This window comes from Catenulispora sp. GAS73 (assembly GCF_041262085.1).
Taxonomy (GTDB): domain Bacteria; phylum Actinomycetota; class Actinomycetes; order Streptomycetales; family Catenulisporaceae; genus Catenulispora.
Window position 1 is genome coordinate 115344 of the sequence record NZ_JBGCCM010000018.1, and the last position, 56935, is coordinate 172278.

Annotated in this window: 58 protein-coding genes and 1 tRNA gene (2 of these 59 only partly in view); 37 read left to right on the forward strand and 22 right to left on the reverse strand. The window is 67.9% G+C overall.

All coding sequences use genetic code 11. From position 1 onward, the window contains the following. Positions 1-720, forward strand: partial view of a glycoside hydrolase family 6 protein gene (locus ABH935_RS26405; RefSeq protein ID WP_370380620.1) — the final stretch only. The gene continues 1152 nt to the left of window position 1, outside the view; only the last 720 of its 1872 coding nucleotides appear in the window; its start codon lies beyond the left edge, outside the window; it ends in the stop codon at positions 718-720. Positions 721-827: 107 nt separating this feature from the next. Here ABH935_RS26405 and ABH935_RS26410 read toward each other — a convergent pair whose 3' ends face one another. Then, a complete protein-coding gene (locus ABH935_RS26410) occupies positions 828-1877 on the reverse strand; it encodes an aldo/keto reductase (RefSeq protein ID WP_370380621.1) in 1050 nt (349 codons plus the stop codon). Between the two features lie 112 nt (positions 1878-1989). Between ABH935_RS26410 and ABH935_RS26415 the strand changes: the two genes are divergently transcribed. Next, positions 1990-2532: a TetR/AcrR family transcriptional regulator gene (locus tag ABH935_RS26415; RefSeq protein ID WP_370380622.1), complete on the forward strand. Its 543-nt coding sequence runs from the start codon at positions 1990-1992 to the stop codon at positions 2530-2532. 28 nt (positions 2533-2560) lie between these two features. Here ABH935_RS26415 and ABH935_RS26420 read toward each other — a convergent pair whose 3' ends face one another. Further along, a complete protein-coding gene (locus tag ABH935_RS26420; protein ID WP_370380623.1) occupies positions 2561-3190 on the reverse strand; it encodes a TetR family transcriptional regulator in 630 nt (209 codons plus the stop codon). Between the two features lie 108 nt (positions 3191-3298). Between ABH935_RS26420 and ABH935_RS26425 the strand changes: the two genes are divergently transcribed. Continuing rightward, the gene (locus tag ABH935_RS26425; protein WP_370380624.1) at positions 3299-4873 is read left to right on the forward strand and encodes an MFS transporter; all 1575 of its coding nucleotides are present in this window, start codon (positions 3299-3301) and stop codon (positions 4871-4873) included. 16 nt (positions 4874-4889) lie between these two features. On the opposite strand, the gene ABH935_RS26430 is transcribed toward ABH935_RS26425, so the two are convergent. Further along, on the reverse strand, positions 4890-5801 hold the full coding sequence (locus ABH935_RS26430; protein ID WP_370380625.1) for a hypothetical protein: 912 nt from the start codon (positions 5799-5801) through the stop codon (positions 4890-4892). Next, a complete protein-coding gene (locus ABH935_RS26435; protein WP_370380626.1) occupies positions 5798-6343 on the reverse strand; it encodes a SigE family RNA polymerase sigma factor in 546 nt (181 codons plus the stop codon). The genes ABH935_RS26430 and ABH935_RS26435 overlap by 4 nt, the downstream gene beginning before the upstream one ends. 223 nt (positions 6344-6566) lie before the next feature. On the opposite strand from ABH935_RS26435, the gene ABH935_RS26440 reads away from it, so the two are divergent. From ABH935_RS26440 to ABH935_RS26450, 3 genes are read left to right on the forward strand one after another with little or no spacing between them, the layout of a single operon-like run. After that, positions 6567-7691: a DegT/DnrJ/EryC1/StrS family aminotransferase gene (locus tag ABH935_RS26440; RefSeq protein ID WP_370380627.1), complete on the forward strand. Its 1125-nt coding sequence runs from the start codon at positions 6567-6569 to the stop codon at positions 7689-7691. Between the two features lie 13 nt (positions 7692-7704). Then, positions 7705-8640: an NAD-dependent epimerase/dehydratase family protein gene (locus ABH935_RS26445; protein ID WP_370380628.1), complete on the forward strand. Its 936-nt coding sequence runs from the start codon at positions 7705-7707 to the stop codon at positions 8638-8640. A gap of 20 nt (positions 8641-8660) precedes the next feature. Then, positions 8661-9749 (forward strand): glycosyl hydrolase, encoded by a 1089-nt coding sequence (locus ABH935_RS26450; protein WP_370380629.1) that lies wholly within the window; start codon positions 8661-8663, stop codon positions 9747-9749. A gap of 179 nt (positions 9750-9928) precedes the next feature. On the opposite strand, the gene ABH935_RS26455 is transcribed toward ABH935_RS26450, so the two are convergent. Continuing rightward, complete coding sequence (locus ABH935_RS26455; protein WP_370380630.1) at positions 9929-10651, reverse strand: polysaccharide deacetylase family protein; 723 nt, start codon at positions 10649-10651, stop codon at positions 9929-9931. A 204-nt stretch (positions 10652-10855) separates the two neighbouring features. On the opposite strand from ABH935_RS26455, the gene hpnC reads away from it, so the two are divergent. Genes hpnC through hpnH form a run of 7 tightly spaced genes read left to right on the forward strand, consistent with a single transcriptional unit; the run spans position 10856 to position 18564 of the window. Continuing rightward, the gene (gene hpnC, locus ABH935_RS26460) at positions 10856-11779 is read left to right on the forward strand and encodes a squalene synthase HpnC (protein ID WP_370380631.1); all 924 of its coding nucleotides are present in this window, start codon (positions 10856-10858) and stop codon (positions 11777-11779) included. Between the two features lie 56 nt (positions 11780-11835). Continuing rightward, positions 11836-12666 (forward strand): presqualene diphosphate synthase HpnD, encoded by an 831-nt coding sequence (gene hpnD, locus ABH935_RS26465; protein ID WP_370380632.1) that lies wholly within the window; start codon positions 11836-11838, stop codon positions 12664-12666. Then, complete coding sequence (gene hpnE, locus ABH935_RS26470) at positions 12663-13997, forward strand: hydroxysqualene dehydroxylase HpnE (protein WP_370380633.1); 1335 nt, start codon at positions 12663-12665, stop codon at positions 13995-13997. The genes hpnD and hpnE overlap by 4 nt, the downstream gene beginning before the upstream one ends. Further along, positions 13994-15010 carry a polyprenyl synthetase family protein gene (locus ABH935_RS26475; RefSeq protein WP_370380634.1) on the forward strand — a complete coding sequence of 339 codons (1017 nt, stop codon included), beginning with the start codon at positions 13994-13996 and terminating at the stop codon, positions 15008-15010. Before hpnE ends, ABH935_RS26475 begins: the two co-directional genes overlap by 4 nt. A gap of 12 nt (positions 15011-15022) precedes the next feature. Next, positions 15023-16918: a squalene--hopene cyclase gene (shc, locus tag ABH935_RS26480; protein WP_370380635.1), complete on the forward strand. Its 1896-nt coding sequence runs from the start codon at positions 15023-15025 to the stop codon at positions 16916-16918. After that, entirely contained in the window at positions 16915-17520 is a 606-nt protein-coding gene (locus ABH935_RS26485) for a 1-hydroxy-2-methyl-2-butenyl 4-diphosphate reductase (RefSeq protein WP_370380636.1), read from the forward strand. Before shc ends, ABH935_RS26485 begins: the two co-directional genes overlap by 4 nt. A gap of 39 nt (positions 17521-17559) precedes the next feature. Further along, positions 17560-18564, forward strand: a complete 1005-nt coding sequence (gene hpnH, locus ABH935_RS26490; RefSeq protein WP_370380637.1) for an adenosyl-hopene transferase HpnH — start codon at positions 17560-17562, stop codon at positions 18562-18564. Positions 18565-18805: 241 nt separating this feature from the next. On the opposite strand, the gene ABH935_RS26495 is transcribed toward hpnH, so the two are convergent. The 3 genes from ABH935_RS26495 to dxs are packed head-to-tail and all read right to left on the reverse strand — an operon-like array spanning position 18806 to position 22659. Continuing rightward, positions 18806-19573 carry an SDR family NAD(P)-dependent oxidoreductase gene (locus tag ABH935_RS26495; protein ID WP_370380638.1) on the reverse strand — a complete coding sequence of 256 codons (768 nt, stop codon included), beginning with the start codon at positions 19571-19573 and terminating at the stop codon, positions 18806-18808. Continuing rightward, complete coding sequence (gene ispG, locus ABH935_RS26500) at positions 19570-20685, reverse strand: flavodoxin-dependent (E)-4-hydroxy-3-methylbut-2-enyl-diphosphate synthase (protein ID WP_194921943.1); 1116 nt, start codon at positions 20683-20685, stop codon at positions 19570-19572. The genes ABH935_RS26495 and ispG overlap by 4 nt, the downstream gene beginning before the upstream one ends. Positions 20686-20733: 48 nt before the next feature. Beyond that, the gene (dxs, locus tag ABH935_RS26505; RefSeq protein ID WP_370380741.1) at positions 20734-22659 is read right to left on the reverse strand and encodes a 1-deoxy-D-xylulose-5-phosphate synthase; all 1926 of its coding nucleotides are present in this window, start codon (positions 22657-22659) and stop codon (positions 20734-20736) included. Between the two features lie 470 nt (positions 22660-23129). Here dxs and ABH935_RS26510 point away from each other — a divergent pair, with 470 nt between their 5' ends. Together ABH935_RS26510 and ABH935_RS26515 are read left to right on the forward strand one after the other, a co-directional pair. After that, positions 23130-25238, forward strand: a complete 2109-nt coding sequence (locus tag ABH935_RS26510) for an ABC transporter ATP-binding protein/permease (protein ID WP_370380639.1) — start codon at positions 23130-23132, stop codon at positions 25236-25238. A gap of 141 nt (positions 25239-25379) precedes the next feature. Next, positions 25380-26549, forward strand: a complete 1170-nt coding sequence (locus ABH935_RS26515) for a pyridoxal-phosphate dependent enzyme (protein ID WP_370380742.1) — start codon at positions 25380-25382, stop codon at positions 26547-26549. A 30-nt stretch (positions 26550-26579) separates the two neighbouring features. On the opposite strand, the gene ABH935_RS26520 is transcribed toward ABH935_RS26515, so the two are convergent. Continuing rightward, positions 26580-27170 (reverse strand): TMEM165/GDT1 family protein, encoded by a 591-nt coding sequence (locus ABH935_RS26520; RefSeq protein WP_370380640.1) that lies wholly within the window; start codon positions 27168-27170, stop codon positions 26580-26582. A gap of 444 nt (positions 27171-27614) precedes the next feature. On the opposite strand from ABH935_RS26520, the gene ABH935_RS26525 reads away from it, so the two are divergent. From ABH935_RS26525 to ABH935_RS26565, 9 genes are all read left to right on the forward strand, one after another. Then, positions 27615-28826, forward strand: coding sequence for a hypothetical protein (locus ABH935_RS26525; RefSeq protein ID WP_370380641.1), 1212 nt, complete (start codon positions 27615-27617; stop codon positions 28824-28826). Between the two features lie 101 nt (positions 28827-28927). After that, positions 28928-29000 (forward strand) — tRNA-Arg (locus ABH935_RS26530). Positions 29001-29169: 169 nt separating this feature from the next. Continuing rightward, on the forward strand, positions 29170-30282 hold the full coding sequence (locus tag ABH935_RS26535; protein ID WP_370380642.1) for a tyrosine-type recombinase/integrase: 1113 nt from the start codon (positions 29170-29172) through the stop codon (positions 30280-30282). Positions 30283-30740: 458 nt separating this feature from the next. Continuing rightward, a complete protein-coding gene (locus ABH935_RS26540) occupies positions 30741-31013 on the forward strand; it encodes a hypothetical protein (protein ID WP_370380643.1) in 273 nt (90 codons plus the stop codon). Between the two features lie 772 nt (positions 31014-31785). Next, positions 31786-31986: a hypothetical protein gene (locus tag ABH935_RS26545; protein WP_370380644.1), complete on the forward strand. Its 201-nt coding sequence runs from the start codon at positions 31786-31788 to the stop codon at positions 31984-31986. Continuing rightward, the gene (locus tag ABH935_RS26550) at positions 31983-33380 is read left to right on the forward strand and encodes an AAA family ATPase (RefSeq protein ID WP_370380645.1); all 1398 of its coding nucleotides are present in this window, start codon (positions 31983-31985) and stop codon (positions 33378-33380) included. Before ABH935_RS26545 ends, ABH935_RS26550 begins: the two co-directional genes overlap by 4 nt. Before the next feature lie 1071 nt (positions 33381-34451). Then, entirely contained in the window at positions 34452-35354 is a 903-nt protein-coding gene (locus tag ABH935_RS26555) for a tyrosine-type recombinase/integrase (protein WP_370380646.1), read from the forward strand. A gap of 335 nt (positions 35355-35689) precedes the next feature. Further along, positions 35690-35986 carry an SHOCT domain-containing protein gene (locus tag ABH935_RS26560; RefSeq protein ID WP_370380647.1) on the forward strand — a complete coding sequence of 99 codons (297 nt, stop codon included), beginning with the start codon at positions 35690-35692 and terminating at the stop codon, positions 35984-35986. Positions 35987-35993: 7 nt separating this feature from the next. Continuing rightward, the gene (locus tag ABH935_RS26565) at positions 35994-36326 is read left to right on the forward strand and encodes a hypothetical protein (RefSeq protein WP_370380648.1); all 333 of its coding nucleotides are present in this window, start codon (positions 35994-35996) and stop codon (positions 36324-36326) included. 163 nt (positions 36327-36489) lie between these two features. On the opposite strand, the gene ABH935_RS26570 is transcribed toward ABH935_RS26565, so the two are convergent. From ABH935_RS26570 to ABH935_RS26595, 6 genes are all read right to left on the reverse strand, one after another. Further along, positions 36490-37287: a DUF2637 domain-containing protein gene (locus ABH935_RS26570; RefSeq protein ID WP_370380649.1), complete on the reverse strand. Its 798-nt coding sequence runs from the start codon at positions 37285-37287 to the stop codon at positions 36490-36492. Positions 37288-37430: 143 nt separating this feature from the next. After that, the gene (locus tag ABH935_RS26575; RefSeq protein ID WP_370380650.1) at positions 37431-37826 is read right to left on the reverse strand and encodes a hypothetical protein; all 396 of its coding nucleotides are present in this window, start codon (positions 37824-37826) and stop codon (positions 37431-37433) included. After that, a complete protein-coding gene (locus ABH935_RS26580; protein ID WP_370380651.1) occupies positions 37823-38626 on the reverse strand; it encodes a hypothetical protein in 804 nt (267 codons plus the stop codon). Before ABH935_RS26580 ends, ABH935_RS26575 begins: the two co-directional genes overlap by 4 nt. Before the next feature lie 19 nt (positions 38627-38645). Further along, positions 38646-39767, reverse strand: a complete 1122-nt coding sequence (locus tag ABH935_RS26585) for a radical SAM protein (protein WP_370380652.1) — start codon at positions 39765-39767, stop codon at positions 38646-38648. A gap of 621 nt (positions 39768-40388) precedes the next feature. Continuing rightward, a complete protein-coding gene (locus tag ABH935_RS26590; protein WP_370380653.1) occupies positions 40389-40598 on the reverse strand; it encodes a hypothetical protein in 210 nt (69 codons plus the stop codon). Then, entirely contained in the window at positions 40595-40882 is a 288-nt protein-coding gene (locus ABH935_RS26595) for a hypothetical protein (protein ID WP_370380654.1), read from the reverse strand. Before ABH935_RS26595 ends, ABH935_RS26590 begins: the two co-directional genes overlap by 4 nt. Before the next feature lie 64 nt (positions 40883-40946). Between ABH935_RS26595 and ABH935_RS26600 the strand changes: the two genes are divergently transcribed. Together ABH935_RS26600 and ABH935_RS26605 are read left to right on the forward strand one after the other, a co-directional pair. After that, positions 40947-41789, forward strand: coding sequence for a multiprotein-bridging factor 1 family protein (locus ABH935_RS26600; protein ID WP_370380655.1), 843 nt, complete (start codon positions 40947-40949; stop codon positions 41787-41789). Further along, positions 41789-42091 (forward strand): 4a-hydroxytetrahydrobiopterin dehydratase, encoded by a 303-nt coding sequence (locus ABH935_RS26605; RefSeq protein WP_370380656.1) that lies wholly within the window; start codon positions 41789-41791, stop codon positions 42089-42091. Before ABH935_RS26600 ends, ABH935_RS26605 begins: the two co-directional genes overlap by 1 nt. Before the next feature lie 434 nt (positions 42092-42525). Here ABH935_RS26605 and ABH935_RS26610 read toward each other — a convergent pair whose 3' ends face one another. Both ABH935_RS26610 and ABH935_RS26615 read right to left on the reverse strand, forming a co-directional pair. Continuing rightward, positions 42526-43431, reverse strand: coding sequence for a phosphotransferase (locus tag ABH935_RS26610; RefSeq protein ID WP_370380657.1), 906 nt, complete (start codon positions 43429-43431; stop codon positions 42526-42528). Between the two features lie 12 nt (positions 43432-43443). Beyond that, a complete protein-coding gene (locus ABH935_RS26615; protein WP_370380658.1) occupies positions 43444-44937 on the reverse strand; it encodes a helix-turn-helix domain-containing protein in 1494 nt (497 codons plus the stop codon). A 484-nt stretch (positions 44938-45421) separates the two neighbouring features. On the opposite strand from ABH935_RS26615, the gene ABH935_RS26620 reads away from it, so the two are divergent. The 3 genes from ABH935_RS26620 (at position 45422) to ABH935_RS26630 (ending at position 46680) form a co-directional block, all read left to right on the forward strand. Next, on the forward strand, positions 45422-45886 hold the full coding sequence (locus ABH935_RS26620) for an ATP-binding protein (protein ID WP_370380659.1): 465 nt from the start codon (positions 45422-45424) through the stop codon (positions 45884-45886). Positions 45887-46107: 221 nt separating this feature from the next. Beyond that, positions 46108-46416, forward strand: a complete 309-nt coding sequence (locus ABH935_RS26625) for a helix-turn-helix domain-containing protein (RefSeq protein ID WP_370380660.1) — start codon at positions 46108-46110, stop codon at positions 46414-46416. Positions 46417-46428: 12 nt separating this feature from the next. Then, positions 46429-46680, forward strand: a complete 252-nt coding sequence (locus ABH935_RS26630) for a helix-turn-helix domain-containing protein (RefSeq protein WP_370380743.1) — start codon at positions 46429-46431, stop codon at positions 46678-46680. On the opposite strand, the gene ABH935_RS26635 is transcribed toward ABH935_RS26630, so the two are convergent. Continuing rightward, on the reverse strand, positions 46645-48051 hold the full coding sequence (locus ABH935_RS26635; protein WP_370380661.1) for an NUDIX domain-containing protein: 1407 nt from the start codon (positions 48049-48051) through the stop codon (positions 46645-46647). The genes ABH935_RS26630 and ABH935_RS26635 overlap by 36 nt on opposite strands. Before the next feature lie 220 nt (positions 48052-48271). Here ABH935_RS26635 and ABH935_RS26640 point away from each other — a divergent pair, with 220 nt between their 5' ends. From ABH935_RS26640 to ABH935_RS26675, 8 genes are all read left to right on the forward strand, one after another. Continuing rightward, positions 48272-48451, forward strand: coding sequence for a hypothetical protein (locus ABH935_RS26640; RefSeq protein ID WP_370380662.1), 180 nt, complete (start codon positions 48272-48274; stop codon positions 48449-48451). Continuing rightward, the gene (locus tag ABH935_RS26645) at positions 48439-49554 is read left to right on the forward strand and encodes a radical SAM protein (protein ID WP_370380663.1); all 1116 of its coding nucleotides are present in this window, start codon (positions 48439-48441) and stop codon (positions 49552-49554) included. Before ABH935_RS26640 ends, ABH935_RS26645 begins: the two co-directional genes overlap by 13 nt. Further along, the gene (locus ABH935_RS26650; RefSeq protein ID WP_370380664.1) at positions 49551-49721 is read left to right on the forward strand and encodes a hypothetical protein; all 171 of its coding nucleotides are present in this window, start codon (positions 49551-49553) and stop codon (positions 49719-49721) included. Before ABH935_RS26645 ends, ABH935_RS26650 begins: the two co-directional genes overlap by 4 nt. 63 nt (positions 49722-49784) lie before the next feature. Further along, positions 49785-50600: an aminoglycoside phosphotransferase gene (locus tag ABH935_RS26655; RefSeq protein ID WP_370380665.1), complete on the forward strand. Its 816-nt coding sequence runs from the start codon at positions 49785-49787 to the stop codon at positions 50598-50600. Then, on the forward strand, positions 50597-51466 hold the full coding sequence (locus ABH935_RS26660; RefSeq protein WP_370380666.1) for a hypothetical protein: 870 nt from the start codon (positions 50597-50599) through the stop codon (positions 51464-51466). The genes ABH935_RS26655 and ABH935_RS26660 overlap by 4 nt, the downstream gene beginning before the upstream one ends. Before the next feature lie 256 nt (positions 51467-51722). Beyond that, a complete protein-coding gene (locus ABH935_RS26665) occupies positions 51723-51881 on the forward strand; it encodes a hypothetical protein (protein ID WP_370380667.1) in 159 nt (52 codons plus the stop codon). A gap of 3 nt (positions 51882-51884) precedes the next feature. Further along, positions 51885-52538 carry a hypothetical protein gene (locus tag ABH935_RS26670; RefSeq protein ID WP_370380668.1) on the forward strand — a complete coding sequence of 218 codons (654 nt, stop codon included), beginning with the start codon at positions 51885-51887 and terminating at the stop codon, positions 52536-52538. A 229-nt stretch (positions 52539-52767) separates the two neighbouring features. Continuing rightward, positions 52768-53508, forward strand: coding sequence for a hypothetical protein (locus ABH935_RS26675; RefSeq protein WP_370380669.1), 741 nt, complete (start codon positions 52768-52770; stop codon positions 53506-53508). A 107-nt stretch (positions 53509-53615) separates the two neighbouring features. On the opposite strand, the gene ABH935_RS26680 is transcribed toward ABH935_RS26675, so the two are convergent. The 4 genes from ABH935_RS26680 to ABH935_RS26695 all read right to left on the reverse strand — a co-directional run. After that, entirely contained in the window at positions 53616-53894 is a 279-nt protein-coding gene (locus tag ABH935_RS26680; protein ID WP_370380670.1) for an Imm53 family immunity protein, read from the reverse strand. Positions 53895-53956: 62 nt separating this feature from the next. After that, on the reverse strand, positions 53957-54151 hold the full coding sequence (locus ABH935_RS26685) for a helix-turn-helix domain-containing protein (protein ID WP_370380671.1): 195 nt from the start codon (positions 54149-54151) through the stop codon (positions 53957-53959). A gap of 232 nt (positions 54152-54383) precedes the next feature. After that, positions 54384-55616: an IS256 family transposase gene (locus ABH935_RS26690; protein WP_370380672.1), complete on the reverse strand. Its 1233-nt coding sequence runs from the start codon at positions 55614-55616 to the stop codon at positions 54384-54386. Between the two features lie 203 nt (positions 55617-55819). Further along, positions 55820-56935, reverse strand: partial view of a hypothetical protein gene (locus ABH935_RS26695; protein ID WP_370380673.1) — the 3' portion only. 1602 nt of this gene lie beyond the right edge of the window; the window shows 1116 of its 2718 coding nt (coding positions 1603-2718); its start codon lies beyond the right edge, outside the window — the gene reads right to left on this strand; the stop codon is at positions 55820-55822.

The window sequence follows — 56935 nt, forward strand, 5'->3', positions numbered from 1 at the left end:
ATCGCGCACTCGGCGTGGCTGGGCTGGTCCTCCAACATGGGCCCGGCGGCGCAGGAGTTCGCCAAGGTGGCCCGGGCCACGACCGCGGGCTTCGGCAGCATCGACGGCTTCATCTCGGACACCGCGAACTACACCCCGACCACCGAGCCGTTCCTGCCGAACTCCACGCTGCAGGTCGGCGGCAACCCGCTGGACTCGGCGAAGTTCTACCAGTACAACCCGTACTTCGACGAGTACGACTACGACCAGGCCATGTACACGCAGCTGACCGGCCAGGGCTTCTCGCCGAACATCGGGATGCTCATCGACACCTCGCGCAACGGCTGGGGCGGCCCGAACCGGCCGACCGCACTGAACTCCTCGCCGACGACCGTCGACACCTACGTCGCGGCCAACAAGGTGGACCAGCGGCCGTTCCGCGGTGACTGGTGCAACCAGGCCGGCGCGGGGATCGGGGCCCGGCCGACGGTGCTGCCGTACGGCTCGTCCAACCACATCATCGCGTTCGTGTGGATCAAGCCGCCCGGGGAGTCGGACGGCGACTACGTGACCGCCACGCACCCGCACGGCGACCCGCACTGCGACCCGAACGGGACCAACACCGACGGCAACGGCGGGACCTACTCGACCGGCTCACTGTCCACCGGCGACGTGCCGGCCGGGCAGTGGTTCGCCGCTGAATTCCAACAGGAGGTGGCAAACGCCTACCCCGCGCTGTAGGCAGTGTGAACCTGATGGTGCTGACCGAGTGTTGACAACTCACTGAGTGAGCGCGACTGATCCGGGCGGGCCCGGTGCCGGGTGGCACCGGGCCCGTTCCGGCAGCCTCACGACAGCGCCATCCCGGGAATGCGGCGGCGAATGGCTTCCATCTCGGCCTCGTCCGAGATGCCCTGCCAGTCGTACCGCGGCGTGTAGGGAGCCTGCAGGGCGCGTGCCTCCTCATCGGTGAGTTCCACGTCCAAGGAGGCCACGGCCTCGTCGATCTGTTGGACGGTGCCGGCGCCGACCAACGGGGCCGTGACGACCGGCTGGCGGCGCAGCCAGGCCAGGGCGATCTGGGCGCGGCTGACGCCGTGCGCGTCCGCGACCTGTCCGACCGCGTCGGTGATCGCGCGGTTCGATGCTTCCTGCTCGGGCGAGTAGAGCAGGTCCGCGAAGGCGCCGTCCGTCTCGGAGCGCGTGGTCGACCTGCCGTCGTCCCAGGCGCGGGCGAGGCGGCCGCGGGCCAGCGGCGACCAGACGATGGTGCCGACACCTTCGTCGAGGCACAGCGGGATCATCTCGCGTTCCTCCTCGCGGGCCAGGAGGTTGTAGTGGTCCTGCATGGACACGAAGCGCGCCCAGCCGTGCTGCTTCTGCAGGTGCAGTGCCTTCGCGAACTCCCACGCGGGCATCGACGACGCGCCGAGGTAGCGCACCTTGCCCGCCTGCACCAGGTCGCTGAGCGCTTCGAGCGTCTCCTCCAACGGGGTCGCGTGGTCGTTGCGGTGGATCTGGTACAGGTCGATGTAGTCGGTGCCGAGGCGGCGCAGCGAGTGGTCCACCTCGGTCATGACCGCCTTGCGCGACAGGCCGCGGCCGTTCGGGCCGGTCCGCATCGGGTGGCGCAGCTTCGTGGCGATCACCACCTCGTCGCGGTCGGCGAAGTCCTTGAGCGCGCGGCCGAGGATCTCCTCGCTGGAGCCGTTGGAGTACATGTTCGCGGTGTCGAAGAAGTTGATCCCCGCCGCGAGTGCGTGCTTGATGAGCGGACGCGCCTCCTGCTCGCCCTTGGACCAGACGGGGTGTCCGCGGTCGGGCTCGCCGTAGCTCATCGCGCCGATCGCGATCGGGGAGACGTCCAGGCCGGTCGTGCCGAGCTTGATGTACTGCATGATGCACCTCTAGGGTATGTGGAGAACTCTCCATTTACCGTAGTGGAGAGCTCTCCACTTAGCAACCCGAGGACTGGACGGGTCAACCCGCCGGTCCGAGAAGTGAGGTCCAGTGGTCCGTTCAGACGCTCGTGAGAACCGCGCGCGCATCCTCGCCGCCGCCCGCGAGTCCATCGCCGCGGACGGCGACACGTCGATGAACCAGATCGCCCAGCGCGCCGGCGTCGGCGCGGGCACGCTGTACCGCAACTTCCCGACCCGCGAGGCGCTGGTCCTGGCCGTCTACCAGGAAGAGGTCGACCGCATCGTCGGTACGGTCCCGACCTTGCTCGGGGGGATGCCGCCGATCGAAGCGCTCCGGCACTGGACGACGGACCTGGTGGCGGCGATGCGAAGGAAGCACGGGCTCGGCGACGCGCTCAGCGCCGCCGGGCACCAGGCGATCACCGAGCAGACCTACGGACCGGTCATCGCCGCGATCAATGAGTTCCTCGACGCGGGCAAGCGGGACGGCAGCATCCGCGAGGACGCCGACCCCGGCGACTTCCTCCAGCTCACCGGCGCGCTCTGGCGTGCCGCGTCCGGGCCCGAGGACCGGTCGCCGCGGATGCTCGCACTCATCCTTGACGGCCTCCGTACGCAGGGGCGGCCGTAGGGGGCTGAGACTCGGGCTACGACACGGGCTACGACTCACCCGCCCCCGGCCCGCTGACCGCCCCCGTCAGATACCGCTGAAACGTCTCGGCCAAATCCGCGGCCAGATCCTCCACCGACCGCGACGCCAACGGCTCGATCCGCAGGATGTACCGCCCCATCGCCAGGCCGAGCAGCTGCGTGATCACCAGCATCGCGCGGTACTCCGGGTCGTCGCCGCCGGCGGCGGTGGCCAGGGGGATCACCAGGGGTTCCGCCATGCGTTCGCGGACGACCGCGGCGACCTCCGGTTCGGCTGTCGCCGCGCGGACCATGGCCACGATCCACTTCTGGCTCTCGGGGTTCTCCAGCGTGCGCAGCACGAAGCGGGCCAGGCGTTCGCCGACGTGGTCGGGGCCCTCCGCGAGGACGAAGTCGATGGCCGCCTGCGGGTCCACCGGCGGCTGCACGACAGCGGCGAACAGGCCCGCCTTCGACTTGAAGTAGTGCGTCACCAGCATCGGGTCGACCTGCGCGGCCAGCGCCACCTGGCGGACCGAGGTGCGGTCGAAGCCGTGCTCGGCGAACAGCTGCCGGGCGGCCTGCTGGATGGCCTCCTTCGCCTGGCCGGCGTCCGTTCGGCGGCCGCGCTTGGCGCCGGTCGCACCCGTCTCCACCATGGGTTCCTCCGAAATTCTTGACGTGCAGAATTCTGTGGGTGCAGAATTCTATACGTACAGAATACCTGTCCCGCTCCGTCCGGCTCCACCCGTCTCTGTGAGGACGTCATGACCCCTGAGCTCACCAAGAGAGGCCGCACGCTGGTGCTGGCCGTCGTCGCCCTGGCGCTGATGATGGTCGTGTCCGCGGTCAGCGGCCTGAACGTCGCGCTGCCCGACCTGTCCACCGCCACCGGCGCCTCGCAGACGCAGATCATCTGGATCGTCGACGCGTACACGCTGGTCTTCGTCGGCTTCCTGCTCCCGGCCGGCGCCGTCGGCGACCGCTACGGCCGCAAGGGCACGCTGGTCGCCGGGCTCACGATCTTCGGTGCCGCGGCCGCGTGCGCGCTGTTCGTCTCCTCGCCGAGCACGCTGATCGCGCTGCGCGGGGCGATGGGCCTGGGCGCCGCCGCGGTGATGCCGACGACGCTGTCGGTCATCACCACGTCGTTCCCGCCGGCCGAGCGCGGCCGGGCGGTCGGGGTGTGGGTCGGCGTGGCCGGGGGCGGGGCCGTTCTGGGCCTGCTCGCGTCCGGCGTGCTGCTGGAGTTCTTCGCCTGGAACTCGTTCTTCGCACTCAACGTGGCGCTGGCGGTCGTGGCGCTGATCGGCACGCTGCTGTTCATCCCGAACTCACGGGACGCCGACGCGCCGCGGCTGGACCCGCTCGGCGGGCTGTTCTCGCTGCTGGCGGCCGTGGGCATCGTGTTCGGCATCGTCGAGGGCCCGGACCGGGGCTGGGGCGACGCGCTGACAGTCACCGGGTTCGCGGTCGGGGCGCTGGCGCTGGCGGCGTTCGTCGGCTGGGAACTGCGGCGGGACGAGCCGCTGCTGGACGTGCGGCTGTTCCGGCTCAAGGGCTTCGGCGCGGGATCCGGCGTGATCACGATCCAGTTCTTCGGCAGCTTCGGCCTGTTCTTCATCCTCCTGCAGTACCTGCAGTACGTCGCGGACCTGTCCCCGTTCCGCGCCGCGATCTGCCTGATCCCGCTGCCGCTGTTCGTGATGCCCACGGCCCGCAACGCGCCGAAGGTCGCGGCCCGGCTCGGGGCCAACCGCGTGCTGCCGCTGGGGCTGCTGCTGAGCGCATCAGGGCTGGCGGTCATGACAACGCTGGGCACGCACTTCGTGTACTGGCACCTGGCGGTCGGGCTGGCGCTGTTCGGCGCGGGCATGGGGCTGGCCGGGACGCCCGCGACGACCGCGATCGTCTCCTCGCTGCCGGCCGCCAAGCAGGGCGTCGGCTCGGCGATGAACGACCTGTCGCGCGAGCTCGGCAGCGCGCTGGGCATCGCGGTGCTCGGCAGCACCTTGAGCGCCACGTACCGCTCGCACGTCGCCGCCGCGACCACCGGACTGCCGCGGCCGACCGCCGACGGCGCGCAGTCGTCGATCGCCTTCGTGAAGCAGGCGTCCGGCCGCCTCGCGCAGTACGGGCCGAAGGGGCAGCACCTGCTGGACAGCGCTCAGAGCTCGTTCGTCGACGCGGCGCACGCGGCGTTCATCACGGCGATCGTGGTGCTGCTCGCCGGTGCCGTGTTCGCCGCGATCCGGGCGCCGCGCAAGGGGGAGGGTGCCGAGAACGGTGCAGAAAACCCCTCCCGGACTGCGAGCAAGCTGCCGGGAGAGGTTCGTGCCTGAGGTGCGACCTGTCGTGCTACTTGCCGCCCTCGAACGCCACCCCGGACATGGCGCCGACCCGGGAGCCCGAGGAGTCGAAGAACGACAGGGCCCCGGTCTGGCAGCCCGAGCCGTTCGGGAGCGTGAAGGCGTAGTAGGCGACGTTGTCCCCGGACGGCTGGAGCGGCTTGTCCGTGAACGACTTCGCGCCGCACTGCGCGGTGACGGAGGCCGTCAGGGGGCTGACGCTCCCGGCCACGACCGCGCCGAGCCGGACGTGGTTCGGGGTCACGATGGCGATGGAGGCGAATCCGGCGTCCGTCAACGACGGCGCCTCCTCCTGTTGCCCGAGCGGCACGCAGGATCCGCCGCCCGCGCCGGCGTCGGTCCAGACGCCGTCCACGATGACGTTCAGGCTGGTGCACCACTGCGGCTTCGGGTGCGGCGCCGGGTCGCCGGGCATGCTGGTGATGCCAGGGGGCGGGCCCGGATCGAGCTTGTACTCGCGGACGAGCTGCCAGGCGTGGCCGTCGAGGGCGCCCGAGGTGATGACCGCGTCCGGGAGGTGCGTCGGCGAGGCTGGCGAGGTCGGGGCGGTCGTGCTGGTGGCCGCCGAAGAAGTGGTGCCCGGCGCGGAACCGCTCGGGGCGGTCGTCGTCCCCGCCGCTGCCGGAGTGGTGTTCGTGGGGTTGTCGGCCGCGTTCACGTTCTGCGACGCACCGCCGCCGGTGGCGATGACCGCCGTGGCCACCGCCGTCACGCTCGCCACCGCGAACGTCGCGCCGACGGTCACCCGGCGCCGCCGCAGCCGGGCGTTGCCGCTGCGCAGCACCGCGTCGTAGGAGGGTCCGTCCAGCCCCGGCCGGTCGATCTCCTCGGCGAAGGCCTCGTGCAGCCGTTCGCCGTCCGGGAACCCGGTGTCCCCGGGGTCGTTCGTGGTCCTGGTCATCGTCCCAACCTTTCCGTCACTTCGGAGTGATCGAACAAGCGGGACAGCTCCGGAATCGCGCGCAGCTTCGCCAGGCCCCGCGAGGCCTGGCTGCGCACGGAGCCGACCGAACAGCCGAGCAGGTACGCGACGTCGTTCTCGCTGCGGTCCTCCCAGAACCGCAGGACGACGACGGCGCGCTGCCCGGGCGCCAGCGAAGCCAACGCGGCCATCAGGGCACTGCGATCGGCGACCGCCTCCGCCCGATCGGCCACCGCCGACTCCGGCACGGTCCCGGGAAACCACTCCCGGACCCGCTTGCGCCGCCGCTCGGAGGCGTGCGCGTTGATCAGGATGCGCGCCACGTAAGCCGCCGGGTCCTCGACGTCCCGCACCCGCCGCCACGCCACGTACGCCTTCGCCAGTGCGGTCTGCACCAGGTCCTCCGCCCGCCCGGTGTCCCCGGTGAGCAGGTAGGCGGTGTGCATCAGTGCTCTGCGGCGGGCCAGGACGAAGTCCTGGAACTCGCTTTCGTTTCGGTCACGCTGGTCAACGACTCCCATGCCGTCCCCCTTTCACCCTCCTAGACGCGGGGAAGGGCTTGGAACTATGACAGGTGGGTCGGATGAATGTAGCTGTGACATTCGATCAGAACTGGTGAACGAGCCCCGCCGGCGCCCCGTACCCCGCAGCCCCACTTACCCCATTTGACCGCTCGGGTCGCTGACACCACTCCCGAGAGCTTTCATGGGAAAGCGGCTTTCATCCGTACTTCGGAGGTGTGCAGTGACAGTACCCGCGGCTCGCATCGTGTTCGACGCCGACGACCGCGCCGCGGTCGCCGCGGCGGTCGCCGAGAGCCTGGCCACCGGCGCCCTGACGCTCGGCCCCCACACCGAGCGGTTCGAGACCGCCTTCGCGGCGGCGCACCGCGCGCAGCACGCGGTGGCGGTGGCGACCGGGACCGCGGCGCTGGAGATCGCGCTGAGGGTGGTCGGCGTCGCCAACCACGACGTGGTGCTGCCGTCGAACACCTTCTACGCCACGGCCGCCGCCGTCGTGCACGCGGGCGGCCGGCCGGTGTTCGCCGACGTCGAGGCCTCGACCTTCGCGCTCAACCCGGAGACCGTCGAGGCGGTGCTCACGCCCTCGACCAAGGCCGTGGTGCTGGTGCACATCGGCGGGCTGATCACGCCGGAGGTGGACGCGATCCGCGCGCTGTGCGACCGGCGCGGCGTGGCGCTCGTCGAGGACGCGGCGCACGCGCACGGCTGCAGCCTGGACGGCCGGATGGCCGGCACCTTCGGGCTGGCCGGGGCCTTCTCGTTCTACCCGACCAAGGTCACCACCAGCGCCGAGGGCGGCATGATCCTCACCGCCGACACCCAGGTGCGCGACGAGGCCCGGATCTACCGGGACCAGGGCAAGGGCGCGTTCACCGCCAACCACCACGTGCGCGACGGCGCGTCGTGGCGGCTGTCCGAGCTCAACGCGGCGGCCGGCGCGGTGCACGTCCAGCACCTGGCCGAGTTCGTGAAGCACCGCCGCACCGTCGCCGCGCGCTACACCGAGGCGCTGGCCGGCATCGACGCGCTCACGCCGCTCACCGAACCGGCCGGCTGCGTCAGCAACTTCTACAAGTACATCCTGCTGCTGCCGGCCGGCGCCGACCGCGCGCGGTTCAAGGCCGAGGTCGGCGACCGGTTCGGCGTGCGGCTCTCCGGCGAGGTCTACGACCTGCCGCTGCACAAGCAGCCGGTGCTGATGAAGTACGCCAACGGCTCGCTGCCGGTCGCCGAGGACGTCTGCGCGCGGCACGTCTGCCTGCCGGTGCACTCCGACATGCGCGACGACGAGATCGACCAGGTCCTCACCGCGGTGACCACGGTGTCCCGCGAGATGTTCGGCTGAAAGGAGCCCACTGATGCGCACGGTCGTCACCGGGGGCTGCGGTTTCATCGGCTCGCACGTCGTGGACGCGCTGGTCGAGGCCGGCCACGAGGTCGTGGTCGTGGACAACACGATCAGCAAGCTCAACCCGGCCGCCGAGTACCGCCGGGCCGACATCCTGGACCTGGCGCAGCTCACCGGCGCGCTGGACGGCGGCGAGGTGGTGTTCCACCTGGCCGCCGCCGCGGACGTCAACGAGGTCGCCGCCGATCCGGTCCGCGCGCTGCGGCTGAACGTCGAGGGCACCGGCAACGCGCTGGAGGCCGCGCGGCAGACCGGGATGAACCGGTTCGTGCTGGCCAGCACGGTGTGGGTGTACGGGGCGGCGCACGCCGACGGCGAGGGCGGCGACGCCGAGCTCACCGAGGACGTGCCGTTCGACCTGCGGCGCAGCGGGCACCTGTACGTCGCGACGAAGCTCGCCGCGGAGATGGCCGTGCAGAGCTACCGCGAGCTGTACGGACAGCACTTCACGATCCTGCGCTACGGCATCCCCTACGGCCCGCGCATGCGCGACGCCCTGGTCGTGGCCAAGTTCGTGCAGGCCGCGCTCGCCGGACAGCCGATCACCATCGCCGGCGAGGGCCGCCAGACCCGCAACTACGTCTACGTCCGGGACCTGGCCGCCGCGCACGTGCTCGCGCTGTCGCCGACCGCCGAGGACGAGACCATCGCGCTGGAGGGCACCACGCCGATCTCGGTCCGGCAGATCGCCGACACCGTGGACGGCCTGCTCGGCCCGATCACCGTGCAGCAGGTCCCGGCGCGCGCCGCGGACTACGACGGCACGCGGATCTCCAACGCCAAGGCCAAGCGGCTGCTGGGCTGGTCGCCGACGACCGGGTTCACCGAGGGCGTGCGGCGCTACGTCGAGTGGGTGCGGGCCGGTCAAGAACGTCGAGTCGGCTGAGCGCGGGAGGCCCGGCGACCATGCCGCACGCGCTGCTGCTGAGCGGGTCCCTGGGGCAGGGACACGACGTGATGGCGGCAGCCTGCGCGGATTCGCTGCACGACCGGGGCTGGACCACGGCCACCGTGGACGCGATGGCGCTGCTCGGCCGGCGCTCCGGCGCGGCGGGGGAGGCGGTGTTCCGCCGGCTGCTGGCGGTGCCCGGCGTGTACGACGCGTTCCACTTCTCGGCCCTGCGGCCGGGCAACCGCCTGGCCCGCTACACCGAGAAGGCGGCGGTGTCGCGGCTCGCGCCGCGGGTGCGGGAGCTGCTGGAGGGCGCGCCGGCGGACCTGGTGGTGTCGGTGTTCGCCACCGCGGCCGGCGCGGTGGACGCGGTGCACCGCGAGGGCGGTACGGTCCCGCCGCACATGGTGTTCTGCACGGACGTCACGCCGCACCGGTTGTGGGTCCACGACAGCACGGACCTGTTCCTGGTGACGTCGGAGGCCGCGGCGGCCGGCGTGCGGCGATACCGGCCGGACGCGGGGATCGCGGTGGTTCCGGCGCCGCTGCGACCGGCCTTCTACGCGCCGCCGACTAAGGAGGAGGCGCGCAAGGAGTTCGGAGTTCCGGCCGACGCGCGGTGCGTACTGCTGATGTCAGGGGCCTGGGGGCTGGGGCCGGTCGCCTCGGCGGCGGCTGCCTTGGGCGCGGCCGGAGTGCACGTGCTGGCGGTCGCCGGACGCAACCGGGAACTGGAGACGCGGCTGCGGGCGGTGGAGCGGCGGGAGCCTCGCGTCCACGCACTCGGCTACTCCGATCGAGTGCCCGCGCTGATGACCGCGGCCGATCTCGTCGTCACCAGTTCGGGGGATACCTGCAGCGAGGCGCGAGCCATCGGCCGGCGACTGCTGCTGCTGGACGTGGTGCCCGGCCACGGCCGCGACAACCTGCAGCACGAGCTGGAACTCGGCCACGCGGACGTCACGAGCGCGGCGCCCCGGGACGTGGTGCGCGCGGCACTGGCCGCGTTGGAAAGGCCCACGCCGCCTCCCTCGATCGGCGCGGAGCGCGGGCCGTGGGAGGCGGCTTTCGGCGCGGCGCTGAGCGGTGTGGGGCTGAGCTGATGCGCGGCGCGGCGGCTACTCCGAGAGAGTTAACGCCTCGCGATGCGCTGCTGCCGACACGCGCCGCTGCTACTCCGAAAGAGCTAGTGCTTCAAGAGTTAGTGCTTCGCGAGGCATCGGCGCTCGCTGGACCATTACTCGCAGCTGCTGGCTGTCGTGTGACCAGCTCGCCCCCACCCTCAGAAGTGCTCCGCCAAAGCCCCCACATCCCACCCGGCGCGCCGGCAGCTCTCCACGATCCCCGGCACCGCCTCCAGCGTCGTCCGCCACGCCTCGCCCCGTCCGTCCGGCGCGGTGTCGTGCAGCAGCACCGTCGTGCCCCCGCCGAGTGTGCCGAGCACCGTGCGCTGCACGTCGGCGGCGGTCCGCCGCTCCTCCCAGTCCTTCCCCCACGCGCCCCACAGCACCGGCCGCAGCTCCGCGCGCCGGGCCGCCCGCCACAATCCCGTGGTCAGCACTCCGAACGGCGGCCGGAACCACTCCGGCCGGGCCCCGCTCGCCTGCTCCACCACCTCCCTGGCCAGCCGCAGCTCGGACAAGTCCCGCTGCGGACGCGGCAGCCACTGCGGCTCGTGCGTCCATCCGTGGACCGCCACCTCGTGCCCGCGTGCCGCGGTCTCGGCGACCACCTCCGGATGTCGCGCCACCCGCGAGCCGAGCACGAAGAACGTCGCGTGCACTTCCAGCTCGTCCAGCAGGTCCAGGAACTGCGGCGTGCTGACCGGGTCGGGGCCGTCGTCGAAGGTCAGGGCCACGTGATCGGCGCGGCCCCGGGCGGCCAGGCCCGGCATCAGCCGGTCGCGGACCGGCGGCAGCCAGCTCGCGGCGGGGCCGATGTGCGCCAGGGCCAGCCCGGCCACGCCGATCGCCGCGCTCGTTGTCGCGACAGCCGCCGAACGCATGCCCGGGACTTTCCCGCGCCGGGACCGATCACACCCCGGTCGCCGACCACACCCCGGCGCGGACCCCCGAACACCCCCCGAACGACCCCCGAATCAACACCTTTCCGCCTAGCGGGCGGTTGGGGACCCTCGAATGGATCAGGAAAAGGGGACGGGAGGGCCGAGTGCTGATTGCGTTGCTGGAGAGGCGAAGGGATTCCACTGATGCTGAAGGCCAGCCGGCTCGACACCCCTAGCGGGCCCGGTCCGCGGGCGGCGGGTGCCACGCGTCCTGGTGCCACGCGTCCAGGTACCGGCGACCCGGCCATGCCGCCCGAGCGGACCATCCGGGAGAACTTCCCGGTGGCGCTGCGCATCCTCCCGGCCCGGCACCGGGCCGCGCTCGGCGCCGTCTACCGGTACGCCCGCCTGATCGACGACATCGGCGACGAGGCGCCGCCGGCCGAGCGCGGGCGGCTGTTCGACCTGGTGGACCGGGACATCGACCGGATCTTCGCCGGCACCGCCCCGGAGCTGCCCGCGCTGCGCGCCATCGGGCTGGTGGCGCGCGAGCACGGCATCCCGGAGGCGCCGCTGCGCAAGCTGGTCCAGGCCAACCGCCAGGACCAGGAGATCCACCGTTATGCCACCTGGGAACAGCTCGTGGAGTACTGCGCGCTGTCCGCCGACCCGGTCGGGCACCTGGTGCTGCACGTGTTCGACGCCGCGTCCCCCGAACGGCTCGCGCTGTCCGACCACATCTGCACCGCGCTGCAGGTCATCGAGCACTGCCAGGACGTCGCCGAGGACTTCGCCGACGGCCGGGTCTACCTGCCGGCGACCGACCTGAAGCTCTTCGGCTGCACCGATGCCGACCTGGGCGCCGCGACCACCCCGACCAGGCTGCGCGGCGTGGTGGCCCGCAACGCCGACCGCGCCGCCGAGCTGCTGGACCAGGGCGCCCCGCTGATCGGCAAGCTCGACGGCTGGGCCCGGGTCGCGGTCGCCGGCTACCTGGCCGGCGGCCGCGCCACCCTGGCGGCGCTGCGCGGCGGCGCCTACGACGTGCACGCCGCCCGCCTGCGCCCGAGCCGCGCCCGGACGCTCGGCGAAGCTCTGCTGATCCTCGGAAGGGACGTGGCCAAGTGACCCGAGTGAACCGATCGCGCACAAGCCCGCAAGAAGCGTACGACCACTGTGAACAAGTGGTCCGCGCCCGGGCCCGGAACTTCGCCTACGGGATCCGCCTGCTGCCCACCACCAAACGCCAGGCCCTGTCCGCGGTCTACGCCTTCGCGCGGCGCGTCGACGACATCGGCGACGGCTCGGAGACCCGCGGCGAGCGCCTGGCGCAGCTGGCGGTGGCCCGCGACGACCTGCACCACCTCACCGAGCGCCCCGAGGACCCGGTGCTGGTCGCGCTGGCCGACGCCGCGCGGCAGCACCCGATGATCCCGCTGGCCGCCTTCGACGAGCTCATCGACGGCTGCGAGGCCGACGTCCGCGGCACCGACTACGCCACCCCCGACGAGCTGACCTTCTACTGCCGCTGCGTCGCCGGCTCCATCGGCCGGCTCTCGCTCGGCGTCTACGGCGTCGACCCCGCGCGCCAGGAGGAGGCCTCCAGGTACGCCGACTCCCTCGGCGTCGCGCTCCAGCTCACCAACATCCTGCGGGACGTGCGCGAGGACGGCCTGATGGGCCGCGTCTACCTGCCGGCCGACGAACTGGTCCGGCACGGCTGCACGCTGAAGATCGACGAGCACGGCCGCTTCGTCGACGACGACACCGACCTCGCGGCCCTGGTCCGCGACCAGGCCGCGGCCGCCCGCGGCTGGTACGACACCGGCCTGAAGCTGCTGCCGCTGCTGGACCGCCGCAGCGCCGCCTGCACGGCCGCGATGGCCGGCATCTACCGGCGCCTGCTCATCCGCATCGCCGAGCAGCCGATCAGCGCCCTGAACTCCCGGATGTCGCTCCCGGCCTGGGAGAAGGGCGTCGTCGCGGCCCGCGCGCTGGCGGGGGTCACACCGTGAGCGTCGCGATCGTCGGCGGCGGCCTGGCCGGGATCTCGGCGGCCGTCGCGCTCCAGGAAGCCGGGATCGACGTGGAGCTGTACGAGGCGCGTCCACGCCTCGGCGGCGCCACGCACTCCTTCCAGCGGGCCGGCTCCGACGGCGGCCCGGACCTGACGGTCGACAACGGCCAGCACGTCATGCTGCGCGCCTTCACCGCCTACCGCGGCCTGCTCGAACGCCTCGGCACCGGCGACGGCATCGACATCCAGGACCGTTTCGATCTGCGGGTCCTGACCCCCGACGAGCGGCCCGCGGCCCGGCTGCGCCGCACCGGGCTGCCTGGCCCGCTGCACCTGCTCCCGGCCCTGGCCAAGTACTCCCTGCTCACCCCGGCCGAGCGGTTGCGCGCCGCCTCGGCGTCGCTGGCGATGGGCAAGCTGGACCCGGCCGACCCGGCCCTGGACGCGATCAGCCTCGGCGCCTGGCTCGACCAGCACGGCCAGGACGACCGCACCCGCCGCTACCTGTGGGAGCTGTTCGTCACCGCCGCGCTGAACTGCGGCGTGGACGAGGCCTCGCTCGGGCTGTCGGCGATGGTGATCCAGACCGCGCTGCTCGGCAGCTCGACCGCCGCCGACATCGGCGTCCCGCGCATCCCCCTGGGCGAACTGCACGGCCGCGCCGCCGAGAAGAAGCTGCGCGGCGTGCACCTGAAGACCAAGGTCGAGCAGGTCGTGTCCGGGACCCGGCTGGTCGTCGACGGCTTCCCGGTGGACGCCGAGGCGGTGATCGTCGCGGTACCGCACCCGGCCGCCGCCGCGCTGGTGCCCCAGGCCGCGTGCCCGGACCGGGAGCGCTGGGCGGGACTGGCGTCCTCGCCGATCGTCGACGTGCACGTGCTCTACGACCGGCCGGTGATGGACACCTCCTTCGCCGCGGTCGTCGACTCGCCGGTGCAGTGGGTCTTCGACCGCACCGCCGCCGCCGGCCTGGGCCAGACCCACGGCCAGTACGTCAGCAGCGTCGTCTCGGCCGCCGGGCAGTGGATCGACGCGCCGGTCGCGCAGATCCGCGAGGCGTTCCTGCCGGCGCTCGCCGAGGTGCTGCCGCGTACGCGGCGCGCGGAGGTCACCGAGTTCTTCGTCACCCGCGAACGGCACGCGACGTTCCGCCAGGCCCCGGGCTCCGCGGCCCTGCGCCCGCCGGCCGCGACCGGCGTACCAGGGCTTTTCCTCGCCGGCGCGTGGACCGCCACGGGCTGGCCCGACACCATGGAGGGCGCGGTGCGCAGCGGGCTGACGGCCGCCGCTCTGTGCCGTCGCCACTTGCAGAAAGGCACCGACCGATGACAGTCGTCCCGCACGCCGTGACCGCCGGCCGCGAACTGGTGGAGGCGGCCATGCGCGCCGCCGTCGAACGGCTGGACCCCCGGATGCGCCGGGTCGCCGCGTACCACTTCGGCTGGGTCGAGGCCGACGGCTCGCCGCCGAAGGGCCCGACCGGCGGCAAGGCCCTGCGACCGGCGATGGCGCTGCTGTCCGGCCGCGCCGCCGGCGCCGACATGGCGCGCGTGGTGCCGGCCGCCGTCGCGGTCGAGTTCGTGCACGCCTTCTCGCTGCTGCACGACGACGTCATGGACAACGACCGCATGCGCCGGCACCGCCCGGCCGCCTGGACCGTCTTCGGCGTCCCCGCCGCGATCCTGGCCGGCGACGCGCTGCTGGCGCTGGCCGAGGAGGTGCTGCTGGACCGCGGCACCGCCGGCGCGCACCGCGCGGCCCGCCACATAGCCGCCACCACCCGCAAGCTGATCGCCGGCCAGGCGCTCGACCTGGGCTTCGAGACCCGGACCGACGTCACCCTCGACGAGTGCACCGTGATGTCGATGGACAAGACCGCGGCGCTGTTCGCCTGCTCTTGCTCGATCGGCGCCGTACTGGCCGAGGCCCCGAACCGGCTGGCGCTGGCGCTGTCCGGGTTCGGCGAGGACCTGGGCCTGGCCTTCCAACTCGTCGACGACCTGCTCGGCATCTGGGGCGAGCCGGAGGTGACCGGCAAGCCGGTGCTGAACGACCTGCGCTCGCGCAAGAAGTCGTTGCCGGTGACCGCGGCTCTCGGCTCCGGCACCCCGGCCGCGGCGCGGCTGGCGCTGCTGTACACGCAGTCCGAGCCGCTCACCGAGCCGCAGCTGATCGAGGCGGCTTCCTTGATCGAGGAGGCCGGCGGCCGGGCCTGGGCCGAGAACGCGGCCGACGCCCGGATCGCCGCCGCCCAGGACCGGCTGGCCTCCGCCGACATCCCCGACGACGTGCGGGCCGAGTTCCTGGCCGTCGCGCGCTTCGTCACCCATCGGGACAACTAGGTAGGGATACCTGTGACAGACGTCATCGACCAGGCCGTCAGCGCGAGCGGGTCCTCCGACTCCTCCGGTTCCCCCGGAGCCTCCGAGGCCGCCGCGACGCTCAAGGCCGCCGCCGACCACCTGCTCGGCCTGCAGGACGCCGCCGGCTGGTGGAAGGGCGAACTGGAGACGAACGTCACGATGGACGCCGAGGACCTGCTGCTGCGCCAGTTCCTCGGGATCCGCACCGCCGAGGAGACCGCCGAGGCCGCCGCCTGGATCCGCTCCCAGCAGCGCGCCGACGGCACCTGGGCCAACTTCTTCGACGGCCCGGCCGACCTGTCGACGACCATCGAGGCCTACGCGGCGCTGCGGATGGCCGGCGACCCGCAGACGGCCGAGCACATGGCCGCCGCACGCACCTTCATCCTGGAGTCCGGCGGCATCGAGGCCAGCCGGGTCTTCACCCGGATCTGGCTGGCGCTGTTCGGCGAATGGCAGTGGTCGGACCTGCCGGTGATGCCGCCGGAGCTGATCTACCTGCCGAAGTGGTTCCCGCTCAACGTCTACGACTGGGCCTGCTGGGCCCGGCAGACCGTGGTGCCGCTGACCATCGTCAACGCCCTGCGTCCGGTGCGCGAGCTCGGCTTCGACCTCAGCGAGCTGCGGACCGGCCGCCGCACCCCGGCCAAGCGCGGCTTCTTCACGACGCTGGACCGCGCGCTGCACGTCTACGAGCGGCGCCCGCTGCGCTCCGTCCGCGACGCCGCCCTGCGCCGTTCCGCGGAGTGGATCATCGCGCGGCAGGAGGCCGACGGGTCCTGGGGCGGGATCCAGCCGCCGTGGGTGTACTCGCTGATGGCGCTGAACCTGCTCGGCTACGGTGTCGACCACCCGGTGATGCGCAAGGGCATCGAGGGCCTGAACGGATTCATCATCCGCGACGAGCGCGGACGCCGCCTGGAGGCGTGCCAGTCCCCGGTGTGGGACACCGTCCTGGCGATGACCGCGCTGCGCGACGCCGACCTGCCGGAGGACCACCCGGCCCTGGTCAAGGCCGCCGACTGGGTGCTCGGCGAGGAGATCACCAACCCCGGCGACTGGTCGGTGCGGCGCCCGGAGGTCGCCCCCGGCGGCTGGGCGTTCGAGTTCGACAACGACGGCTACCCCGACACCGACGACACCGCCGAGGTGCTGCTGGCGCTGAACCGCGTCGCGCACCCGGACGCGGCCCCCGCGATCCGCCGGGGCGTCGAGTGGCTGGAGGGCATGGCCTGCAAGGACGGCGGCTACGGTGCCTTCGACGCCGACAACACCCGCACGCTGGCGCTCAAGCTGCCGTTCTGCGACTTCGGCGCGGTCATCGACCCGCCGACCGCCGACGTCACCGCGCACACGCTGGAGGCGTACGCGGCGCTGGGGCGCGGCGGCTCGGCCGCCGCGCGGCGTGCGGTGGACTGGCTGGTCAGGGAGCAGGAGAGCGACGGGTCGTGGTTCGGGCGCTGGGGCGCCAACCACGTGTACGGCACAGGCGCCGTGGTCCCGGCCCTGGTCGCGGCCGGGGTCGATCCGGAGGACGAGCTGATCCGCCGGGCGGTTCGCTGGCTGGAGGAGCACCAGAACGACGACGGCGGCTGGGGCGACGACCTGCGCTCCTACCGCGACAAGCGGTGGGTCGGGCGCGGGGTTTCGACCGCTTCGCAGACCGCGTGGGCGCTGCTGGCGTTGCTGGCGGCGGGGGAAGCCCGCAGTTCTGCGGTCGAGGCCGGTGTCCGGTTCCTGACTCGCACGCAGCGCGCCGACGGGACCTGGGACGAGGACCACTTCACCGGCACCGGCTTCCCCGGCGACTTCTACCTGAACTACCACCTGTATCGGCTGGTGTTCCCGATCAGTGCCCTGGGCCGGTATGTGAAGGCTCTGTCATGACGGGCTCGACGGACCTCCTTGTCTGCGCCGCGCTCGGCATCGAGGCCCGGGCCCTGAAGACCGACGGCCTGCGGGTCGAGCGCGTCGGCATGGGCATCCGGCGGGCCGAGGAGTTCGCGCAACGGGACCCGGCCTTCGACGTGCTGGCCGTCGCGGGGTTCGGCGGCGCCACCGACGGCTGCCTGAAGCCGGGGGACGTGGTCGTCGCCGACGAGGTGCGGCGGGGGGAGCGGGTGATCGAGTGCCCGTGGGCGGACTCGATCGCGTTCGCGCTGGAGCAGCACCTGATATTGGAGCCCGACGCTGCCCGGCAGGTTCCGGCCGTGGTCACCGGACCGATCGCGACCGTGGATCACGTGGCGAGGTCCGAGGACCTGACCCGGCTGGCGGGACAGGGCGTGACCACGGTGGACATGGAGTCGTTCCCCCTGGTCGCGACCGCCCGAGGCCGGCCCTTCACCGTCGTCCGGGTGGTCGTCGACACTCCGGACCACCCATTGGTCCGTCCGTCGACCCTGCGCGCGGGCCTGACCGCACGCAAGAGACTCCGAGCCATCGGGGCCGTCCTACAGCACTGGGCCACAGCGCTCGAACACGTCTGAAGAACCATCGCTGGATCGATTCGTAAGGAGGCGCGGAACATGGGAATGCCGGTCCGCCAGAGCGTCCGCATCGGAAGCTACATCCTGGGCAACAAGCTGCGCCGCCGCGAGAAGTTCCCCCTCCTGGTGGAGCTGGAACCGCTGTTCGCCTGCAACCTGGCCTGCGCCGGCTGCGGCAAGATCCAGCACCCCGCGGACGTCCTGAAGAAGCGCATGCCGGTCGAGCAGGCGCTCGCCGCGATGCGCGAGTGCGGGGCGCCGATGGTCTCCATCGCCGGCGGCGAGCCGCTGATGCACCCGCAGATCGGCGAGCTGGTCGACGAGCTGGTGAAGATGAAGCGCTACGTGTTCCTGTGCACGAACGCACTCCTGATCCCCAAGAAGCTGGACCGCTTCAAGCCCTCGCGCTACTTCACGTGGGTGGTCCACCTGGACGGCCTGCGCGAACGCCACGACGAGTCGGTCTGCAAGGAAGGCGTCTTCGACGAGGCGGTAGCCGCCGTCCGCGAACTGCGCCGCCGCGGCTTCCGCGTGACGACGAACACGACGATCTTCGACACGGACTCGCCCCAGGACGTCATCGACATCCTCGACTACCTGAACGACGACCTCCGCGTCGACCAGATGATGATCAGCCCCGGCTACGCCTACGAGAAGGCCCCGGACCAGGAGCATTTCCTCCCGGTGAAGCAGACCCGCGAGCTCTTCCGCAAGGCGTTCGCGGACGGCAACCGCCAGCGCTGGCGCCTGAACCACAGCCCCCTGTTCCTGGACTTCCTGGAGGGCAAGACCGACTTCCCCTGCACGGCCTGGGCCATCCCGAGCTACTCCCTGTTCGGCTGGCAGAAGCCCTGCTACCTGATGTCGGACGGCTACGCGGCGACGTACAAGGAGCTCCTGGAAGAGACCGACTGGGACAGCTACGGCCGCGGCAACGACCCCCGCTGCGCGAACTGCATGGCCCACTGCGGCTACGAGCCGACGGCCGTGTTCGCGACGCTGGGCTCGCTGCGCGAGTCGGTGCGGGCGCTGCGGGAGGGATGAGGCGGCGAGGCGTGGCGGCGGCGGCCCGCGCGACGGTGTGGGGGATGAGGGGCGCGGCGCTGTCGGTCTGGCGGCAGCCAGCCTTCCGGCGCTCGGAGTGTGTGCCGGCGCGGCGGGGCTCGACCCTCTGGCGTGCGGACTGTGCGCGGGCGCGGCTTGTCCGGCGGGGCTCTGGTGCGAGCGTGCGTGGCCGAGCGGTGCTTGATCTGGTGTCTGCTTGTCGGCGGCCCGCGCGCGGCTCTCACTCCCCGAACCGCCCCTCCAACCACCGATAAGCCCCCGGCGCCACCCCCTGCACCGCCACCGGCACCCGCAACCACCGCGGCACATATACCTCCGCGGCCCCCCGCTCCACGCACCGCATCACCGCCTCCGCCGCCGTCTCCACCGGAATCGGCCGCGGCCACCGCCGTGCGTAAGGCGTCCCGCGCCGCTCGAAGAACGGCGTCTCGATCACCCCCGCGACCACCACCCCGACCGCGACCCGCGTGCCGCGCAACTCCCCGCGCAGGCTGTCCGCGAAGCAGTCGAGCCCCGCCTTGCTCGCCGCGTATACCGTCTCGCCTCCCACCCCGACGCGCCCCGCGATCGAGCTGACGAACACCAGCCGCCCCGCGTCCCGCTCCCGCATCCCCGGCAGCAGCGCGCGCGTCAGCGCGATCGGCGCCGCCAGGTTCACCGCCAGCAGCCGCTCCGCGGTCCCGGCCGGCATCGTGCCGAAGTCCCCCCGCCACCCGAATCCCGCGTTGTTCACCAGCACCTCGACCCGCCCCCGGCCGACCTCCAAAGCCCGCTCCGCGAGCCGTTCGGCCTCGCCGTCCCGCGCCAGGTCCGCGCACACCGGCACGCCGTCGACCGCCATCGCCACCGCCGCGGTCGCCTGTTCGTCGCGGCCGTGCACCACCACCCGGTACCCGCGCCGCGCCAGCGCCACCGCCGTCGCCGCCCCGATCCCCGACGACGAGCCGGTCACCAGCGCCACCCCCCGGTGCGCGTGCCCCTCGCTCATGACCCCTCGGACAGCGCCAGCGCCTCCTCCACCAGCGCCTCGACGATCTGCGCCTCCGGCACCGTCCGCACCACCTCGCCGCGCACGAAGATCTGCCCCTTGCCGTTCCCCGACGACACCCCGATGTCCGCCTCGCGCGCCTCCCCGGGCCCGTTCACCACGCACCCCATCACCGCGACCCGCATCGGATGCGGGAACCCCTCGAACGCCGCCTGCACCCGCTCGGCCAGCTTGTACACGTCCACCTGAGCCCGCCCGCACGACGGACACGACACGATCTCCAGATGCCGCCGCCGCAACCCCAGCGACTCCAGAATGCTGATACCGACCTTGACCTCCTCGACCGGCGGCGCGGACAACGACACCCGGATCGTGTCCCCGATCCCCTCCGACAGCAGGATCCCGAACGCCACCGCCGACTTCACCGTCCCCTGCATCAGCGGCCCGGCCTCGGTGACGCCGAGGTGCAGCGGGTAGTCGCACTGCTCCGACAGCAGCCGGTACGCGGCCACCATCACCAACGGATCGTGATGCTTCACCGAGATCTTGATGTCCCGGAACCCGTGCTCCTCGAACAGCGAGCATTCCCAGAGTGCTGATTCGACCAGCGCCTCGGGCGTCGCCTTGCCGTACTTCTCATAGAGCCGCTTGTCCAAGGAACCGGCGTTCACGCCGATCCGGATCGGGATCCCGGCATCCTCGGCGGCGCGCGCGATCTCCCCGACCTTGTCGTCGAAAGCCTTGATATTGCCCGGATTCACTCGCACCGCCGCGCAGCCGGCGTCGATCGCGGCGAACACGTACTTCGGCTGGAAGTGGATGTCGGCGATGACAGGGATCTGCGACTTCTTGGCGATCGCCGGCAGCGCGTCGGCGTCGTCCTGCGACGGCACCGCGACCCGCACGATCTGGCATCCGGCCGCCGTCAGCTGCGCGATCTGTTGCAGCGTGGCGTTCACGTCGGCGGTCAGCGTCGTCGTCATCGACTGCACGGACACCGGCGCCCCGCCGCCGACCGGCACGCCCCCGACGTCGAGCTGCCGGCTGATCCTTCGTCGCTCGCGGGTTCCCGCGCTCGGGAAGGCCGGCAGTCCGAGGTCGATGGCGTTCACAGTGTTCTCCTCGTTCTCCTCAGGAAAAAGTAGGCGGCCGAAGCGGCGCTAGCCGCGTGGAATCTGTGGAATCTGTGGGATCTCAGGGATCTCCATCAGTTCCAGGCTGTCCGGCACGCCGATCCGAGGCCCCACCCGAGGCCCGGCCCGCAACCCGTCGACAGCCGTCGCGACGATGTCCCGCACCGCCATCCCCGCGCTCTCCAGAATCTCCTCGCGTCCGCCGGCCGCCAGGAACTCCTGCGGGAGCCCCATCACCCGCACCGGCGTCGTCGACTCCGCGTCCGCGCACGCCTGCGCCAGCGCCGTCCCCATCCCGCCGCTGCGCACGCTGTCCTCGACGGTCACCACCAGCCGGTGCCGGTCGGCCAGGTGCGCCAGGTGCGGGTTGATCGGCAGGATCCACCGCGGGTCGACCACCGTCGCCCCGATCCCCAGCCGGTCCAGTTCCTCGGCGGCGGCCAGACAGGTCCGCGCGGTCACGCCGGCCGCGACGATCAGCACGTCCAGCGGCCGTCCCGCCGCGCGGTACAGGATGTCGACGCCGTTCATCCGCGCGTGCGCCTCGATGTCCGGCCCGGCCTCGGCCTTCGGGAAGCGGACCACGGTCGGCGCGTCGTCGACCGCCACCGCCTCCCGCAGCAGCTCCGCCAGCCGCGCCGGGTCGCGGGGCGCGGCCAGCCGCAGACCCGGGACGACCCCGAGGATCGCGCTGTCCCACATCCCGTGGTGCGAGGCCCCGTCCGGCCCGGTGACCCCGGCCCGGTCCAGCACGAACGTGACGCCCGCCTTGTGCAGCGCCACGTCCATGACCACCTGGTCGAAGGCCCGGTTCAGGAACGTCGAGTACACGCACACCACCGGGTGCAGCCCGCCGGCGGCCAGCCCCGCCGAGGAGCACACCGCGTGCTGTTCGGCGATGCCCACGTCGAAGATCCGCTCCGGGAACCGGCCGGCGAACTCGCCGAGCCCGACCGGCAGCACCATCGCCGCGCTGACGCACACCACGTCCGGCCGCTCGGCCCCGATCGCGCCCATCTGCTCGCCGAACACCTCGGTCCAGCTCCGCTTCGGCGCCTTGGTCGGCGTCCCGGTGTGCGGGTCCACGACGCCGACGGCGTGCATCCGGTCCGCCTCGTCGCACTCCGCGGGGGCGAAGCCGCGGCCCTTGGTCGTGATCACGTGCACCAGCGCCGGCCGGCCCAGCGCCGCCGCCTCGCGCAGCGCCTGTTCGGTGGCGGCGATGTCGTGGCCGTCGACCGGGCCGACGTAGGCCAGGCCGAGGTCGCTGAACAGTTGCTGGGCCCGGTGTTCTGCGCGCTTGTCGTGCATGTTGCGCTTATCGTGCTCGTCACGCTCTCCGTGCTCCGCGCGCAGGCCGCCCAAGTGGGTCGCGATGCCGCCGACCGTCGGCGCGTAGGCGCGGCCGTTGTCGTTCAGCACGATCACCACCGGCCGGTCACCCGCGCCGGCCAGGTTGTTCAGGCCCTCCCATGCCAACCCGCCGGTCATCGCACCGTCGCCGATCACCGGCACCACATGCCGCCGAGCCGGGTCGCCGGAGCCGTCGGCCAGCTCGCCGCGCAGCTGGAACGCCTTGGCCAGGCCGTCGGCGTAGCTCAGCGCGGTCGAGGCGTGCGAGTTCTCGATCCAGTCGTGCGCCGACTCGGTCCGCGAGGGGTAGCCGGACAGGCCGCCGCGCCGGCGCAGGGTGTCGAACCCGGGCGCGCGGCCGGTGAGGATCTTGTGGACGTAGCTCTGGTGCCCGGTGTCGAACAACAGCACGTCGTGCGGGGAGCGGAACGCCCGGTGCAGCGCGATGGTGAGCTCCACCACGCCGAGGTTCACGCCGAGGTGGCCGCCGACCGCGCACACCTTCTCGATCAAGAAGCCGCGGATCTCCTCGGCCAGCGCGGCGAGCTCGACGGAGTCCAACCCCGCCAAGTCCTCCGGACCCGATACCCGCTCCAACACCGGGCCGGCGCTCCGCCGCCGAGGTGCAGAAGACGACGACGAAGACTTGGCGGTCGTCCGCATAGGGACTCCTAACACTCGCCTACCATCGCGGCGCGGGAAGCAACTTGTGTGACTCCCACCGCACCAGGGTGGTCGCGAACGGCTCGCCGCGCGTGCCCGGCGGGGCTGGTGCGATCACCGTGATTCGGGTGTTGTGCCTGGTCAGAACACTGTGTCCGGTGCTTGCGGGTTTCTGCCGGGGTTGGCCTGTTCGGGCGATCGGCGGGTGCGTAAACCTCTTTCCACGACTGCGGAAGGTGTCGGCGTAACTACGTAGAGGCCCAGATTGCGGCCGAGGACTTGCAAAAGAGTAAGAATCACAAGATCGATGCGTGAAACGGCGTCCATGTGCTACACACTGGGAATCCACGCGCAGTCCACCTATGTCGGACAGCGAAGGCGACAGCCGATCCGGCAAGGCAGGGAAGATGCAGGTTGAGCTCGAAGACCGCCCCGAGGCGGCAAGCACCACCAGCACGGCCGTGACCCCCGTTCCGGCGCTGACCCTGACCGCTACGGAGGTAGGGGTAGAGGCCGGAACGGCGATGGCGCTGCCGGCCGGGGTGGCCTTGGCGGCGTCGATGGCCGCGGCTACGGAGACCGCCACGGCGGTTCCGGTGGCTGCGGCGCCGGCTCCCACACCCGCACCTGCACCGGTTGCGGTGCGCCCCCCGATCGCTCCTGTCGCCCCAGGCACTCCCGCCGCCCTGTCCACCCGCGGCCTGACCGTCACCGTCAAGCATCGCGGCGTGGTCAAGACCCTCCTCGACGACGTCGGCTTCGACGTCCCCGAGCAGGCGCTGGTCGCCGTCATCGGCCCCTCTGGCTCCGGCAAGTCCACCCTGCTGCGCGCGCTGACCGGCTCCCGTCCCGCCGACTCCGGCTCGGTCCGCTACGCCGGCCACGAACTGTGCGCCGAGTACTCCGTGCTCCGCCACCGAATAGGCCTGGTCCCGCAGGACGACGTCCTGCACGCCCAGCTCACGGTGAAGGCCGCGCTCCGCTACGCCGCGGCCCTGCGCTTCCCGCAGGGCACGACCGCCGAGCAGCGCGAGCGCCGCATCGACGAGGTCCTGACCGACCTGCGCCTGACCGAGTTCGAGGGCAACAAGGTCGCCACCCTGTCCGGCGGCCAGCGCAAGCGGGTGTCCGTGGCGCTGGAGCTGCTGACCAAGCCCTCGGTGCTGTTCCTCGACGAGCCGACCTCCGGCCTGGACCCGGGCATGGACCGCGACGTCATGCGCATGCTGCGCTGCCTGACCGACGAGGGCCGCACGGTGCTGGTGGTCACGCACTCGGTCGCCGAGCTCCAGGCCTGCGACCTGCTGCTGGTGATGGCACCCGGCGGGGGAGTGGCGTACTACGGGCCGCCGCAGGAGGCGCTGGCGTTCTTCGAGTGCGAGACGTGGGCGGACGTGTTCCTCGCGTTCTCGTGCCGGCGCGGGTACGACTGGGCCGGGGCGTATCGCTCGTCCGAGTACCACCTCAAATACAGCGCGGAGTCGTCTGGCGCGGAGTCGTCTGGTGCGACGACGCTTCCTTCACCGAGGTCTTCGAGCGAGGACTTTGGTCCCGGAGAGTCCCGGGACTCTGACGCTGCGTCGACGAAAGCCTCGACGGAAGCCTCGACTCCGGTGCCTTCCAAAGCAGCCGTCGCACCTTCCTCTTGCTACTCCTCGCCCCGCGCCTCCCAGAGCTGGGGCTCGCAGCTCCGCACCCTCATCCGCCGCTACCTCGCGGTGATCTCCGCCGACCGCGGCCACCTGATGCTGCTCGCCGCGCTCCCGATGATCATGGGCGTGCTGAGCCTGGCCATCCCGGCGTCCTCCGGCCTGGCCGCGGCCTCCGGCGGCGACAAGAACACCGATGCCCCGACCGTGCTCCTGGTCCTGGCCGTCGGCGCCTGCCTCACCGGCGCCGCCAACGCGGTCCGCGAGCTGATCAAGGAACGCGGCGTCTACGACCGAGAACGTGCCGCAGGACTGTCGCGCTCGGCATACGTGATGTCCAAGGCGATCGTCCTGGGCGTGATCACTGCGGCCCAAACCATCGTCCTGTCGGCGGTCTGCCTGCTGCCCCGCCGCCTGCCGGCCCACGGCCTGCTCATCTCCGGCACCGCGGTCCCCGAACTGATGCTGGCGGCCGTCCTGCTCGGCGTCACCTCGATGCTCCTCGGCCTGGTCGTCTCCGCGGTCGTCCGCACCACCGAGAAGACCATGCCGCTCCTGGTCCTGATCACGATCGTCGAGGTCGTGTTCTGCGGCTCCCTGTTCCCCCTCTTCCACAGCCCGGCGCTGGAACAACTGGCCTGGCTGTCCCCGTCGCGCTGGGCGGTCGCCGCCGAGGCCGCGACCATCAACCTGCCGAACATCATGGGGCCGCCACAGGGCCGTACCACCACCGACCCGCTCTGGCAGCACTCGGTCCTGCAGTGGAGCGCGGACATCGGGATGCTCGTCGTCCTCGGCGCGGCCTGCCTGGCCCTGGTGCTGCGGCTGCTGCGACGGCACGAGTCCTCGCTGCTGCGCGGCTGCTGACCTGCGGCTCCTGGCCCATGGCGGCGTTCGTTAGCCGATCATGGGATATTGACGGGCAGCGATCACATCCCTGACCCGGAGGCGACAGTGGCGGAACCGAGCGCACCGATTTCGGACCTCCCGCCGACTTCGGATCCAGCGCTGCGTTCGGACCCGTCGTGGAACCCGAAGCTCACCCTGCACTGCGTCGCCTGCGACACCCACCACCCCCTGCAATCCCTCGCCTGGCGCTGCGCCGATTGCCACGGCGTTCTCGACCTGGCCGGCTTCACCCCCGCGTTCCCGACCGCGGCCGACCTGGCCCGCCGCCCGGCGACTCTCTGGCGGTACGCCGAGGCCCTCCCGCTCGCCGAGCCCGCGGCCATCACCCTCGGCGAGGGCATGACCCCGCTGGTCACCGCGCCTGGCAGGCCGGACGTGCGGCTCAAGGTCGACTACTTGATGCCGACTGGCTCGTTCAAGGACCGCGGCGCCGTCTTTCTCGCCGCGCTCGCGAGCGGTTTGGGCGTCGGCCGCATGGTCGCCGACAGCAGCGGCAACGCCGGCACGGCCGTCGCCGCCTATGCTGCCCGCGCCGGCATCGCTTGCGAGGTGTATGTCCCAGCCGCCACCTCACCCGGCAAGGTCGCCCAACTTCGGGCGTACGGCGCCACCGTCCACCAGATTCCCGGCTCCCGCGAGGACACCGCCGACGCCGCGGCCGAGGCCGCCGACACGTCTGGCACCCTCTACGCCAGCCACGTCCACAACCCCTTCTTCTTTCACGGCACCAAGACCTACGTCTTCGAGCTCTGGGAACAACTCGGCGGCCGCCTCCCGCAGACCCTGGTCCTTCCGCTCGGCAACGGGACTCTCGTCCTCGGCGCCTACCTCGGCGCGCGCGAACTCCTCGCCGCCGGGCTGATCGACCGCTTGCCCCGCATCGTCGCCGTGCAAGCCGCCCCCTGCGCACCTTTGGCCGCCGCCTTCCGCAACGGCCAGAACGCGCCCGCCGAGATCACGCCCGAAGCGACTGTCGCCGAAGGCATCGCCATCGCCCGCCCGGCTCGCGGCGCGCAGATCCTCGAAGCGGTACGCAGCACCGGCGGCAGCATCACCACTGTCACCGACGACCAAGTCCGTGCAGCCCACGCGGCCCTGGCCCGCGCGGGTCTTTACGTGGAGCCGACCGGCGCCGCGTGCTGGGCCGCGATCAGCGCCGGACTCATCGGCGACGGGGACAGTGGCCGCGAGGACGACCTGCCTTCGGTGGTAGCGCCCCTGTGCGGCAGCGGCCTGAAATCCAAGCCGCCGACTGACCCAAGCACATAAGTGCTCTGATTGCCCTCGCCGCGCCTCGCCTCAGCCCCGGATCGCGTCGACCAGGCTGATGACCGCCAGCACCCCCATGATCGCCGCCGCGATGCGCGTGATGACCGTGATCGGCACCACCTTCAGCAGTCCGCGTCCGCCGACGATCGCCAGCCCGGCCACCGCCCAGAGCCCGAGCGTGGCCCCGACGCCGACCGAGATCGGGTCGTGGTACTTGGCCGCGAGGTTGGCGGTGACGATCTGCGTCAGGTCCCCGAACTCGGCGACGAGGATCACGCCGAAGCTCATTCCGGCGACCCGCCGAAACGTCGCGGGCTTGTCCCCCCGCAGCTCCAGGTGCTCTTCTTCCTCTTCCTCATGGCGTCCCCGCAACAGCAGGATCGCGCCCATCAGGAACAACGCGCCGACCACCGCGTGCAGCACCCGCCCGGGCAGCAGCGTCAGCAGACTGCCGGCGGCGATGGCGAGCACGACGTGCACCAGGAACGCAGCCGCCGTGCCGACGAACACCTGCGAGGGCCGATAACGGGTGCCGAGCACCAGGGAGGCAAGGGCGGTCTTGTCCGGCAACTCGGCCAGGAAGACGATCCCGAACACCGTCAGGATGATGATCAAATCCACGCGAGCTGAGTCCTTCAAGTCGGGCCGCATCCGAGGCCCGATTTCAGGGAGGCTTCGGCGCGGCAGCTGTCGCTGCGGGCCGAAGGTCTTGCTCAACACCCTCGCGGGCATCCCGGGGGCCGGGCCCTGACGGGCCAGTATGTCGACGTCCCGGCGTTGGAGCTACTCCCCTTCGCGGTGATCCCAGGGTACCAGGATCACTCGCCGGCCCTTAGCTGCAGGACTTCTCCACCCACCCGGCCGGACCGATGATGCCGCGCGCGCCTCCACCGCCGCGCCCAGCTCCACAACCAATCTCACCAGCACCATCAGGGCACAACTCACCCCAGACTTGCGCTCCGCAAGTTAGCGATATATCGTTAACGTATCGACAGCAACCAAAGACTGTCGCAGACACACCAAAGACAGATCGGAGACGATCGTCGCCCCCAGAAAGAGGACCCCATGAACACCCCCACCCCAAACCCCAACCCCGGCTCCCCGAACGAGCCCACCCGCCGCGACCGCGACCGCGGTCGCCGCCACCCCCGCGCCCTCACCACGGCCCCCCGCCCGGACTTCGCCCCACGCCACTCCCACTCGGAGTGCCGCCCGGCGAGCCACGGCAGCTTCGCCCCGCGCGACTTCGCCTTCGGCGAGCGCGGTTTCGGCAAGCGCACCTTCGACGAGCGTGGTTTTGGTAATCGCGCCTTCGACGAGCGCGGCCCCAGCGAGCGTGGCTTCGGCGAGCGCGATTTCGGCCGCCGCAGCGCCGACCGCCGTGACCGCCGTGACCGCCGCGACTCCGACCGCCGTGGTCGTGACCGCCGCGACTCCCGCGAGCACGACTTCGACCGCCGCAGCTCCGCCCCGCGCGAATTCGGTCCGCGCGGCTTCGACCGGCGTGACTTCAGCGAGCACGGCCCCGACCACCGCGACTTCGGCCGCAACCGCCGCACCCGCGGCGACTTCGCCCAAGACGCCTTCGGCCCCGCCCCCCGCACCCGCGGCAACTTCGCCTCCGCCCGCCGCTCCAGCGACTTCGCCGATCGCGACTTCGCCCTTTCCCGCGGCACCCGCAGTGACTTCGGCCCTTCCCGCGGCACCCGTAGTGACTTCGGCCCTTCCCGCCGCTCCCGCAGCGACTCCGCCGGCCCCGACTTCGGCCGCACCCGCCGCATGCGTGGCGACTCCGCCTCCCGCGGCACCCACCACCCCGACCCCGACCTCGACCCCCGCACCCCCCACGGCCCCAGCGCCCACTGCCACCACCACTCCGACCACCACGCCGACCACCGCACCCCGCACCACGAGGACCGCCGCACCGCCCGCCGTGACCACCGCCGCGCCAAAGCCCACGAGCACGGCGAGGACCGCCGCGCCACCCACCACGACCACCACCGCACCGAGTCCCACAACCAGCACCACGCCGCCCGCCACGAAGCACGCCGAGCCGCCCGAGCCTCCCGCGACTTCACCCCCGACCAGCACGACCACCGCACCGACCCCCGCGCCACCCGCGAGGCCCTGCACAGCGCCGACCGCGCCCTCCGCAAACTCACCAACGCCTACCAGGCCGCCGTGAACACCCCCGACCCCACCCACCGCGACCAGGCCCGAGCCATCCTCGCCACCGCCCGCCGCGACCTGCACACCATCCTCACCCCCGAAGCCTGACCACCCACCGGCCCCGCCACCAAGCGGGGCCGCACACCACCCGGAAACGTCAAGCTGGAACCCACCCCCGACCCGCTAAGATGAGCCCGCGTCGCCGCCAGGCCCTCGTAGCTCAGTGGATAGAGCACCGGACTTCTAATCCGATGGTCGCAGGTTCGAATCCTGCCGGGGGCACAGATCACCCTCTGAGCTGGCACAACTCACTCAGGGCGACGCCACCGGCACAAGCAAGACGCCGACAGACCATCGGATGAGTCGGACTATCACGTCTCGGCAATGGAAGCTCTGTACCGCCGCTACAGAGGAGTTTCCGCCCGTGAGCACGAGTCCAAGACGATCCCCGTTGGCGTCCCACAACATCCGCCTTAACCAGGCCGGAACCCTGCCGATGCCTTCGACCCGCGCTGATGTGGCGGGACCGGTAGCCGGCACCCGCGCCGAGAAGATGCGCATTCGCGGGCTCCAGCAGTACGACGGAGAGCTAGAGCGGATGCGCGTCCGCAAGCGGGGCAACCGCCCACTGTCCGAGCGGACCAAGAAGGACTATCGCTACATCGCCAACCGGCTGCACGAGTGGATGACCGACGCTGGCTATGACGTTGGCTGGGACGGTCTCACCCCCGCGATTCTGAACGCGTTCTTTGACGCCGACCACCAGCGGAACCGCTTCGACGCGGAAGGACGGGAGAAGCCGACCGGTACGCACGTAAAGTTCCGGAACCTGCGCAACTTCGTCAACTGGGTCGCTCGCGAATACGAGATCTCTAATCCCTACGACACGCTTGGCAGCGAGAAAGAGGGTGATCTCCGCTACTACGCCGAGAACGCCCCGCCGGACAAGGTTCTTGCACCCGAAGTCGTGTCCGAACTCCTAGAGCACACCGCCGTGCAAGCCGCTCGGAGTGAACGCAGCACCCGAAAAGACAGGTGGGTAGCGAGGCGGGATCACGCCCTCTTCCACATGCTCACGTACGGCGCGCGCGGCATAGACGTGTTGGCGATGACGGCCGAAGACGTGACAGCCTCCGGCAGCCGGAATGTGATCCTCATGCGCGACTCCAAGAGCGGGGGTAACGTCCGCAGGGTCTATATAGAGGACGATGCGGCGGACGCGTTGGATCGGTGGCTGAAGGTGCGCGGTCGCCTGCCGTTCATCGAAGACCCGTTCGCCGGACCTTTGTGGATCAGTTCGCGAGGAACGCACGCCCCGATCGGGAAGGCGGGTCTCCGACAACTCATAGACCGGCGCGCGGCTGAGGTCGGCTGGGACCGGGGGCAGATCGAGCCGCACATGTTCCGCCACACGCGGCGACACGAGTTGGAAGTGAAGGGCGTCAGCGGCGCAACCATCGATAACCAGCTCGGCTGGAGTAGCGGGGCGATGCGCAGGCGTTACGGCAGTTCCATGGCAGACCATCGCGCCCTCAACGAGATGGCGAAGCTCGGAAGTCGTTAGGAAGCGCGCCGGGTTGGGCATTCTGGATTTTTACAGCGTGCCCATCCCTTCGGCCGGATTCCCGTGATCGTCTTGCGAGACGGGCAAGCGCGGCAGCTAACCAGGAGGGCACCACAGACCTCTTCGACGTCGGCCGCGAACCTTTCAGCCTCCCGCCGAAGTTGCTCCACATTCCAGCGGCCGGCGGCCGGGTAGCTCTGCGTTGACACCATGCCCCTACGGTACGGGCGCGTTCGACCGCGCGGCCGGAGGCGCACGGGGTTGGATCTACGCGACGCGGGGTACCGATCCCACAACAAGCGAACAGCGCGTGTCGCCGACGCCCTCCCTACATGGGACTGAGCGGCAAACCGACGCCCTCCTACGCGAGCGAAGCGCCGGACACACCCAGTGAAACAGAGCCCCCACGGGCCGCTGGTGTGTCCTGCGCTTTTTGCTGTTTACGCCGAGGAGAGGCGATGGCAGCCGCGAAGAACATGACCGACGCGCAGCGTCGTAAGAGGGCAGAGAAAGCCGCACACGCGCGATGGAGCCGCACGACGACCGAGGAGCGGCGCAGGCACGCGTACAGGATGCGGGACGGCTGGGAGTCGAAACTCGCCGCTGATATCGACCCTGACGGCTCCATGGATGATCGCGAACGCTCGGCGCGTGTCCGTCAGGCGCAGCAGGCACATTACGCGGGAATGGCCTTCAACAGCCTGAAATCACGGCGAATGCGCGACCTGTAAATCGGGTAGCGGCTACCGATAGCCCCTTGGTATCCGGCCGGAGCCCAGTCATCCGGCTATCACTCAGACGCATTCTCATGCGTTACTGGATACAGAAGGAGGTCCCCACGAGAGGAAAACGCACATGGCGCTAACCGCCGAACAGAAGTCAGAGCTAGGCCGCGCGGCGGCAATGAAGAGGTGGGCAAATCATGTACCCACGCCACGGAAGCCAAAACCCTTGCCCCCAACACTGCTGAACTTCCTCGCGAAGCTAGAGGCGGAAGTAGATCCCGCCGGAGCGATGACGCTACAAGAGCGCCGTAGGGCGGCCGTAGGGCTGTGCCGGGCTCATATGGCCAGCGTGGTCTATTACGACTCGCAGGGGCGTTCTGAAACCGACGTTAGGCCGGATGGAGGACTCATGGACGCGTGCGCGCCGTGATAGCTACAGCTTCGACTACGTCGAAGTACCCCGTAGCGCCCCTACCATAACCGCCGGCTAGCTCGAAATCGCTCCCCCGGAATAGAAGCGCCCCGGCAGTCCGCACGGAGTAGACAGCCGAGGCAACAATCATTTAACACCCTAAGGAAGATTATACCCGTGACCAGCGTAGATACACTTATAGACAGGTCTGACAGTACGAAGACTCCGACTACATTCACGCCGCGCGGCGTGTTTGACGCAGCCGAGAGCGTGGGTAGGCTCGACGGCGTCGAGGTCGGGTGCGGGGACCCATTCCGCCCTGGCACTGAAGCCGTAAAAGCTGGCGCTGAGACTGCGCTAGCCGTGATGATCGAGTCCGACGAAAACGGTGTAACGGAAATCCCGGAGTGGCTCCCCGCCGCACTCACCGAACTTGCGCTAGCCCTCGCACCGCGCCTCACCTATTCGGCCGTCTACGACGCTGTCAGCGGTGCCACCAGCCGCGCGGAAACGACGCTTCGCATCTACCGGACCACGCTCACGCGCACCGGCGGGGAGAAGTCGTGAACAGCGCTGGCACCCTCGAAAAAGTGGAAGCCTTCATTACGCATACCAGCGCCTCGAACATTCTGGAGCAGATAAGGGGGGAGTCTGGCGAGAGCGAGCGTCATCGCTGGTGGCTCCACTTCACCCTATGGAGCTATCGCGACGTCCGATTTAAACTGGCGACCGAAGCAGACGTTACGGCCTTCCTACGGGAAACCTGCGAAAAGCTCAACCTGTCGGGTATCGGCGAAAACACTATCCACACGGCGCGGCGCGCGATCCTGGACCTACACCTCTCAATATCGCAGGCGGAAGATCTCGGCGAGGCGGGAATCGAAACCGAAAAGGCGTGCGAGTTCATCCCCCTCGCGGACGTGGCAGCGGAGAGCATCGAGTGGCTATGGCTCGGTTACATTCCGATGGGAAAAATGACCATCGTCGACGGCGACCCCGGGGTAAGCAAGTCAACAGCGGCGCTCGATTTCGCCGCGCGGGTCAGTACGGGACGCAAAATGCCGGACGGAACGGCAGGTCTCGACAGGCCGCGAGGCGTGCTCATTATGTCTGCCGAAGACGGCCTAGCTGACACCATCCGCCCCCGCCTGGACGTCGCGAAAGCCGACATGGACAGAGTGCACTCGATGACCTCTACCACGGTACATAACGGGGAGACGGGGGAGACCTCGGAGCGGCCCGCAATCCTACCTGATGATTTTCCCCAGATTGAACGATTCATCCGCTGTAACGATATAGGGCTAGTAATCGTTGACCCGCTTATGGCATTCCTCGGGGATAAAACGAATTCTTGGAACGACCAGAGTATGCGGAGAGCACTTTTCCCATTATCACAGATGGCCGATGCGACGGGCGCCGCCATTCTCGTTGTTCGACATTTCAATAAGGGTTCGGGTGGTAAGGCTACGAATCGCGGCGGGGGATCTATTGCTACCATCGGAAACGCTCGCGCTGCGTTTATGATTGCTCCCCATCCCGACGATGACCCTAATCAAGGCGACGTCCGGCGCCTATTCGCATGTACGAAAATTAACGTTGCCGGGAAACCCTCCACGCTGGTATATCGACTCGTTCCGGAGGGGAAGCATTGCCGTATTCAATGGGAGGGGGAGAGTCCGTATACCGCAGATCAGCTAATAGCCGCTGAAGTGTCAGGCGGGAATCAGCGTAAATCGGCGAGCGCCTTTCTTCTGGAAGCACTTAAAGACGGACCGAGGCCTACTGTAGACGTTGAAGAAGAGGCGTCCGAGCTGGGCATCTCCGAGAGGACGCTTAATAGCGCGCGTAAGAAGCTCGGAGTTAAGGCGATAAAACCTAAGGGGAAGGGTAACGCCTGGTGGATGAGTCTCCCTGAGCCGGGGGAAGCGCCCGAAGACGTCAAGGGTGCAGTATCGCCCTAGCCCTACAGTCTCTGCATCCTTGCACCCTTGCATTCTTACCTTATTATAAATAATAATACTAAAAGTAAAAATAGAGGTAAGGGTGTGCAAGGATGCAAGGGTGCAAGGGTGCAGAGACTGCATAGCGGGGAGATGGTTGCACCCTTGCGGCATCAAGCCCCCCCTGCCCCGGCAACACTCCTCGCGGTATCGAATATCTACCGACCTAGATCCGCTCGAATAGCTGCCGGAGTCAGTTACCCGGTGAGTTGTGGATTCTACGCAGAATCACCCGTTTCACCTGCGCTTCTCTCCTCCGGCATACTTACCCGAACGCGACCCACTTTTTACGCGACCCCATAACTGTTTACGGCTACAAATCCGCGTTTCGCCGTTTCACCTAACGGCCGAGAAGGTAACAGGGTGAGTTAAACCGGGTGGGCACTAATCTCTGATACGGGCATTAGCTGTTACGTGGTTATGTGAAATTTTTTCGACATATTCATTCGAGCCCTGGCGGCGAAGCGGAATCGCGACTCCGCTAATGGTGGGGAGGGGTCGAATTGGATTGCGGCGAAACATCACAGAAGATTTTATAACATATCTGCCCGGTTGAATTCCCCTGCGATAATTGCGCTATAGGCAACGCACAATCGTCGAGGAGAAAACATCATGTCGAAAGAAACGTCTAAAGAGGCATCGCCGCTTCGTCCACACTTCGCCGCCGGCGGTACCGCGCATCTGGGTACAGGCCGCCGCACAGTCCCCGCGAAGGGCTCGCGTCCCGCCCCTAGTTCCACACGCATCGCCCCGACGGCAGAGGTAGCCGAGGCAGCCGAGACCCCCGAACTCCGGAGAACGTCGTAGCGCGACTGCGGGGAGCGTAAAGCCGTCATCGAAGCGTTGCAGCTCCTCATGATCGCGTACTGACTATTGAGAAGTAGTCTTCTCGTAAGCTAGAATGTCAGTATGCTGACGAAGGCAGACACTTCTCCCCAGGCCCTCACCTACTCCTCAGATCTCGTACCGGCTCCCCGCCCCGAGGTAGATTTCACGGTGTCGGAGCGGACCCGCGAGAGGATCAAGAGAGCAGTGCCTGAAAGCACCCAGCGCGCCTACGGCCGGCACCTCGCGCGGTTCGAGACGTGGTGCCGGGAGAACGGCCGGACGGCCTACCCGTGCTCGGATGAGACACTCGCCGAGTTCGTCTCCCACCTGTGCGACTGCGACCTGAGCGTGTCCTACATAGACCAGGCCATCGCCGCCATCCGCACCGCGCACCGCATGCGGGGCTTCGCTCACCAGCCCGGAACCACGGCCGCTCGCCTGGTCCTGCGGACGCACCGGAAGGACAAGGCCGCCGCTGGAGTGCGCACGAAGCAGGCCCCGCCGATCGTCCTCGACATCCTCCGAAAGATGATCGACGCCACTCAGGCGGACACCATGTTGGGCCTGCGGGACCGTGCTCTCCTGGTGCTGGGGTTCGCCTTGATGGGCCGCCGCTCCGAGCTGGCCGCCCTCAATATCGATGACATCACGGAGACTGACGACGGACTGTTGATCCTCATCCGCAAGTCGAAGACCGACCAGGACGCCAAGGGTGAAGAAGTCGCTATCCCGCGCGGCGTTCATGCGGCTACAGACCCCGTCCGGGTGGTGCGGGCATGGTTGGCGACGCTGGCCGAGAAGGGGATCACGGAGGGGCGTCTCGTGAGGTCAGTGGACCGGTGGGGAAACCCGCGCAACGCGATCAGCGAGAACGGCATCAATGCCGCTGTGCGGGCCGCTGCCGTCCGTGCGGAGCTGCCGAAGGCCGAGACCTACTCGGCACACTCCCTTCGCGCCGGTGGTGCTACAGCGGCGTACAAGGGTGGTGCGCCAGTGTCCCAGATCGCGCGTCACGGCCGGTGGGCTGAGAACTCGCCCGTGGTCCACAAGTACATCCGGGCAGTGGATCAGTGGGACGACAACCCCATGCGAGGCGTCGGCCTGTAGCCGATCACAGGACCCTTATATGCCGCGTCATGCTGACACTTGGTGCGGCGCGGTATTTTTTGATCGTCATGCTGCACCTGGGTCCCCGCCTTTCTGATCTCTCATGGTGTTGCTCGCTGAGTCGGGCGAACGGGCACGGGAGTAACCGTGTAATACCCGGATCTGATCAGCCACTCTCCCCGGCCGGCGAGTTCATCGTGGCTGCATGTCGACACGAGAGATGCCGTGTCGGCTTAGACGGCATGTCTTACTTCGCGGAAAGCTGCACGCCCGCGCCATCCAATCCCCTATTGTCTGCGACAGGGGTTGGAATCGGGAAATGGGGAGGGAAATCGATGGGCCTGACGCGAAAATTTCTGTCTTTCACGACGCTCGGCGTGATCAAGTACCGCACGTCCAACCAGAAGACGGCGCGGAACACGAAGAAGCTCGCCAAGCAGGGGAAGCAGGCGCGCGCGGCGCAGCAGTATCAGCCGCCGGTCTACGCCCCGCAGGCCGCGCCGCAGCGGGGGACGCCGACGCCGGAGACGCCGCAAGTTCGGCTTGACCGTCTGGAGCGGCTGCGACAGGCCGGGACCATCACGCAGGCGGAGTACGAGCAGCAGCGCGCGCAGATCATCCGGGAGTTGTGAGGGAGACGTGGGCGACGACGAGATACCCTCCTCGCCCGTACGACCGAGGGTTCCTCCACGACAGCCGTACACCCCGATACCTTCCAATGAAGCTGTCGCCTGGTGGCACAGCCTTTCGCGCAATGTGAAGGTCACGATGCTTGTGGTAGTCCTGGCTATAGCTACAGGAATCACCGTCGCCGTTGTCAAGCACGACAACGACCCGTGCGTTAAGGCTCAGAAACTTAATCGCCAGATGGACGATGCCGGGCAGATGTCCGACTTTACGTTCAACCATCAGGCCGACCTGATCGATTGGTCCAAGGAGTGCTACGACAAGGGCGGCGACCCTACTGGTTAAGTAAAGATCTTTCCTGATCCTGTCATGCGAAAGCCCCCGTCCCTTCTCTCACCGAAAGGGCAGGGGCTTCGTCTGTGTCGGCGGCTCCGCCGCTAGCCTGTCGTTCCCGCGTCATTCGCACGTCACCGTCGCGTGTATTGCCGCAGGGAGGCTGCGAGGCTTGCTATGCCACGGCGAGCGCCAGTTCTTCGAAGACCTCGGATGCATCAACGGTGACGACCGGCGCGGGGTTCTCGTACGGCACGCGTCCGCCTTCGACCTTCCGCAGCTTCCGCAGGTAGGTTCCGGCGGTCCGCTCCGAGGTACCGCACATATCCGCGATCGCTTTCGCCGTAACGGGCTTTCCGGCAGCCGTGAGGAGGTCCGACTTCCGGGTGACGCGCGCCAGCTTGCCGGGCTCCGGCAACGTCTTCCACGGGGCTTGTCCGCGCTTCGGAGGCGTCTGCGGGAGTTCCGCCATCTCCGTCATCACGTCGAACTCGTCAGCCGTCTGCGTGTCGCTCGTGGCGTCCTGAGTAGCAATGGGGGCGGCAACGTCGGTCGGTGTGATGTAGGACAGCAAGACGACAAAGAGGTGTGTGGAACCGGTGAGCGCCAGCGGCGGGATTGCCGCATAGACGACCGTGACGGCCATCCAGAAGACGGAGTGCGTGTGCGCGCTCCCGAGACGTTCGATGGCGTTGCCCGCGACCGACAGGAAGGCGAGGGAGTAGGAGACGGTTGCCAGCTTCGCGCGCACTCCGTCTTCCTTCGCCAGCGCCACCCATACGAGCGTCACGACCGCGCCGAAAGCATCGACGGAGAACGGAGCCAAGTAGGCAGTTGAGGGGCTCCCACCAGTCGCGATGCTGAGTCGCTGAAGCTCCCCGAAGGAGAGGATGCCGCTGGTGATGGCAAGTCCGGACAGGACAATGAGCACGACGGCCAGCACGGCACGCCTTGCTAGGGTATTGGTCAGCACTTCGGCTCCCTAGATGAGCTTGAGGTGTCAGACCCCCGGCGAGAGTTGGCGCTCTTTCCGGGGGTTGTTCTGTTGCCTGGCAACGTAGCACGGGAGTCAGGGGGCTGCGCTAGTGGCGTTTGCCAACTCTGCCCGTGGGCGGTCTAGAACCCACCATCGTCCGGGTAATCACTCGGGTCGAACGCCCCGTAGCCGAATACGCGCAGCCCACTGAACGACGCGTAGAAGCCGAACCGGTATGACCGCGCACGCCATTCCAACACGGCCTGATGCACGGCCTCCGGCTTGCGCACGATGAGTTGAGTGCCGATGCGGGCGTGTGCTGCGAACGTCCTGAAAGCGGCTTGTAGCTCATCGCGCGTGTGGAGAGACGTGAACGCCGTGCCAAGGCAAAGGATCACGTCGTAGACGCCTCCCAGCCGCGTAGTGAGCACGTCCATACCTTCAGCGTCGAAGTCGAGGAAATCCGTGGCGTCCGGGCAGCGGCCAGCAATGATGCTCTCGATTGCCTCTTGCTCCTGCCAGCTGACCTGAGTCACGTCAGATCTCGAATGATTTCGCGAGCAACGGCCGCACCGCGCTCCCACGCAAGAAACGATGGCATCCCCTTGCGGCGGTACCACAAGTGATAGAGCACGGACCATTGGCCGGATGGGGCTTCCAGCACGTCAGCGAATTCGCGCCACATCCGATCAGAGATCTCAGGTACGCCGAGGGAGGTACAGAACAGGCCAGCAACGGTGAAGCCGCGCGGCTGGCGCCCCCAGAAGTCCCAATCAAGGATATGCAGGCGCGGGCCGGTGAGGTTGTTCCAGTGCGGGTCTTCGTGCTCCGCAGTCCAATCGGTCGGCTCGGGGAGGTCAACCCCATAGAACCCTCGCAGATACGCCGTGTCGCCGAGCACGTTTGCCGTATCGCGGTTAGTGGGAGTGTCGCCGAGATTCTTGAGTGCTTCGTGAAGTTGCGCCCACCAGGACTCGGGGAGATCCGGTGTCGATTTGAGATGCATCGATGAGCTAACAACCGGCTCGCCAATATGGGTCAACAGCTCAGCGCGCACCAGGTGAGCCGGCTCCTGCCACACAACACGATCAGCAACGACAGGCTTAGGGACGCCATCAATGGCAGAAGACTCCTCATATCCGAGGTGTTTACTGTCGTTCCACTTGGCGGTTTCGAAGCGCCGTACCCGCAACCAATAGTCTTTACCGTCGCGGGCAGCCTTCGACGCATACGAGAAATACGAGCGAACGGGCTGCCCGATGAGGACAAGATCCAGCCGCCGGGCCGCCTCAGTCAGATCTTCGGCCGAAGCTTCGGCCATGTCCTCATCGAGCACAGACGTTCCCTTTCGGTTGTCAGGCGTCCGGCTGGCAGGGGTACGCGTCCGGCCTGCACTCCGCGCCGGGGTCGCACGGGTCAACCGCCACGCGCTTCGGGATCGTCGCCGTAGCCCGCGCCATCTCCTCACCCGCGAGGATACCGGCGAGCGCGGTCGTCTTGACGTTCCCGACCCGCAGCCAGCTCGACATGATGCACGGCGTTACCGACCCGTCCGGCCCGATCGCGGCGCGGCCGTCGCCGCAGTTGCCGCACAGCTCGTTCACGTCACAGGTCGGGTGACTTCCCTCGCCACGTCCGAAGCGCCGGAGCCGGTCTACCCCGACCTTCAGCACGCCGAGAGACACGAGGTCGCCGGTGGTGCGTTCGATGTTCTGTGTGGGCCGCATGGCGACGATGCCGGTCCGCAGCGGAATCCCGAATCCGATCGCGCGAGCGATATTGGCGCGGGTCTTGCGGTGACTGTCGCGGCCCGTGATCTCGTTGTGCTCCGGCGGATTCTCCGAATAGTACGAGGTGGCGAGCGACACTCCCGGTTGCCGGAACAGCTCCCACCATTCCGCCTTGACGTGCACGAGGTTCGAATACACCTCGACTTGAAGGCCGATCGACACCGCGTGCGACAGCAGATCTGCGAAGTCCGGATGCATCGTGGGTTCGCCGCCGATGAGCTGAACCTTTTCGACGCCGGTCCGAATGGCCTGGTCCAGGACGCGGATCCAGTCCTCGCGAGTCATGGTGCCGTGGTCGCCGTCCGGGCCGGAGGCGTTGTAACAGTGCAGGCATTCGAGCTGGCACTTGCGGGTCAGGTCCAGCCACAGGAAGCCCGCCGACTTCTTCGCTGGCGCGCATGACCAGATGTCACCAGGGTCGCAGGGGATGTCTGGCACGCACGGCTCCGCCATAGCCAACCCGGCCGGCCTGTGGGTAACGCTCAGCGGGATGCAGTCCGTGGGCTGGCACTTGTGGTCGTCCGGTGGGCAGTTGCCAACGTTGCCGGTCAGGGTCGCGGTGAGGGCGACGTGGTTGGCGGGCGAGCACTCGATGTCGGGCACGCAGTTCTTGCCGGGTATGCAGTCGCCGGGGTTGCAGGGATCAGCCGTTCCCGCGTTGGTCGGTTCTTCGAAAGTGATCGTCACGCGTGTTCTCCTTTTGGTTTGCAGGATTGTCGGCGTCGTAGTGTCGATTCACGTCCGGCGGTGGGCCTCTCTCCTGCCATGTCTTCACTTGCGCTCCCGCGTCGGACAGAGCGGGTCGGGGCAGAACGCCAGAGGCCCCATACGGCCCGTGTTCTGGCACAGAGGGCAGTTGCGCCAGCGTCGGGGCATCAGGAGCGCCGTGCGCGTTCCCAGGGCTCTCATGCAGGCTCCGGAGCGGTACGCCGGGGGCACTGCAAGACATGAGAATCCAATGCCTCAATCGAGGCGATCAGGCCGGTAAACGGTCCGGTACGCGCCCCACACGGGCACACCACGAGATACCGCACTCTGACCGCTACGCCTGGCGTGTTATTCGTAACGGCGATGAGGCGCGTACCGGGGTCTTTGAATTCGTCCATTACGGCGACCTCCGGGCAATTTTGATGACCGCGCCGGGAACGTACCTGGCCTCAAATTCGGACCCGTCCGAACGCAGACCCTTGACGATGACTAGCGAGCCCCTTGCGGAATAGGTGGCCGATGTCACCTTGACCAGCTCACCAGCACGCCAAATGTGGTCGCCGTTGCGAAGCTCACCCGGATACGCCGTGTCGGACATGGCTATCTACCGAAAACCTGATACGAGACCCCGCCGAAAATGACCTGTGACGCACGGCCGGTATTCACCAGCTCCACCATTTTCGAGACCCGTCGCGCATCAAAGCTCTGTCGGGGGCCGTCCGCGACCCGCGCCACGAGCGCGTTAACGATCTCTTCCCGTGTTCCTGTGAAGCGCTGAACCCGGCTCTCTACTGGCTCGAAGGTGCTCATGCGGGTACGCCCCCGACCTCCGTGGGCAACGCCAGCAGCGCGTCACGCAGATGTTTGAGGGTGGCGAGGGTCACGTGACCGAGCTGCGCATTGGCAGTTTCGATCTGGCGTTGAGCGCGAGCGTCGTCAGCGATGCGCAGGTGAGTCCCGAGTGTGCAGCCGCAATATCCGGCATCGATGATCTTTTCGGTGGTCACGTCGTGCAGCTCGGTAGTTCCCGTGTCCTCACAGTCGGCGCAGTCGTAGTCCGGGGGCGCGCCATTCGTTGTCGGGATGTTGGCCATGGTTCAGGTGTAGATCTACGGCAACGGTGTGAGCAGGGGGACGCACAGGGGGTAACTTCTAGGCGTGGTCGATATCGGGACTCTGATTCGCGAGCGACGTAGTGCGCTGGGCTGGTCACAGCGCGGCCTGGCGGTTGAGCTGTGCAAGTTCAGGCCGACTCTCACCCGAGACGAGATCAAGTCGTGGGAAAGCGGCAAGCACATCCCTGGTGAGGAGTGGCGGGGGCATCTCGCGACCGTGCTTTCCGTACCCCTCTCTGACCTCGACGCGGCAGCTACCGTTAGTCGTATGAACCGGCGTGCGTTCCTGGCTATCAGCGGCTTGGCAGTCGCTAACACCACCCTCGTAACCGATCTCACTGCCAGCACCGCTAGCGGCGACTATGTGCCGATGCGTGACTACCTCACCCCCTACGCCGTTGATCATGCGATGGCGCGCATTGTGAGAGGTGACCGAGGAGCCATCCGCCGGCTCACTGGGTGGATGCAGGACGGGGAAACGGTAAAACTGCGGGTCAACGCTGGAAGCATCCTTTGGAAGACCGGCAATACTGATCTTGTTGAGGCTGCCCCCCATCAGCTCATGCATGATGTGCCAGCCCGTGACTGGTACCTGAAGAGCTACGCGCGCCGCGTGCTGAAGCTGCCATGGGTAGATGCGGGCAACTACACAGGCCGGAACATGTCGGCTCATGATCTCCGAGTCCATGTGCGAGAGCTGTCGGACCAGCTAGACCCTGGTAGCCGCTGGTGTGCCGCCGTGTTCCTCGGGCAAGCCGTAAGGAGTGGAAACCCGCACGCTCGTGCCGCTCTGCTAGATGCGCTGCGCGTTGAACCGGTGAAAGAGAATGTGCGTCTCATCGGCCTGTCGCTGGTCGGTGAACAGCCTTGGAAGGATGCTGCCTGATGCCGTACGCCGAACCGCTCACTGACGACGAGATCTCCGAGCGACTGAGCCAGCTTCCGGGGTGGGAGCGTGACGGAGACTCGATCACGAAGACCTACAGGAGCCGCTTTGTGGACGGGCTGGCGATCATCACGCGCGCCGTGGTCGCCATGGAAGTCATGAACCACCACGCAGACATGGTGTACATGTTCGGGTCCGTGCGATTCACCATCACTACGCATGCCGCTGACCACAAGATCACCGGGAAGGACATGGATCTTGCCGAGAAGATCGAGAAGGCTGCCCAAGGGCTGACGCGGTAGGCCGAAACCCCCGCCGGATTGAAGGCTTCGACCATCGGATTACACACGCTCCCGACCTGCTTACGAGGTGGCTACGCGGCTGCTAGCATGACGTGAACCCATCGCGGAGCTTCTAATCCGATGGTCGCAGGTTCGAATCCTGCCGGGGGCACCGAAGTCGAACCCCAGGAAGCCCCGCTGACCTGGGGTTTTATGTTTCTTCGACTCGAGTACTCGACTCGACTCGACCCGTAAAGTCGTTGAAACGGTCCCGTGTGATGACGGTGTGATGACGGCCGTAGCGACTCCGTATGGTGACGGCCTGTTTTTCGCCGTGCCGCCGTATTGCTCGCGCTCCGGGCGGGCAGGGTCACATCACCCGTTCGGGTTCCCGAACGCAGGCAATCTGACTTTTCCCAGCCCGAAGTCCCCGCCGAGCACTCAGGTCTGTTCGTTCAGAGTGTGGACCACTGGGAAGTCCGGTCGCCGGCGCGAATCGCTGAGACCCGCTGCCGCAGGAACGTGAAGTACCGCTGGTCGGCGCGGGCTCGGCGGAGCGGTCCGGTGAGTTGCATCATGTCCCGCATGTGCATGAGTGCTTCGTAGCCGGGGGAGGCCGCGAGGTCGTAGCCGTATTCGTGTGCGAACGCGCTTGTCCAAGCACCGTCGCGGCCATATCTTCGTGCGGCGTGCCAGGTTGGCACGAGATCAATTTCTCGGGGTCCGTTGCTGACCCAGTCCCAGTCGCCGAGCAGCAGGCCGCCGGTGCGGTTGTCGGCGAGTAGATTTCCTGCCCATGCGTCTCCGTGAACAAGGCCCGGCGGCTGGTGCCATTCGACGTCGGCGAGTTGTTCACGCACCTCGATGATCTCCTGCTTGAGCCAGGCGACCTCATCGCCAGTCAGCACGGTCTCAGGGATGGACTCGATGAGCGCTTCTTCCAACGAGACCAGGGGGACCCAGGGCGGAAGAAGAACGGGGACGGTGTCGCCGTCGATCTCGTGCAGTCGGCGCAGCAGCGAGGCCAGATCGATGGAGGAGTACGTCAGCTTGGCAGGCTGCTGGTGGAATTCCCAGAAGCTGGCTACGGATCCGGACGCCAACGGCACGGGTTCTACCGCTCCGAGCGGTGCCGTTGCGGGGTAGCCGCAGGATTGCGCGAGCCAGCGGGTCACGGCCTGCGTGAGCCTGACCTGCTCCAGATCGGCAGGCCCGACGGTGATGCGAACGATCGCGTCGGCTGCCGGCAGCAGATAGATCGCGTTGCTGTAGTGGTGAATGAGGCGTGCGTCGGTTGGGTCTATACCGGTGCTGGCGCAGGCCGCGACGAGCTGGGCGTGAAGGTCGTCGTCGTTCGTCAAGCCGCCGTGCTCCTAGCCGTCGATGCCGCCAGCGAGTGCGAACGCCGCGTCGAGTTCTTTGACAGCGGCGTTGGCGCTGAAGTCTGCCAGACGTCGGCGGGTCTGTTCGATCGCGCCCTGAGCTCGTGCGCTCGTGAGCCGTCCGATCAGTGGAAGACAGCCGGCCATGACCGCGCATGCGTGCTCCACGTCGGGGTGGTCGGACTGCAGGTACGACATCGCGAGCGTGGTGTTGGCCAGAACATCGCGTCGCGGCATCGCGTCGGCTGCTGCCTCGTCGAGATGCGCCGCGTCGGCGTGCCGCTGCACATAGCTGGTGCGTCCCAGGGCACGTGAGGCGTACATCGCCTCGACCGTGAGCTGACGAGTCGAGAAGAACGAGATCCACCTCGGTTCATCAGTGTCGCTGCGTCGATCGAGGAAGCGCTCGGCCTGGATGAGATGTCGATCGCTCGCCGTGCGGTCGTTCGCGGAGGCCGAGGCACGGGCGGCGACGGCGTGGCAGCGGGCGAGCGTCGTCGGGGAGTTCCCCATATCGGCTGCTTCGATCGCTGCTTGTGAGGTGGCGACCGCAGATCCTGGATGGTCGACGTGAACCGCTTGCATCGACAGATCCGTCAGGATGTGTGCGGCCAGGACGTAGTTCTCGGCTGCCTTCGCCAGCCGCAGGCCGCAGGTGAAGTAGCGGCGCGCGAGATTCTGTTGGCCCGCGTCGAAGGCCATGAAGCCCGCGACGTCGGCGAGACGAGCGATCTCAGCGAAAAGGAGTCGGCCGACCTGGTCGGTGTACTTGCCGGCTGTCGCCAGCGGGAGGGCGACATTGGATAGGTAGTGCGCGACGGTACTGCGGGCATGACCGCCGCCGAGCCGGTGATCGGCGTCGGCGAATGCCTCGGACATGATGGACAACGTCTGCACGTCGGCGGAACCAACGCGCTGCCCCGTCCGATCGACCTGAGCCGCCTCGTCTGCATGACAGCTGTTTGCCCAGGCGCGCAGAACCTCGAGAACGGATTCGGGTCCTGCCTCAGCGCTGGTGTCGGCCGCGCCTGCGTTCATATCGACGCCGGTCAGCGCGCTGAGTCTGGACAGCACCTCGTCAACGGACGGCAGCCACAAGGAGCCGTGCTGGACAAGCACGTCTTCCTTGGCAGGCAACGCAGGGAGCAGAGAATCGGGGATGCCCAGCTTCTGAGTGATCTCCAGAATCTGGCGCCGGTCCGCGACGCCCCTTCGTCCGTTCTCCAGACGACTGATCACCGATTGATCGAGCTTGAACGCAGCCGCGAGCGTCATCTGTCTTGCCCCGGTGTGCGTGCGATACAGCCGCAGCACCGTACCCACGTCCCACTTCGCCAGCGCCTCGGCGATCTGAGCTGTCGCCCACAGCTCTGGCGCAGCGGCCAGCCGCGCGTCGCGACTACAAGCCCCGCAGCGCGTTCCGCGGTTGTACTGGCTCAGCAGCGCGCGACATCCAGTGCAGCGCCTCACGTCACCACCGGCCACGACTACTCCTTGTAGCCCTTCCAGATACCGTCAGCGTTCTTGCCGGGACCACCATGTCATAAACCCGCATATCCGGGTGCTGAAAACCGCGCGACGCTGACCGTGGCCGAATCAAATGCCTGCGACATCCGACCAGGTCGGAGAGCCAGGTAAGACAGAGGAACGGTGCGTAGTGAATGAGCAGAACACAAGCGCCACCCCGATCTTCCGAGGGACAGAGCGCGAAGTCAGACGCCAGCTACGAGGACTACTCGGTAAGGGAGCGGAGACAAGCGCGGTCGATCTTGCTGTCCAGCACGTCCGTGAGGGCCACCGCCACATCGCCTGTGCAGGTGAACGGTTCGAAGTCCTGGACCAGGAGTGGTCGATCGTCCAGGACGTCTACGGCTGCGAGGACGGGCGGGGCTGCCGGAACATCTCGAAGCGTCAGCGGCGGTGCTTCGAGGCCACAATTCGGGCTCGTATTCAGGCTGAGGAATGAGCCATGCCCCACTACTCGATCAAGCTCCCCGGTACCAGGGAAAACGTGCACGAAGCGCGCGTGTGGACCCAGCATATGTTGGGAGATGCGCTAGGCGCAGAAGACGTGGTGCTCGTGGCATCAGAGCTCGTCACAAACGCCATTCGACATACCGCCAGCGGCCTGCCCGGCGGCACACTCACCCTGCACCTGGCCGTCTTCACCAATCGGTGGCGCATACGGGTCGACGATGCCGGCGGAGCCACTGAGCCCCAGGTCCGAACCGTCGACGACGATGAGGACGAAGCGGGCCGCGGGCTGGCCATGGTCGCCAGCTTGTCGTCGACCTGGGGATTCCTCGGCGACTGCAACGCCCGTGGCGTGTGGGCCGAGATCCCGATCCCTCCTGCCGCCATCACTGACGGCAGCCGATCATCGACAACTCCTTCACCGGTACACGCTGAGCTTGCTCAGGGAAGGCCCCAATGAATCCGACGACAGCCGCGCTCCTCCCTGCAGCAGGGCTCGCCTCGGCCCCTGGGGTTCTCGCTGGACTGACGCATAGCTCTGCCCACCTAGTACGAGTCACGACCGAAGACGCGAGTCACCGTATGCCGGCAATCTCGGCCAGTTCGATCATCTTGCCGAGCGCACTGCCGCGGTCGTCCAATAGACGGCGTCCTCGACTCGCGTCGGGATCGCCTGGAGCGGTGGTCATTGACGATGTGGCGGAACTGAACTTCGCCCGCATCGTCGCTGAACTGAGGGCCGCCCGCCTGGAGGCTGGACTTAGTCAAAATGCCTTGTCAGCCTACCTGCCGGTGCGGGGTAGGGCGATCTCCGAATGGGAGACCGGGGCGGAAGAGCCCACCCTGCAGCATCTGGTTCAGTGGTCTCGCGCGCTGGATCAACGGCTCGTGATTGTGAAACCAGGCGGCCTGTTTTGGCGAGGATCCTCACGCCAGAGGGCTGGCGAGAGCATGGAATCCTTCGAGCAGCGCCGGATGGCTCAGCCGTAGCGGAACCGCCGCATCGCGCTCGGTCTCAGCCAAACCGGGCTTGGCCAGCTCGTTGGCGTGAGCAGAGACTCGATCCAGCGCTGGGAGCTGTGCCGTGTACCACCACGCTCGATTGCGCTCGTCGTCTGGGCCCAGAAACTAGGGTGCTCGGTCGGTATGCGGCCAGTCCGCGAAATCGGACTGGCCTGGCCAAATCGGGCGGTGAACCAGTTGCCGGCCGGGAGGGACTCAGCCGGCCGCGAGGTGCTGTCTGGCGAGCATTAGTGCACCGGCAGTCTCCATACCGTCGATGTCTGACCCGACCCGCTTGAACGCCTCCGCCACCGGGACGGTCAGGACACTCATGTCGAAATAGCGCTCGATCTCGTTGTCCAGGACGGGCTCGTGGTGCTTGATGACGCGCGCGAAGTAGAAGTACGTGTACTTGTTCGTCTCCGACGGCAGGGAGTAGAAGCGACCCAGCGGAAGCAGCTCTTCCCCGTCGGCCAGCCGGTAGCCTGTCTCCTCTTCCAGCTCGCGTAGGGCCGCATCTGCTGGATCCTCTCCGGCCGAGACTGCGCCGGCGGGTAGCTCCAGGCAGTGCGTCTTGAGGTTGTGCCGGTACTGGCGGACGAACACCAACTGGTTGTCCTCTGTGATCGGGACCACCATCACGCTGGCGGGCGTGTCCATGAAGTACCAGTCGATGACCTGGCCGTCGGGCATGCGGAGGTCTTCGCGCACGACCCGCTTGGGCTTGGCGAGCAGGATCTCGGTGTTTACGAGCTCGGCGTCCGCCATGCTGCCGTGCTCGACAGTGCCGGTTGCGGTGTCGTCATTCGCTGTCACTGTGTCCAATCCCTTGCTCGGTTCCAGGCACTGTCGAAATGCCGGGTGTAGCGGTCGAACATGCCTCCGTCGGAGGTGCGGCGCAATTCCAGGGTCGGCGAGCTGCGGCCGGCGAGGTACCGGACGTAGGGGGTGACGATCAGGTGCTCGTCGGCCCACGATGCTTGTGGTTGGCGGGGCGGCGTAGACGCGCAGCTGCATGGCTGCGCCGCAGTCCTGCTGCATAGCGTGAAAGCGGGAGAGCGACGCGGCGACGCGCGTTGCCAGCGCGCCTTCGGGGTTTCCCTCGTCTCGGTCGATGTCAACGATGCCAGAGAAGGCGGGGTCCAGAAGCAGAACCTTGATTTCGCAGCCGTATCCGGCGGCCCTTTTGAGGATGACGGGGACCTCGTTGTCGAGGGCGTAGCGGTATTCGGCCATCCCGTAGAGCCACAGTGTGCGGCGTGCGGCCCTGATGGTGTCGTTCCACCGGTCGCGTGTGATCAGCTCGCGCGCAGAGTAGGCGGTTACCGCATCGGCGTCGTCAGTCTCGGTTCTGCCAGCGGTTTCAGAGCCGTTCCTGGATGTGGACGTTGCCGGGGTTCGCTGTCTGCGGGCTGCGGTCCGGAGTACTTCGACGTCGATCTGGAGCACCTGCGCCAGCGCGGGCAGCCAGTAGCGTGGTGTCACCTCGTCTTCCTGCCACCGCCACACATCGTGGCGTGTCAGGGTGTCGCGATTCATGATGGCCATCATCTGATCCGCGATTTCCTCAAGCGTCAGGCTCAGCAGGTCGCGCTGCTGCTTTATCAGCACACCGACACTCATGTGCCCAGCGTAGCGTGACGGCTACCCGCGAGTCCGGCTTCGTACTGGTCATCGGGCAGATACGGCGCGAATGACTACAGCCATGGCTACACGCTGACCACCGCGATGGCCTCTTCTTCCGATACGGCGTTGAGGCACGCTCAGGGCAACGGACCAGGCCGCCTCGACGAGGTGACGGCCGGCCCGCATTCCAGTGAACGGCGACCCAGAGGAAGTGCGGATGGTGAACGCCGACCAGCACCGCCGGGATCCCGAACCCGACCGGGACGAAGAGCGCGTTTTCCGCCAGGACCGCCGGAAGGTTTACGAGGTCGGACGGAACATCGAATGGCTATGCGACCCGGAATTCACTGCGGAACTCGCCCAGTACGTCGTGAAGGAGAGGCAGTGCACCAGCTGATCGCTGCGCCGTTCCTCGGCGGGCACCTCATCGTCAAACCCGGTGGCAAGCCCGGCCTCCGGCTGCCGTCCACCCTGTTCAACGAACTGGCGCAATCGGACCGATGCCCGCCGGAACTGGTCAGCCCGATTAAGGCAGCGTTCGACATCGATCTGGACCAGCTCCAGCTCCGCGACGCGATCCTGTTGCGGGAGCAGTCAGCCCTGCCCAACGGCGGGTTCGGACGCGCCTCATGGGAGATCAACCTGGGCTGCAACTGGGACTGCGAACACTGCTACCTCGCGCTGAAGAAGTTCGAAGGCCTGCCGTGGGACGGCAAGGCCAAGCTGCTCGAGACGATGCGGGACGCCGGCGTCCTGTTCCTTCAGATCACCGGCGGCGAGCCCACCATCGATCGGGACTTCATCCAGGCCTACGCCCTCGCCGCTCAGCTCGGAATGATGCTGCACATCTCGACCAACGCCTCCCAACTGCACCAGCCGCGTATCCTCGAACTCTTCGACCGGCATCCGCCCTGGCGGATCACAGCGTCCATCTACGGCGCGTCCGAGGACGCCTACGACGCCCTGGTCCGCCGGCGCGGCGGGTGGCGGCTGTTCATGAGGGGAATGGCCGCGGCGGTCGAGGCCGGCCTGCCCCTGCGGCTGAACATCGTCCTCACCAAGTCCAACGCCCACGAGCGCGATGCGATGATCGGCCTGGCCGAGACCTGGGGCATCGAGCACAGCGTCTACGGCAACCTCTCGCCCACGATCTACGGAGGCGCCGAGGTGCTCGACGCGCAGGACGCCGCCACGCTCACCGCCCGTTCGCCGTTCACCGGCTGCAATGCCGGCCACACCTTCTTCCACGTCGACCCACACGGCCGCGCGACCGTCTGCAAAGTCGAGCGCGACGTGAAGATCGACCTCCCGACTGAAGGGCTGCAAGGCCTGGCTCGCCTCGGAGCCATCGCTAACCGTGCGCAGGTACGGACTGGCGGCTGCTCTGGCTGCGCGATCTCCGGGACCTGCACCGTGTGCCGGCCCCTGGCCAAGCTCTACCAGCAAGCCAAAGCTCCTCTGTCCAGCTACTGCCAACACGGAAGGAAGGAAACGGTATGACCGCAGTCATGGTGGCTCTACGCTCCCGCCCCGTCGAAGACGAGGAAGACCAGCAGTTGCCGCGCATCTTCGACGACGTCGACACCGTCGAGGTCATCGGTGACATAGGCGACTTCGGCGAGCACATGATGTGCGCCTGCTCCAGCAGCGACGACCAGCCCTACTAGAGTCCGAGCGGCGGGGCCCATGACGGGCCCCGTTTCTCCCTCGTACGCAAGGAGCCCCGTTCTGTGGCGATGACTCACACCGACTGGTCGGCCCTGCCCCAGGCCCTCCGGGACGCCGTCGAACAGAAGACCGGCCGCGTGGCCTCCGCACGTACCGTGGCTGCCGGGCTCAACTCCGAGATCGCCGCGGTTCTTGAGACGGCCGACGGCCGAGTCTTTCTCAAAGGCGTTCCGATGGAGGCCAAGACTGCCCTCGCTTCCCAGCGTCGCGAAGCGGCGATCAACCCCTTTGTGCGCGCCGTGTCGCCGCAGCTCCTATGGTCCACGGAAACCGACGGCTGGAGCCTGCTGACCTTCGAATACATCGGCGGAGCCCACGCGGACTACACACCCGGCTCGCGACACCTCGATGACTTTGTGAAGGTCGCGAACCGCCTGAGCCGCATCACGGCTCCCGACCTGCCTGAGCTCAGAACCGCAGACCAGCGTTGGAGCCCGTGGACCGGGACCGACGACGCTGGACTGCTGGCGGGGAACTCGCTTCTGCACACGGACTTCGCCGGCCACAACGTCCTCATCGGCGACGAGGGCGGCGCATGGATGATCGACTGGGCATGGGCCACGCGAGGCGGGAGCTTCATCGATCCAGCGTGCCTGGTCGTCCGACTCATCGACGCCGGTCATTCGGCCAAGAACGCTGAGCTCTGGGCGCAGAAGTGCGACGGTTGGGCCGGCGCGGACGACCGCGCTGTCGACGTCTTCGCTGCCGCCTCCGCACGCATGTGGGACGACATCGCGAAGGCCGAGCTGCTGCCGTGGAAGGTGTCCATGGCCCGGTCCGCCCAGGCGTGGGCAGCCTACCGCCGGGGTGCGCCATGACCGAGCCCGCCGCGCAGAAGTACGACCTCCGGCACCATGACATGCGCGACGTAGTGGATCGGGTCGAGCAGATGCTGGATGTCCGGTTGGACTCCGACACTGTGGTGCGAAAACGCCGAACGATCGGGGCAGCGACTAACACCGGCTCGTGGGTCCGGATCGAGCTACGCGGCAGCGAACGAATGACCGGCCCGGTCGCTGGCCAAGGCTGGGGACTCGAAGCGGCCCAGGCTCTCACCGGCGTCGCGCGACCGCAGTGGTTCCGCGGCGCGTCCTGGCGTGGCGAGCCCCTGCGACCGGGCACAGTATGGCGCGTCGACGAAGTCGAACTTATCCTCGGCGGCGACCCGATCCGCACGAAGCCGGCGTGGCTAGAGGAAGCCGACGCTCTGCCGCCGCAGTGGTGGGACGACCTCGGCGCGTCGTTGAAGGCGCTGGCCGCGACCGACACCACTAGGCTCGCCGCCCCTGACTGCCTGCCGGTCACCGCCGTACGCATCGAGGCCGACGTCCGCAAGGTCTTCCCAGAAGTTGCCGACCTGCATCCCGAGAACTGGCAGTGGACGACCGCGCATGCGGACCTGGGGTGGGCCAACGTCACGGGACCACGGCTATGGATCACCGATTGGGAGGACTGGGGACGAGCACCCCGTGGCCTTGATGCGGCGAATCTGTGGGCGAACTCGCTCGGCAGCCCGTCGGTGGCGGACAAGGTGGCGAAGAGATTCCGGCCCGACCTCGAATCCGAGACCGGCAGGATCATGGCCCTGTGGCGATGCGCGCAGATCGTCGCATGGGGGCAGTCCCACGCCTCTGCGTATGTCCGGGCCACAGTTGAGGCAGCACGCATCGTAGAGGAGCTTTGAGTGCTCGCCGTTGGCTTCCCAGGCCGCACGCCCGCTCGATCGATCGCACCGAGACCCGCAGCGTCTTGGCCACGGCCTTGTTGTAGTGACCGGTCTCGAAGAAGCCCATAGCCGACAGCCGGACCTGCTCGGGGAACTCGCGCTGCTCGGCGGTCAGGCCCCCACCCTGCGGATACCTCACACTTACGACGTACTGCAGGGATCAAGACCTGTCAGTACACGACATTACGTATTCGAAGTCAGTAGCGTCGCGAGGATGATGGAGACCATGTCCGTCATGGCGCTTGCGATCGATCCCCCTAAGTGGACCGAGGTCGAGGGGTTTTGGGTTGCCCTCGTTACCGCAGTGGCGACGGCAGCTACCGTCATCGGCGCGGTGTGGATCGCGGTCCATGGCAACACAGTGGCGGACTAGCGCTTGAAGGAAGAGCGGATTCTCGCTGACAGGCGACTCGTCGATCAAGCCGCTGACGCAAGACATCAACTCGAAGAAGAGCGGTCGATCGCCGAGCGGCGGATCATAGAGGAACGCGCCTTCGCGACTGCCGAGCGGCTCCACGAACGCCAGACGGCCGCCGCCGCCGTCCTCCTGGAATACCTCGGCGACCTGGCACCCCTGCTGTGGCAGATACCGAATACCGCCACGGCCATGGGCGCTATGCCAGCAACTCTCAACCTCCGCCCGCTGGAGTCCATCGATCCGGTCAAGAATCTGGTCCGGGGTGCGAAAGTCCAAGCACTGTTGCTTGGCAACCAGGAACTTGCTGCCAGGTACCGAAGGCTCGTTCACCTAGTCCTTACAGCTGCACATAACACTGATAGGCAGTTCGCGCAACGGACCATCGGAGATCTGCGTAACTACTCAAAATTCGTGCGCCTGAGTCTGCAAGCGCTCGTTGATGGCAGACCGCTGCCCGATCCGGGAGTCGACACGTATCCGAACCTTAGGCGCAGCCTTGACAAGACCCTGTGGCACCCGATCAACGTTCCCTTAGGTTGGGACGAAGAGGCCGAACTTGACCCTCACGACGTACAGTTCCGCCCTCAGGGATGGCACGCGCTCTGGGGGTAGGCCGCTGCTCAATCGTGGGTACCAGTCCCGTGGGTAACGACGGTCCTGATGATGCAGCCTCGCAGCGGCTCGTGCGCTTGGCGCTGTCCGCAGCGGACGGAAAGGCCGCCTGCGTGGCGGACGGCCCTTGGTAGGCGGCCAGACTCAAATCCGAGGTTCTTGTTGTATTTACCCTTAGACTCGGTGGCCCAGGACCCCGGCAGAACTGCACCGGATAGAGAGCCTCGTCGTGTCCAGCCCAAATAGCTCTTCTAATTTGCCGCGCGATGATAAATCGATTGTACGATTGACGCGTCATCGCATCATCTATGACGCCGCATTAGCCTTCTATGCTGTACTGACGGCATTTGTTTTAAACAGGCCGCTAGGGGTGCTCGGCAAGAGTCTTGTCACATCGCCCGCTGGGCAAGGGGTGGGCGACTGGACCACGCGACTGTTGACACTGACCTTACTGGTGCAGGCGGCGATTTGGTTTCATGCCCTGTTGGCTTCTGTGGAGAAGAGTGAATTACGCACCCTAGAAAATACGGGCAATTCCTCCAGCGAAGCAAGGCGGTATGCGCAGTCTGTCGTCTTGTTCTGGAGCGGCGTGGTGATGGTCATCATCCTCATGACGCTCGGGAATGCTGTGCCTCGCGGCACTTCAGACTTTCTCTTGACGTCTTTTGCGTACGTGATCTGGAGCCTGCTGTCCTCGGTGTTGGAACGGTGGATGCGGCAGGATTTGGTCCCGTTGCGGAAGTCACTCTCGCGGAAGGAGTCAGCCGGGGAGCGGAACGGCGATATCGGTGCATTCAACATCTTGGAGTCTGTAGCATTACTTCTACTCCTGGCCGGCTTGGCGCTCTGGGCGCAACGCGCTCCAGCGCAGGGCCTAGAGCCGTTCTTCCAAGCACTTATTTGGCTGATGGCGGTGATCATCGCGGTGGTTGTGGAGTACTTCCGGTTCATGTGTTACTACGGCATCTAACCGGCGCAGTCGAACTGCTGGTTAGGTGCCGGCGTGTATGCCGATGCCCCCGTGTGACACTGACGAGAAGCGACATGCCGTCATTTCCTGCGGGCTTCTTAGGATCCTTACTGAGCTTCAAAGGGTGATGTCGGCGCCGTGATTGCGGCCGCCCAGGAACGGAAAAATGTGAGAGCCTCGGTAAGGTTGGCGGGTCCGCACGCGGCGTGAAATGCCTTCCCGGAGGTCCGCGCCCAGACCCAGTCGTCTGTGCTGCGGTTGACCTCCTGGCGGGGGCACTCGTGCTCCTCCAGGTCCGTCTCCTGCAGGTCGATTCGGACTGTCCAGCCCGGGTTGTCGAGTGTTTCGATCTTCACGCCCCACTCGTGCTCCCGTCGCTGTCGCACTGTGCCGCGTACCGACCCTGCAGCCAGTTATACATGCTCCGAGTCGCCCATGACCGGAAATGCTAGGTGAGTTGCGGGTCGGAAGCGGGCCAGGTCTGGTCCTCCCAACCGTGCGCCACAGGACCCCTGGCCAGCTCGATCTCCAGCACCGCGAACTGCTCCTCGGTCAGCCGCGGATGGTTCGGCGGGCCGTTCGAGGCCAGCGCCGCCTCGCCACCTGCAGCCCAAGCCGTCCGCCAGCGCTGCACCGAGCGCACGCACGCTCACCCGCAATGCCTTGGCCACGGCTGCATTGTCCTGTCCGGCCGCGAACCGCTCGGCCGCCTCCCAGCGGATCTGTTCCCGGAACGCCTGGCGCTCCGCCGTCAGCCCGCCCCCCCTGCGGATACCTCATAAGGAAGACATAGCGCCGTAGCAAGCATCCGTCGGCCCTGGTCACGTCCGCGCTGGTGGTGTATGGGGTGGCCAGCGGGTGATCCTGTGTTGTTGTTAGGCGATCAGGGCTGCCGGTTCTGTGTCCGGTTCGGGGCCTTGGCCTGTGCGTTGGATCTTAGCGAGGATTTCCAGGCCCATATAGCGGCGGCCTTCGGCCCATTCATCGTTCTGCTCTGCCAGGACGGCGCCGACCAGGCGGATCAGCGCGTTGCGGTCGGGGAAGATGCCGACGACGTCGGTGCGGCGGCGGATCTCCTTGTTCAGCCGTTCCTGCGGGTTGTTGGACCAGATCTGCCGCCAGATCTCGTGCGGGAAGGCGGTGAAGGCCAGCAGGTCCGTTTTAGTCTCGTCCAGGTGCACGGCGGCTTTCGGGAACTTGGCCTCCAGCGCGGCGATGACCTGCTCGGCTTGGGCGTGGACGGCGTCGGCGTCGGGTTGTTCGAAGACGGTGCGCAGCAGCGTGGCGACCCATGGTTGGGCGGACTTGGGGACCTGGTTCATCAGGTTGCGGGCGTAGTGGGTGCGGCAGCGCTGCCAGGTGGCGCCTGCGATGGCGGCGCCGATCGCCTCCACCAGGCCGCGGTGTGCATCGGAGATGACCAGCTGCACCCCGGCCAGGCCGCGGGCGGTCAGCGAGCGTAGGAACGCCAGCCAGCCGGCGCCGTCCTCGGCAGAGGCCACGTCGATCCCGAGGATCTCGCGGGTGCCGTCGCTGTTGACGCCGACCGCGACCAGCGCGTGCACGTTCACCACCCGGCCGTTCTCCCGCACCTTCTGCGTCAGGGCGTCGATCCACAACACCGGATACGGCCCTGCGTCTAGCGGCCGGCCGCGGAACGCGGCGACCTGCTCGTCCAGGTGCTTGGCCATCGCCGACACCTGCGACTTGGACAGCTGCGTCACCCCCAGCTCGGCGGCCAGCCGCTCCACCCGGCGCGTGGAGACCCCCAGCAGGTAGGCGGTCGCGACCACGGACATCAACGCCTGCTCGGCACGGCGCCGCCGTTCCAGCAGCCAGTCCGGGAAATACGAGCCCGTCCGCAGTTTGGGGATCGCCAGTTCGATACTGCCCACCCGCGTGTCCCACGGCCGGGCCCGGTAGCCGTTGCGGGAGTTGATGCGATCAGCACTAACCTGCCCGTACTCGGCGCCGCAGGCCGCGTCGGCCTCGGCCGACATCAACGCCTCAGCAAACGACTTCACCATCGCCCGCAACACGTCCGGCTCGGCCGCAGCAAGATGCCGCTCGAAGTCATCACCGGCGGGCACACTGGTCAAAGCGGTCATCGGGTCCTCTTCCTTCAAGATCATCAATCCATCTCGAAGGATCACCCGATGACCGCCTCACCTACCGGCGATACGCCCAACAGAGCTAACCGATACACCACGTCCCAGGACGTGACCTCGGCCCTCTACGACATCACCCTTTGAAGGTCAGTAATCTCGGTATCCGCAGTCGTCGCCGCAATGGCTTTGATGACAAGCTGGCGTCAGCGGGCCGAGTCCGCACGTCGACCTTCGACCATACTGTTGACATCAACGCCCAATCCTTTACTTCGCGGCTGGGCCGGATCCGACCTAACCAATGCGACGACATTCGGACTTGGCCGCATGCCGAGGTGGGCCAGGTGGTCAGTGAGGATCGCGAGGCGACGTGCTGCAGCGTGGTGGTGGCCTTGTTCAGCGTGGATCTCGATGATCTGCTCGGACAACGCGTAGTTCCACGGCTCGAGTTCGGCTGCGCGTTCCAGGAGGTCGATTGCGCGGTCGGGGTTGGTGGGGCGTAGGAGTGTTGCGGCGTCGGTGTGGGCGTCGATGAGTTTGTGGAAGTAGGCCTCGCGGTGCGGTGCCAGCCAGGCTTCGTCGGTGCCGCGCTTGGGGTCGGTGTGTTCGTGCCCGTGGGCGATCGCGCCGCGGTGCAGCCCGATCGCTTCCAGCAGCCCAGCAGCACGTTCGGCACCCTGGTGGCCGGCGTTGGGTCGGGCGGTGTCGAGGAGTTGGTCGAAGCGCCAGGCATCGACGGTGATCAGGTCCGGGCTGAGGGCCAGGAGTCTGGCGGGCCGGGCTTCGTGGATGTGATCGGCTTTGGTGCCGCACGCCTCGGCGAGGGCGGTGCGGACGTGCGACAGGGTCGCCTTGAAGCGCTTGGCGCGGGCCTCGGGGTCGAGGTTGAGTTCGGGCCAGAGGTCGGCGGCCAGGGTGGTGCGGGTGATGCCGCGTGGGTTGAGGGCGAGTTGGATCAGGATCGCGGCGGTCAGCGGCCGGAAGAGCGCGGTGGCGTCACGGTCCGCGGTCTTCACCTGCAGCGGTCCCAGGACGTTGATCGATAGGGCGGCCTCCGGGGCGACTCGCCTGGCACCGGAGGCCTGGGGAGGGATCGGTGGAGCGTCTGTCGTCTGTTCCGAGTGCGGGACGGGGGTGTCGATCGCCTTGGGCGGGGTGGGATCTGATGGATCTGGTGCGGTTGGGTGGCCGGTGTGTGCGGGGACCTCGGGCACAGCGACGAGTTCGGGTTCGGCGGCTGGCGCTGCAGCGAGCATCCGGTTCATGAGCGCGTGGGCTTCGTCCTGGCTGAGCCGGTAGGACTGCGCTTCGTCGAGGATCGC

What these genes read in the sequence shown, in the direction of transcription:
- ABH935_RS26410 (WP_370380621.1), bottom strand. Translation starts at nt 1,877, where the DNA reads ATGCAGTACATCAAGCTCGGCACGACCGGCCTGGACGTCTCCCCGATC.
- ABH935_RS26420 (WP_370380623.1), bottom strand. Translation starts at nt 3,190, where the DNA reads ATGGTGGAGACGGGTGCGACCGGCGCCAAGCGCGGCCGCCGAACGGAC.
- ABH935_RS26425 (WP_370380624.1), top strand. Translation starts at nt 3,299, where the DNA reads ATGACCCCTGAGCTCACCAAGAGAGGCCGCACGCTGGTGCTGGCCGTC.
- ABH935_RS26430 (WP_370380625.1), bottom strand. Translation starts at nt 5,801, where the DNA reads ATGACCAGGACCACGAACGACCCCGGGGACACCGGGTTCCCGGACGGC.
- ABH935_RS26435 (WP_370380626.1), bottom strand. Translation starts at nt 6,343, where the DNA reads ATGGGAGTCGTTGACCAGCGTGACCGAAACGAAAGCGAGTTCCAGGAC.
- ABH935_RS26445 (WP_370380628.1), top strand. Translation starts at nt 7,705, where the DNA reads ATGCGCACGGTCGTCACCGGGGGCTGCGGTTTCATCGGCTCGCACGTC.
- ABH935_RS26450 (WP_370380629.1), top strand. Translation starts at nt 8,661, where the DNA reads ATGCCGCACGCGCTGCTGCTGAGCGGGTCCCTGGGGCAGGGACACGAC.
- ABH935_RS26455 (WP_370380630.1), bottom strand. Translation starts at nt 10,651, where the DNA reads ATGCGTTCGGCGGCTGTCGCGACAACGAGCGCGGCGATCGGCGTGGCC.
- hpnC (WP_370380631.1), top strand. Translation starts at nt 10,856, where the DNA reads ATGCTGAAGGCCAGCCGGCTCGACACCCCTAGCGGGCCCGGTCCGCGG.
- ABH935_RS26475 (WP_370380634.1), top strand. Translation starts at nt 13,994, where the DNA reads ATGACAGTCGTCCCGCACGCCGTGACCGCCGGCCGCGAACTGGTGGAG.
- ABH935_RS26485 (WP_370380636.1), top strand. Translation starts at nt 16,915, where the DNA reads ATGACGGGCTCGACGGACCTCCTTGTCTGCGCCGCGCTCGGCATCGAG.
- hpnH (WP_370380637.1), top strand. Translation starts at nt 17,560, where the DNA reads ATGGGAATGCCGGTCCGCCAGAGCGTCCGCATCGGAAGCTACATCCTG.
- ABH935_RS26495 (WP_370380638.1), bottom strand. Translation starts at nt 19,573, where the DNA reads ATGAGCGAGGGGCACGCGCACCGGGGGGTGGCGCTGGTGACCGGCTCG.
- ABH935_RS26510 (WP_370380639.1), top strand. Translation starts at nt 23,130, where the DNA reads ATGCAGGTTGAGCTCGAAGACCGCCCCGAGGCGGCAAGCACCACCAGC.
- ABH935_RS26525 (WP_370380641.1), top strand. Translation starts at nt 27,615, where the DNA reads ATGAACACCCCCACCCCAAACCCCAACCCCGGCTCCCCGAACGAGCCC.
- ABH935_RS26540 (WP_370380643.1), top strand. Translation starts at nt 30,741, where the DNA reads ATGGCAGCCGCGAAGAACATGACCGACGCGCAGCGTCGTAAGAGGGCA.
- ABH935_RS26545 (WP_370380644.1), top strand. Translation starts at nt 31,786, where the DNA reads ATGATCGAGTCCGACGAAAACGGTGTAACGGAAATCCCGGAGTGGCTC.
- ABH935_RS26560 (WP_370380647.1), top strand. Translation starts at nt 35,690, where the DNA reads ATGGGCCTGACGCGAAAATTTCTGTCTTTCACGACGCTCGGCGTGATC.
- ABH935_RS26590 (WP_370380653.1), bottom strand. Translation starts at nt 40,598, where the DNA reads ATGAGCACCTTCGAGCCAGTAGAGAGCCGGGTTCAGCGCTTCACAGGA.
- ABH935_RS26595 (WP_370380654.1), bottom strand. Translation starts at nt 40,882, where the DNA reads ATGGCCAACATCCCGACAACGAATGGCGCGCCCCCGGACTACGACTGC.
- ABH935_RS26605 (WP_370380656.1), top strand. Translation starts at nt 41,789, where the DNA reads ATGCCGTACGCCGAACCGCTCACTGACGACGAGATCTCCGAGCGACTG.
- ABH935_RS26620 (WP_370380659.1), top strand. Translation starts at nt 45,422, where the DNA reads ATGCCCCACTACTCGATCAAGCTCCCCGGTACCAGGGAAAACGTGCAC.
- ABH935_RS26635 (WP_370380661.1), bottom strand. Translation starts at nt 48,051, where the DNA reads ATGAGTGTCGGTGTGCTGATAAAGCAGCAGCGCGACCTGCTGAGCCTG.
- ABH935_RS26640 (WP_370380662.1), top strand. Translation starts at nt 48,272, where the DNA reads ATGGTGAACGCCGACCAGCACCGCCGGGATCCCGAACCCGACCGGGAC.
- ABH935_RS26650 (WP_370380664.1), top strand. Translation starts at nt 49,551, where the DNA reads ATGACCGCAGTCATGGTGGCTCTACGCTCCCGCCCCGTCGAAGACGAG.
- ABH935_RS26660 (WP_370380666.1), top strand. Translation starts at nt 50,597, where the DNA reads ATGACCGAGCCCGCCGCGCAGAAGTACGACCTCCGGCACCATGACATG.
- ABH935_RS26665 (WP_370380667.1), top strand. Translation starts at nt 51,723, where the DNA reads ATGATGGAGACCATGTCCGTCATGGCGCTTGCGATCGATCCCCCTAAG.
- ABH935_RS26690 (WP_370380672.1), bottom strand. Translation starts at nt 55,616, where the DNA reads ATGACCGCTTTGACCAGTGTGCCCGCCGGTGATGACTTCGAGCGGCAT.